This window comes from Clostridium paraputrificum AGR2156, assembly GCF_000424025.1.
In the GTDB taxonomy this organism is placed as follows: domain Bacteria; phylum Bacillota; class Clostridia; order Clostridiales; family Clostridiaceae; genus Clostridium; species Clostridium paraputrificum.
The window spans coordinates 1-57,671 of the sequence record NZ_AUJC01000004.1 but is presented as its reverse complement, the minus strand read 5'-3'; the positions used below and the strand labels follow the sequence as shown (position 1 = coordinate 57,671).

Annotated in this window: 45 protein-coding genes, 2 rRNA genes and 1 pseudogene (1 of these 48 running past the window's edge); 5 read left to right on the top strand and 43 right to left on the bottom strand. The window is 31.1% G+C overall.

Features of this window, described 5'->3' with window-relative positions; all coding sequences use genetic code 11:
- Both G594_RS0103640 and G594_RS0103635 read right to left on the bottom strand, forming a co-directional pair.
- Positions 1-1,141, bottom strand: partial view of a DUF3604 domain-containing protein gene (locus G594_RS0103640; protein ID WP_027097321.1) — the 5' portion only. 398 nt of this gene lie to the left of the window's left edge; only the first 1,141 of its 1,539 coding nucleotides appear in the window; the start codon lies at positions 1,139-1,141; its stop codon lies off the left edge, out of view.
- A gap of 83 nt (positions 1,142-1,224) precedes the next feature.
- Positions 1,225-1,968, bottom strand: coding sequence for an N-acetylmannosamine-6-phosphate 2-epimerase (locus tag G594_RS0103635; protein WP_027097320.1), 744 nt, complete (start codon positions 1,966-1,968; stop codon positions 1,225-1,227).
- Between the two features lie 149 nt (positions 1,969-2,117).
- Between G594_RS0103635 and G594_RS0103630 the strand changes: the two genes are divergently transcribed.
- On the top strand, positions 2,118-2,840 hold the full coding sequence (locus tag G594_RS0103630) for a GntR family transcriptional regulator (RefSeq protein WP_027097319.1): 723 nt from the start codon (positions 2,118-2,120) through the stop codon (positions 2,838-2,840).
- A 401-nt stretch (positions 2,841-3,241) separates the two neighbouring features.
- Here the strand turns inward: G594_RS0103630 and purD are convergent, their stop codons facing one another.
- The 8 genes from purD to G594_RS0103590 form a co-directional block, all read right to left on the bottom strand.
- On the bottom strand, positions 3,242-4,492 hold the full coding sequence (gene purD, locus G594_RS0103625; RefSeq protein WP_027097318.1) for a phosphoribosylamine--glycine ligase: 1,251 nt from the start codon (positions 4,490-4,492) through the stop codon (positions 3,242-3,244).
- A 35-nt stretch (positions 4,493-4,527) separates the two neighbouring features.
- On the bottom strand, positions 4,528-6,033 hold the full coding sequence (gene purH, locus G594_RS0103620; RefSeq protein ID WP_027097317.1) for a bifunctional phosphoribosylaminoimidazolecarboxamide formyltransferase/IMP cyclohydrolase: 1,506 nt from the start codon (positions 6,031-6,033) through the stop codon (positions 4,528-4,530).
- A gap of 16 nt (positions 6,034-6,049) precedes the next feature.
- Positions 6,050-6,658, bottom strand: a complete 609-nt coding sequence (gene purN / locus G594_RS0103615; RefSeq protein WP_027097316.1) for a phosphoribosylglycinamide formyltransferase — start codon at positions 6,656-6,658, stop codon at positions 6,050-6,052.
- Positions 6,646-7,647, bottom strand: coding sequence for a phosphoribosylformylglycinamidine cyclo-ligase (purM, locus tag G594_RS0103610; RefSeq protein ID WP_027097315.1), 1,002 nt, complete (start codon positions 7,645-7,647; stop codon positions 6,646-6,648). Before purM ends, purN begins: the two co-directional genes overlap by 13 nt.
- A gap of 10 nt (positions 7,648-7,657) precedes the next feature.
- Positions 7,658-9,088 carry an amidophosphoribosyltransferase gene (gene purF, locus G594_RS0103605; protein WP_027097314.1) on the bottom strand — a complete coding sequence of 477 codons (1,431 nt, stop codon included), beginning with the start codon at positions 9,086-9,088 and terminating at the stop codon, positions 7,658-7,660.
- Positions 9,089-9,093: 5 nt separating this feature from the next.
- Complete coding sequence (gene purC, locus G594_RS0103600; protein WP_027097313.1) at positions 9,094-9,804, bottom strand: phosphoribosylaminoimidazolesuccinocarboxamide synthase; 711 nt, start codon at positions 9,802-9,804, stop codon at positions 9,094-9,096.
- Positions 9,804-10,283 (bottom strand): 5-(carboxyamino)imidazole ribonucleotide mutase, encoded by a 480-nt coding sequence (gene purE, locus G594_RS0103595; protein ID WP_027097312.1) that lies wholly within the window; start codon positions 10,281-10,283, stop codon positions 9,804-9,806. The genes purC and purE overlap by 1 nt, the downstream gene beginning before the upstream one ends.
- A gap of 131 nt (positions 10,284-10,414) precedes the next feature.
- On the bottom strand, positions 10,415-14,170 hold the full coding sequence (locus G594_RS0103590; RefSeq protein ID WP_027097311.1) for a phosphoribosylformylglycinamidine synthase: 3,756 nt from the start codon (positions 14,168-14,170) through the stop codon (positions 10,415-10,417).
- 492 nt (positions 14,171-14,662) lie between these two features.
- On the opposite strand from G594_RS0103590, the gene speD reads away from it, so the two are divergent.
- Positions 14,663-15,076: an adenosylmethionine decarboxylase gene (gene speD / locus G594_RS0103585; RefSeq protein ID WP_027097310.1), complete on the top strand. Its 414-nt coding sequence runs from the start codon at positions 14,663-14,665 to the stop codon at positions 15,074-15,076.
- A 13-nt stretch (positions 15,077-15,089) separates the two neighbouring features.
- Positions 15,090-15,932 carry a polyamine aminopropyltransferase gene (speE, locus tag G594_RS0103580; RefSeq protein ID WP_027097309.1) on the top strand — a complete coding sequence of 281 codons (843 nt, stop codon included), beginning with the start codon at positions 15,090-15,092 and terminating at the stop codon, positions 15,930-15,932.
- 228 nt (positions 15,933-16,160) lie between these two features.
- On the opposite strand, the gene G594_RS0103575 is transcribed toward speE, so the two are convergent.
- The 14 genes from G594_RS0103575 to G594_RS0103510 all read right to left on the bottom strand — a co-directional run bounded on the left by G594_RS0103575 (position 16,161) and on the right by G594_RS0103510 (position 27,418).
- The gene (locus tag G594_RS0103575; RefSeq protein WP_027097308.1) at positions 16,161-17,054 is read right to left on the bottom strand and encodes an HD domain-containing protein; all 894 of its coding nucleotides are present in this window, start codon (positions 17,052-17,054) and stop codon (positions 16,161-16,163) included.
- 89 nt (positions 17,055-17,143) lie between these two features.
- On the bottom strand, positions 17,144-17,854 hold the full coding sequence (locus tag G594_RS0103570) for an ABC transporter permease (RefSeq protein WP_027097307.1): 711 nt from the start codon (positions 17,852-17,854) through the stop codon (positions 17,144-17,146).
- Complete coding sequence (locus G594_RS0103565) at positions 17,847-18,770, bottom strand: ABC transporter ATP-binding protein (RefSeq protein ID WP_027097306.1); 924 nt, start codon at positions 18,768-18,770, stop codon at positions 17,847-17,849. The genes G594_RS0103570 and G594_RS0103565 overlap by 8 nt, the downstream gene beginning before the upstream one ends.
- 15 nt (positions 18,771-18,785) lie before the next feature.
- Positions 18,786-20,360, bottom strand: a complete 1,575-nt coding sequence (locus tag G594_RS0103560; protein ID WP_027097305.1) for a ClC family H(+)/Cl(-) exchange transporter — start codon at positions 20,358-20,360, stop codon at positions 18,786-18,788.
- A gap of 185 nt (positions 20,361-20,545) precedes the next feature.
- On the bottom strand, positions 20,546-20,965 hold the full coding sequence (locus G594_RS0103555; RefSeq protein ID WP_034865866.1) for a gamma-glutamylcyclotransferase family protein: 420 nt from the start codon (positions 20,963-20,965) through the stop codon (positions 20,546-20,548).
- The gene (gene pcp, locus G594_RS0103550) at positions 20,965-21,606 is read right to left on the bottom strand and encodes a pyroglutamyl-peptidase I (RefSeq protein ID WP_027097303.1); all 642 of its coding nucleotides are present in this window, start codon (positions 21,604-21,606) and stop codon (positions 20,965-20,967) included. The genes G594_RS0103555 and pcp overlap by 1 nt, the downstream gene beginning before the upstream one ends.
- A gap of 19 nt (positions 21,607-21,625) precedes the next feature.
- The gene (locus G594_RS0103545) at positions 21,626-22,555 is read right to left on the bottom strand and encodes a DUF979 domain-containing protein (RefSeq protein ID WP_027097302.1); all 930 of its coding nucleotides are present in this window, start codon (positions 22,553-22,555) and stop codon (positions 21,626-21,628) included.
- A 19-nt stretch (positions 22,556-22,574) separates the two neighbouring features.
- A complete protein-coding gene (locus G594_RS0103540; protein ID WP_027097301.1) occupies positions 22,575-23,258 on the bottom strand; it encodes a DUF969 domain-containing protein in 684 nt (227 codons plus the stop codon).
- A 241-nt stretch (positions 23,259-23,499) separates the two neighbouring features.
- Positions 23,500-24,189 carry an amino acid ABC transporter ATP-binding protein gene (locus G594_RS0103535; protein ID WP_027097300.1) on the bottom strand — a complete coding sequence of 230 codons (690 nt, stop codon included), beginning with the start codon at positions 24,187-24,189 and terminating at the stop codon, positions 23,500-23,502.
- 11 nt (positions 24,190-24,200) lie between these two features.
- Complete coding sequence (locus G594_RS0103530; protein ID WP_027097299.1) at positions 24,201-24,845, bottom strand: amino acid ABC transporter permease; 645 nt, start codon at positions 24,843-24,845, stop codon at positions 24,201-24,203.
- A 22-nt stretch (positions 24,846-24,867) separates the two neighbouring features.
- Complete coding sequence (locus G594_RS0103525; RefSeq protein WP_027097298.1) at positions 24,868-25,668, bottom strand: amino acid ABC transporter substrate-binding protein; 801 nt, start codon at positions 25,666-25,668, stop codon at positions 24,868-24,870.
- 118 nt (positions 25,669-25,786) lie between these two features.
- Complete coding sequence (locus tag G594_RS0103520; RefSeq protein ID WP_027097297.1) at positions 25,787-25,969, bottom strand: DUF4177 domain-containing protein; 183 nt, start codon at positions 25,967-25,969, stop codon at positions 25,787-25,789.
- 70 nt (positions 25,970-26,039) lie between these two features.
- On the bottom strand, positions 26,040-26,981 hold the full coding sequence (locus tag G594_RS0103515; RefSeq protein ID WP_027097296.1) for an SPFH domain-containing protein: 942 nt from the start codon (positions 26,979-26,981) through the stop codon (positions 26,040-26,042).
- A gap of 2 nt (positions 26,982-26,983) precedes the next feature.
- Positions 26,984-27,418 (bottom strand): NfeD family protein, encoded by a 435-nt coding sequence (locus G594_RS0103510; protein ID WP_207734691.1) that lies wholly within the window; start codon positions 27,416-27,418, stop codon positions 26,984-26,986.
- A 291-nt stretch (positions 27,419-27,709) separates the two neighbouring features.
- Here G594_RS0103510 and G594_RS0103505 point away from each other — a divergent pair, with 291 nt between their 5' ends.
- Positions 27,710-29,608, top strand: a complete 1,899-nt coding sequence (locus G594_RS0103505) for an NAD(+) synthase (RefSeq protein ID WP_027097294.1) — start codon at positions 27,710-27,712, stop codon at positions 29,606-29,608.
- 139 nt (positions 29,609-29,747) lie between these two features.
- On the opposite strand, the pseudogene G594_RS19850 reads toward G594_RS0103505, so the two are convergent.
- From G594_RS19850 to G594_RS0103495, 3 genes and pseudogenes are all read right to left on the bottom strand, one after another.
- Positions 29,748-29,970, bottom strand: a pseudogene (locus G594_RS19850) (transposase); the annotation flags it as partial.
- A gap of 216 nt (positions 29,971-30,186) precedes the next feature.
- A complete protein-coding gene (locus tag G594_RS0103500) occupies positions 30,187-33,816 on the bottom strand; it encodes an efflux RND transporter permease subunit (protein WP_027097293.1) in 3,630 nt (1,209 codons plus the stop codon).
- Between the two features lie 164 nt (positions 33,817-33,980).
- Positions 33,981-34,628 carry a deoxynucleoside kinase gene (locus tag G594_RS0103495; protein WP_027097292.1) on the bottom strand — a complete coding sequence of 216 codons (648 nt, stop codon included), beginning with the start codon at positions 34,626-34,628 and terminating at the stop codon, positions 33,981-33,983.
- Between the two features lie 181 nt (positions 34,629-34,809).
- Between G594_RS0103495 and G594_RS0103490 the strand changes: the two genes are divergently transcribed.
- A complete protein-coding gene (locus G594_RS0103490; RefSeq protein ID WP_027097291.1) occupies positions 34,810-36,387 on the top strand; it encodes a DEAD/DEAH box helicase in 1,578 nt (525 codons plus the stop codon).
- A gap of 42 nt (positions 36,388-36,429) precedes the next feature.
- Here G594_RS0103490 and G594_RS0103485 read toward each other — a convergent pair whose 3' ends face one another.
- The 16 genes from G594_RS0103485 to G594_RS0103405 all read right to left on the bottom strand — a co-directional run.
- Positions 36,430-36,642 carry a hypothetical protein gene (locus tag G594_RS0103485; RefSeq protein ID WP_027097290.1) on the bottom strand — a complete coding sequence of 71 codons (213 nt, stop codon included), beginning with the start codon at positions 36,640-36,642 and terminating at the stop codon, positions 36,430-36,432.
- A 457-nt stretch (positions 36,643-37,099) separates the two neighbouring features.
- Complete coding sequence (locus tag G594_RS0103475; RefSeq protein ID WP_027097289.1) at positions 37,100-38,887, bottom strand: ABC transporter ATP-binding protein; 1,788 nt, start codon at positions 38,885-38,887, stop codon at positions 37,100-37,102.
- On the bottom strand, positions 38,887-40,623 hold the full coding sequence (locus tag G594_RS0103470; protein WP_027097288.1) for an ABC transporter ATP-binding protein: 1,737 nt from the start codon (positions 40,621-40,623) through the stop codon (positions 38,887-38,889). Before G594_RS0103470 ends, G594_RS0103475 begins: the two co-directional genes overlap by 1 nt.
- Positions 40,624-40,945: 322 nt before the next feature.
- A complete protein-coding gene (locus G594_RS0103465) occupies positions 40,946-41,506 on the bottom strand; it encodes a DUF5105 domain-containing protein (protein ID WP_027097287.1) in 561 nt (186 codons plus the stop codon).
- Between the two features lie 135 nt (positions 41,507-41,641).
- Entirely contained in the window at positions 41,642-45,160 is a 3,519-nt protein-coding gene (gene nifJ / locus G594_RS0103460; RefSeq protein ID WP_027097286.1) for a pyruvate:ferredoxin (flavodoxin) oxidoreductase, read from the bottom strand.
- 237 nt (positions 45,161-45,397) lie between these two features.
- A complete protein-coding gene (locus tag G594_RS0103455) occupies positions 45,398-46,909 on the bottom strand; it encodes a carboxypeptidase M32 (RefSeq protein WP_027097285.1) in 1,512 nt (503 codons plus the stop codon).
- A gap of 67 nt (positions 46,910-46,976) precedes the next feature.
- The gene (locus G594_RS0103450) at positions 46,977-47,195 is read right to left on the bottom strand and encodes a hypothetical protein (RefSeq protein WP_027097284.1); all 219 of its coding nucleotides are present in this window, start codon (positions 47,193-47,195) and stop codon (positions 46,977-46,979) included.
- Between the two features lie 31 nt (positions 47,196-47,226).
- Entirely contained in the window at positions 47,227-48,204 is a 978-nt protein-coding gene (locus tag G594_RS0103445; protein WP_027097283.1) for an ABC transporter ATP-binding protein, read from the bottom strand.
- Positions 48,205-48,207: 3 nt separating this feature from the next.
- Positions 48,208-49,200 carry an ABC transporter ATP-binding protein gene (locus tag G594_RS0103440; RefSeq protein ID WP_027097282.1) on the bottom strand — a complete coding sequence of 331 codons (993 nt, stop codon included), beginning with the start codon at positions 49,198-49,200 and terminating at the stop codon, positions 48,208-48,210.
- 11 nt (positions 49,201-49,211) lie between these two features.
- Complete coding sequence (opp4C, locus tag G594_RS0103435) at positions 49,212-50,171, bottom strand: oligopeptide ABC transporter permease (RefSeq protein ID WP_034865865.1); 960 nt, start codon at positions 50,169-50,171, stop codon at positions 49,212-49,214.
- An 11-nt stretch (positions 50,172-50,182) separates the two neighbouring features.
- Complete coding sequence (locus tag G594_RS0103430; protein WP_027097280.1) at positions 50,183-51,145, bottom strand: ABC transporter permease; 963 nt, start codon at positions 51,143-51,145, stop codon at positions 50,183-50,185.
- Positions 51,146-51,272: 127 nt separating this feature from the next.
- A complete protein-coding gene (locus G594_RS0103425) occupies positions 51,273-52,985 on the bottom strand; it encodes an ABC transporter substrate-binding protein (protein ID WP_027097279.1) in 1,713 nt (570 codons plus the stop codon).
- A gap of 455 nt (positions 52,986-53,440) precedes the next feature.
- Positions 53,441-55,213: an ABC transporter ATP-binding protein gene (locus tag G594_RS0103420; protein ID WP_027097278.1), complete on the bottom strand. Its 1,773-nt coding sequence runs from the start codon at positions 55,211-55,213 to the stop codon at positions 53,441-53,443.
- Positions 55,206-56,939 (bottom strand): ABC transporter ATP-binding protein, encoded by a 1,734-nt coding sequence (locus G594_RS0103415; RefSeq protein WP_027097277.1) that lies wholly within the window; start codon positions 56,937-56,939, stop codon positions 55,206-55,208. The genes G594_RS0103420 and G594_RS0103415 overlap by 8 nt, the downstream gene beginning before the upstream one ends.
- Before the next feature lie 176 nt (positions 56,940-57,115).
- Positions 57,116-57,232 (bottom strand): 5S ribosomal RNA (gene rrf / locus G594_RS0103410).
- A gap of 118 nt (positions 57,233-57,350) precedes the next feature.
- A 23S ribosomal RNA gene (locus G594_RS0103405) occupies positions 57,351-57,671 on the bottom strand; the annotation flags it as partial.

Genomic DNA, 57,671 nt, shown 5'->3' with positions numbered 1-57,671 from the left:
TAGTTTTTCTTGTTGTAAGACCAAATTTACATGAATTATCACCTACTTCATTAATCCATTGTCCTCTTGATGTCCAACATTTTTCTATTGAACATATTTTTCCTGATGTATTTAGCTTTCCAATCCATTCTTTCTTCTGTATATCTGGATAAATCTTTAAGTCAGGTCCCCATCCAAATTCAACCTTGAATTTAAATTTCACCATACCATCTAATTCTTCATTCATCCATTTTTCACCATGATTATATGTAAAATGAGGCTTTCCATTTTTGTAAATTACAATTCTATCAATAGCTTCTTGTGTTTCTACTTTTATATGATGCTTTAATTTGTCCTCAACAGTTTGGAATTCACTCCCCATAACGTTTTCATTGATTTCATAAAGAAGCTCAACTCTTCCACTTGTCATTCCATAAACTCTTCTTTTTAATATAGCATCCCATATACTTTCAGGAGTATTATTTTCTGCTAAAACCCCAGCAAATCCGTGTCCATACTGTGCTGCAACAACATGGTTATCTCCTGAAGCAATTATCCCTACCTTGTTTCCTTTCTTTAGTCCATCAAATACAGAAGTTCCTCCTGTTCTTGGTCCCATATGTATATGACGACTCATATGAATATCTGTATCTCCACTTTCCGAAGAGCCATGAGATGAATATATCTCAGCAAATGGTGAAAACTCTTCTATATGAGTTTCCCAATTCTTCCCCCTATGAGATAAGCTATATGCTAAATGATGTGGAATTGCAATTGCATCTTTTTCTTTTAGTTCTTCATATAATTGACTATATCTCATAGGATTTACTAATGGTCCTTCATTCTTAAAAAACACATTGTGATCCCCGTCTAATCCTGCACCTTGCCATTCATAACCATTAAATATTGGAAAATCTTTATTCTCCTTATTCTTCATCTTTACAAATTCATTAATCTTTTTCCAATCTTCTTGAACCTTATCCATGGTATGAATATCTTCTAGGAAAATCCCTGTTTCATCTTTTCTCAAATAATATGGATAATATGCTATAGGCCAAAAATCTAACATTTCCTTTGCTTGTTCATACCATTCTTCTAGTTGATTCATTTGTTCATGATGAATATTTGTATGAAAATCTGTAATCAAATATTTGTACTTCATAAAATCCCTCCTTCTATCTTGTTATCTCAATTGTAAACAATTGCTTTTCAAATGTCAATACATTTAGATATAATATGTTTACATTATCTATTTTCCCAATAGAATAAACTTCTTTTTTCTTTATACCCATTTATGGCATCACAGAATTTTTGGGTAGTTATATGTGGTCTAGTTATAGCATTTCCAACAACTACACTATAAGCCCCATGATATAAAGATATTATTGCTTCTTCTGGTGTACTTATCTTGCTTTCCATAATAACTTTCCCTATTTTCTTTTCATTGCAAAGCTGGACTAACCTACAAAGCAATTCAAAATCTGGTTTTGATGTACTCTTATAATTCTTATCAAATCTACATAGTGTTGGCGCTATCATATCTGCGCCTTCCTCTAAGGCTATGTTCGCATCATCAACATTTCGTATATCCGCTAAAATTGGGACTTCAGGAAATTCACTTTTTATTTCTTTAATTATTTCATAAGCGTATTTCTCTTCACTAACTAATCTATTAGTAGCATCTACAGCTATAATATCTGCTCCTGCTTTTATACACTCTCTTACATACTTCATACCAGGAGTTATAAATACATCATACTTTTCATTAAACACCTTCCATAAACCTATTATAGGAATTGTACTTATTTTTTTTATTTTTCTAATATCATTTGGGGTATCTAATCTTAATGCTATTGCTCCGCCCCAAATAGCTGCTTTTGCCATATGAATGGTGTAATCATCCCAATAATGAGGATCTGTTTCCTTTGCCTGACAAGATACAATCAAACCTCCTTTTATTCTTTCTATTAGCTTTCTTTTACTCTCCATATAAATTCTCCTTTACTTTCATTTTAAATGTAAACACAAATACAATTATATGATAACACATTCGTTTTTAATTGTATTTGATTTTTTTTAAATTTAATGTATACTAATATATGAATACTTTTATATGAATACTTTTAGAGAGGTTTTAAATGAAAGGTAAAAAGAAAAGAATTGCTCAATATAAGCAGATTGAAAAAGATATATTAGATAAGATTCAAACTGGATACTTTAAACAGAACGACATGATTCCAACTGAACTTGAACTTTCAAAAACATATAATGTATCAAGAGTTACAGTTAGAAGAGCTACTGATAACTTAGTTGCTCAAGGGTTATTATATAGAACTGCTGGTGTAGGAACATTTGTCAATCATAATCCGGCTACTCAAAAAATAGCTACCTTAAAGAGTTTTACTGAAGAAATGGAAGAATTGGGACTTAAGGCTTACACAAAAATAAATAGCTTTTCTATAATTGAAGCAGACTCAAAAATAGCTCGTATGATTGGAGTTAAGCCAAACGATATGATTTACTATATTGAAAGAATTAGATATGGTAATGATGATATCTTTGTTTTTGAAAAGACTTATATGTCCGTCGAAGACAATCCTGATATATCTATTAGGGTTTTAGAGGAGTCAAAATATTATTATTTTGAACATGTAAGAAATAAAAAAATAGATTATAGTTATCATCAAACATATCCTATAATGCCACCAAAGAGCATTGCAGAATTATTTAATCTTGATGATAATACGCCAATAATAAAGATTGGAAATACAACTTACCTAGAAGATGGTAGTATTTTAGATTATACAGAACTATATCTAAACTCACCTAAATATCAATTAAACTATATACGTACTAGATAAGATATAGAGAGAATATAAAATAGTCTGTGTAAACTTTAGAAGTAATGTAATAAAAAATCTAACTTGAAATATTTTGATTTTGATGTTCCAATAAATAAAAAAACTCATTAAAGAGCAGCAAAATCTTCCATCAAAATCTTTTTATCCTAATAGTATTTATAAATCATATTAATTATATGTTTTTCTAAATTAAATAATAAATATATATACTTGATGCTTTTTTCTTATAAAAAAATCCACGATATTTCAGTCATGGATTCATTGGCGGATTCAAAGCATTACCATAACTCTACAAAAACTTTATTATCCTATTATCAAACCCTATCACTCTTTTTATCTTCTTATTTTAATCCAAAAAAAGAAATCCAGCAATCACTGGATTTCCTCTTAATCTCCACTACCTATTCAAATATCCCAATATCTTTTCTACAGTAAGCTCCCATAAAATCAACAAGCTCAACATTTCTATAAGCTTCTTCCCTAGCTTCCTCTAAAGTCTTACCTGTACCAATTACAGAAAGAACTCTTCCTCCACTAGTCTTTAAAACTCCCTTTTCAAGCTTTGCTCCTGCTAAAAAGACATTATCCTTTATACTTTCATCTATTGTAATTGGGAATCCTTTTGGAAAGTCTCCTGGATATCCACTAGATGCAAGAACTACGTTTATACAAACTTCATCCTTCCACTCTACTTGAATTTCATTTAATCTTTCATCCATGGCAGCCTCAATAACTTCATATAAGTCACTTTCCATTAAATGAAGCACTGATTGAGTTTCTGGATCACCCATTCTAACATTGTACTCTAGTAGGTATACTCCCTTTTTAGTTATCATAAGACCAAAGAAAATAATCCCCTTAAAGTCAAAGCCTTCTTCTTGTATTCCCCTTAAAGTATTAGCCATAATGTTATCTTCAAAGTCTCTCATCACTTCACTAGTAACATATGGATTTGGTGCAAGAACTCCCATACCACCAGTATTAGGCCCCTTACCACCATCATATATTTGCTTATGATCTTTAGCGGATATAAATGGGATTATTCTTTTTCCATCACATATAGAAAGGATTGAAGCTTCAACACCTTCTAAGAATTCTTCCACTACTATCTTTTGCCCTGCTCCATTAAAAGCATCATCAATCATAAGGTTTTGCACAGCCTTCATAGCATCTTTTTTGCTTTCGCAAATAACTACACCCTTTCCAGCCGCAAGTCCATCTGCCTTTATAACTATTGGATATTGACAATCATAAAGATATGATAGAGCCTCTTCTGGGTTTGTAAATACTTCATATTCAGCAGTTTTAACTCCATACTTTTTCATAAAGAACTTTGAAAAACTCTTACTTCCTTCAAGTTTTGCACCTTCAAAATCTGGTCCAAAACATCTTAATCCTTCTGCCTTAAACTTATCAGTTATTCCTTTAGTAAGAGGGTCCTCAGGTCCAACCACTGTTAGATGTATATCATTATTTTTTGCAAACTCTACTAATTTATCTATATCTGTTATATTGATATTTTCACATTTATTTTCTAAAGCTGTTCCACCATTCCCTGGTGCTACATATATTTTATCTACCTTTGGACTTTGTGCAAGCTTCCAAGCAATAGCATGTTCTCTTCCACCTGACCCAACTAATAATAACTTCATATTTATCCTCCCAAAAACTATTAATTCTTCACTAATTAGTGTTTGAAGTGCCTTAGCCCTGTAAATACCATAGCTATTCCATGTTCATTACATGCATCTATTGATTCTTTGTCTCTTAATGACCCACCTGGTTGAATTATAGCCTTAATTCCAGCTTTAGCTGCTTGATCTACTACATCTCTAAATGGGAAGAATGCATCTGAAGCTAAAATTGTAGCTCCTTTACCTCTCTTTAATGCATCTTCTGTTGGCCAAATTCTATTAACTTGTCCTCCACCAATTCCTAGTGCAATTCCATCATGTGCTACCACTATAGCATTAGACTTAACATACTTAACTACCTTCATACCAAAGATTAAATCCTTCATTTCTTCTTCAGTAGGAGCCTTTTCTGTAACAACCTTTATTTCCTCAATTAACTTTTTATCTTCTTCTTGAACTAAGATACCACCATCAACTGTAACCATGTATCTTTCATCCTTTGGAGTGTTATGCATTCTAAGAACTCTTAAATTCTTCTTAGTTTTTAATACTTCTAAAGCATCTTCGTCATATTCTGGAGCTGCTATTACTTCTAAGAATATTTTAACCATTTCTTCAGCAGTTTTCTTATCTACTTTTCTATTAAAAGCAACTATTCCACCAAAGATTGATGTTGGGTCAACTTCGTAAGCCTTCATATATGCTTCATAAGCATCCTTACCAGTTGCAACACCACATGGAGTATTATGCTTTAATGCACAACAAGTCGGTTCATCAAATTCATTTGCACATTTCCAAGCAATATCCATATCCTTAAAATTGTTGTATGATAACTCTTTACCATTTAATACATCAAATGTGTTCATAGCACCTTCTACTGTTGTGGATTCATAGAAAGCTGCACTTTGATGAGAGTTTTCTCCATATCTTAATCCTTGCTTTTTCTTAAATGAAACTGATAGATATTCTGGATATTCTTCAACTCCTTCTAACATAAAGTTAGCAATAGCAGCATCATATGCTCCCATTAAGTTAAATACTTTACCAGCTAATCTCTTCTTTGTATTGTAAGAAACTTCACCTTCTGCCTCTATTTCTTCCATTACCTTACCATAGTCATTCTTATCTGAAATTACAACTACGTCTTGGAAATTCTTAGCTGCTGCTCTTAACATTGTTGGGCCACCAATATCAATAAACTCAACCTTTTCTTCAAATGTCAAGTCTTCTTTAACCTTTTCAAAGAATGGATACAAATTAACTACAACGTAATCTATTGTGTTTATGTTTCTTTCCTTTAAAGTGTTCATATGTTCTTCATTATCTCTTATCGCCAAGATTCCTGCATGAACTAATGGATGTAATGTTTTTACTCTTCCATCTAACATTTCTGGGAAGTTAGTAACTTCATTTACTTCAATAACATTAACTCCATTTTCCTTTAAATGTTTGTAAGTTCCACCAGTTGAAAGAATTTCAACTCCTCTTTTTTCTAAAAACTTAGCAAATTCTAATACGCCATCTTTGTAAAATACGCTAATTAACGCTCTCTTTTTCATTAACTTGGCCTCCAATTTAATAAATTTTACTTCTTCCATCTATAACATTAACTTTACCTTCTGAAATCAACTTTATTGCTTTTGGTAATAACAGGTGTTCTTTTACTAATATTCTTTTTTGAAGATCTTCCGCACTATCTTCAAAATATACTGGTACAGCTTCTTGTAAAATAATTGCTCCCCCATCTACTTCATTATTTACAAAATGAACTGTACAGCCAGAAACTTTAACTCCCTTCTTAATTGCAGCCTCATGTACATGAAGTCCATACATTTTAGGGCCACAAAATGAAGGTATTAAGGAAGGATGTATATTAATGATCCTATTTTTAAACTTATCTAAAATTTCCCCATCCAGTATTGATAAATAGCCTGCAAGGACTATTAAATCTACCTTTCCTTCTGTTAATTCTAAAATTCTATTTGATTGATTTTCCCCATATTCCTTCTTGCTAACTACGTATGTATCTATTCCTGCTTTCTTTGCTCTCTCTAAGGCATAGACACCATCTTTACTACTTATGACCATTTCTACTTTGCAGTCTAATTCCCCAACTTTAACTGCATCTATTATGGACTGAAGGTTTGTTCCTCCCCCTGATACAAGAACTGCTATCTTAAACAAATACCTTCACCTCCAGAGGTTACATGACCAATTACATAAGCCTTTTCTCCCATTTCTATAAGAGCTTTTGTTACTGATTCAGCATCCTCTTTTTTAACACATAAAACAAATCCGATGCCCATATTAAATGTGTTATACATATGGTCTTTATCAACTCCAAGTTCAACCATTCTATCAAAAATAGCTGGTATTGGGTAACTACCCTTGTTAATAACAGCTGTTAACTCTCTGCCATTAAACATCCTTGGAACATTTTCTATAAATCCTCCACCAGTTACATGAGCCATTCCTTTAATTTCAAAGCTTTCCATAAGCTTTAAAACTGGTTTAACATAAATCTTAGTTGGAGTAATTAATGTTTTCCAAACTTCTTCTCCATTAAATTCTTCATCTAAGTTTGTAAATAGCTTTCTAACTAAAGAAAAACCATTTGAATGAATTCCTGAAGCTGCTATCCCCACTAAAGCATCTCCATCTTCAATTTTTGAACCATCTATTATTTCGTCCTTATCTGCTATCCCCACAGCAAATCCTGCTATATCATAGTCCCCCTCTTTATAGAAACCTGGCATTTCTGCTGTTTCTCCACCTACTAAAGCGCAATCTGATTGAATGCATCCTTCTGATACACCTTTAACTAAATCTGCAGCTACTTCTGCTTCAAGCTTTCCACAAGCTATATAATCTAAGAAAAATAGTGGCTTTGCTCCATGACAAAGAATATCATTAACACACATTGCAACACAGTCAATTCCAACTGTATCATATTTTTTCTTTTTGCAAGCTATATCAAGCTTTGTTCCAACTCCATCAGTTCCAGAAACTAAAACTGGTTTCTTGTACCCTTCTGGAAGTTCAACCATTCCTGCAAAGCTTCCAAGACCATTTAAAACATAATTACTCATTGTTCTTGCTGCATAGTCTTTTATAAGCTTAACTGATTTATAACCTTCTTCTATATTAACCCCTGATTCTTTGTAAGTTATCATTTTCTCTCCACTACCTTTCAAGATGATCTTTTGAAGTTTCTATTGGTGTTGATACTGGATATACTCCATTAAAGCACCCAACACAGAATCCTTCTTTACCTTTAAATGTGTTATACATTCCATCCATGCTTAAGTATCCTAATGAATCTGCCCCTATCATATCTGCCATTTCTTCTATAGAATGATTTGCACCTATAAGTTCACTTCTATATGGAGTATCAATTCCAAAATAACAAGGGAACTTAACCACTGGTGATGCTACAAGGAAATGTACTTCTTTAGCTCCAGCTTTTCTTAAAGAATCAACTAAATGCTTTGAAGTAGTTCCTCTAACTATTGAGTCATCTATTAAGATAACTCTTTTACCTTTTACATTTACCTTTAAAGGATTTAACTTAACTGCTACAGCCTTTTCTCGTATTTCTTGAGAAGGTGTAATAAATGTTCTTCCTACATATCTATTCTTTACAAAGGCTGTGTCATATGGAATTCCTGATGCTCTTGCATACCCTATAGCTGCTGGTATACCTGAATCTGGTACTGCTGATACTATATCTGCTTCTATAGGATGTTCTCTATATAACTCTTCTCCAGCCTTAACTCTTGTTACTTGAACATCTAGACCATCAATTATTGAATCAGGTCTTGCAAAGTAGATGTATTCAAAGGCACAAGTTTGACATAATGTGTTTTCAGAGTATTTTATAGATCTTATTCCATTTTCATCAATAACTACAACTTCCCCTGGTTCAACATCTCTAACAAATTCAGCTCCTACTGCATCTAAAGCACAACTTTCTGATGACATTACATATGCATCATCAACCTTACCTATACAAAGAGGTCTTATACCATGTGGATCTCTAGCTCCAATAAGCTTATCCTTTGTTGCTATAACCATAGCAAAGCTTCCTCTAACAGCCTGTATAGCATCCACAACAGCTCTTTCAATACCTCTCTTAGCACCTCTTGCTATTAATGTTGCTATAACCTCTGAATCAATTGTTGTATGGAATACATGACCACCATCTTCTAATAAATCTCTTATAACATCTGCATTAACAAGGTTACCATTATGAGCCATTGCTATAGGACCAAGCTTTGATGATGCTAAAAGTGGTTGTGCATTTTCTACCTTAGTTGAGCCTGTTGTTGAATATCTAACATGTCCAATTGCTATATACCCCTTTAATTTGTTTAAGTCATCCTTTGTAAAAGCTTCAGTTATTAAACCTAAACCCTTATGAATGTCTACTTCTTCACCATTTCCTACTGCAATACCTGCAGATTCTTGTCCTCTATGTTGAAGAGCATATAATCCATAGTAGGTCATACCTGCTACATCCATAGGTGAGTTTGAGTATACCCCAAACACACCACACTCATCTTTAAATTTATCCAGACTTGGATCTAGTATTAATTGAAAGTCAGCTTTTTTCATCCCAACTATTCCCCTTTAATTCTGTTTAAAATTTCAATGTAAGCTTCTTCTACGTTACCCATATCTCTTCTAAATCTATCTTTATCTAACTTTTCTCCTGTAGTTGCATCCCAGAATCTACATGTGTCTGGTGAAATTTCATCTGCTAAAACAATTTCTCCATTTGGAAGTTTACCAAATTCAATTTTAAAGTCTATTAAGTTAATATTTAACTTAGAGAAGAATTCCTTAAGTAAGTCATTTATCTTAGCTGTCATATCTAAAATTGTTTTGATTTCTTCAAAAGTTGCAGCCCCAATTGCTACTGCATGATAAGAGTTTATTAATGGATCTCCTAGTTCATCATCTTTATAAGAGAATTCAAACACTGTAGTCTTTAGCTTGTACCCTTCTTCAAGTCCTAATCTCTTAGCCATGCTTCCTGCTGCTACATTTCTTACTATAACTTCTAGTGGTACTATTTCAACTTTCTTACAAAGTTGTTCTCTGTCATTTAGCTTCTTAACAAAGTGAGTCTTTATACCATTTTCATTTAACATTTCAAATATCATTGAAGTTATTGCATTGTTTAAGATACCCTTGTTATTTATTTGATCTTTCTTTTCTCCATTAAATGCCGTTGCATCATCTTTGTAATATACAATAACCTCTTCTGCTTTTCCTGTAGCATAAATCTTCTTTGCTTTTCCTTCATACATCATTTCTAACTTTTCCATTATAGTTCCACTCCTTCTCCATTTTCTTCTATAAACTTTCTTTTCATATTCATTCTAAAATCAACTAATTTTTCTTTAATCTCTGGATATTTTAATGATAGTATTTGCACTGCAAGCATCCCTGCATTGTAGCTATTATTAATTCCAACAGTTGCTACTGGAATTGACTTTGGCATCTGTACAATTGATAATAATGCATCCATACCTTCAACTGCTGCCTTAACAGGAACTCCTATTACAGGTAAAGTAGTTTGTGATGCTATAACTCCTGGTAAATGTGCTGCAAGACCTGCTCCTGCTATTATTACTTCGCAACCATCCTTTTCAATCTTTTCAATTGTTTCTGCTAACTTTTCTGGAACTCTATGAGCTGATAATATATAAGCCTTGTAATCTACTCCAAATTCTTTTAAGGCATTAGCTGCACCCTTCATTACATCAGTATCTGACTTACTACCAAAAAATATTGCTACCTTCATTTAAAATTCCCTCCTTAAGCTAATTAATAATCTATTACCTTCAACCATAATTTTTCTTACATATTTATATAAATATATATTGGTATATTTATATATTGTTTTATTTTTATATTTATATATTTTTAACCACTTTATTTTCTAAAGTAATTAACTCCTGATTTAAATATCTTTTGATCAAATTCTCCTGGAACATTTCTATATAAATTTTCTCCAATTCTTTCAGAGTGACCCATCTTACCTAAGATTCTTCCATCTCTGCTTGTAATACCTTCAACTCCTAACATTGATCCATTTGGATTGTATGGCATATCTAATGATACTTCTCCATTAAAGTCAACATATTGAGTTGCTATCTGTCCATTCTCTTCAAGTTCCTTTAATAAACTTTCTGGTGCTACAAATCTTCCTTCACCATGTGAAATTGCTACATTGTGAATATCTCCTGCATTTACTTCACTGAACCAAGGTGATTTAACTGAAGAAATTCTTGTTCTTATTATTGAAGACATATGTCTATTAATATTGTTATAAGTTAATGTAGCCATATCTTCTTCGATATCTCTGATTTCACCATAAGGTACTAAACCTAACTTAATTAATGCTTGGAAGCCATTACAGATACCTAACATTAATCCATCTCTATTATTTAAAAGATCCATTACAGCATCTTTTATCTTTTCATTTCTAAATACTGTAGCTATGAATTTAGCTGATCCATCTGGCTCATCCCCTGCTGAGAATCCACCTGGAAGCATAATTATTTGAGCTGTTCTAATTTCTTTTTCTAATCTATCAACTGATTCTATTAATGCTTCTTTATTTAAATTTCTAATTAGAACTTGTACAACTTCTGCTCCTTCTTTTCTAAAGGCTCTTGTACAATCATCTTCACAGTTTGTTCCTGGGAATACTGGAATAACAACCTTTGGATGTTCTATTCTTTCCCTTGGTTTAGAAGTATTTCTTTCAGTATAAAGCTTTGATTCAACCTTTTCTTCCTTCTTCTCAGTACTTATCTTAAATACTCCATTTAATTTTTCTTCTATGGACTTTTCTAGTTCCTCAATTGTGAAGTCTATATCATAATCTCCTGAAACTATTCTTTCTTCACTAATTGTTTCACCTACAACCTTAAAGCTTGTACCAGCAAATTCAGTTGGTACATCAACATTTCCCTCTACTTCTAGTAAAAGTGTTCCATAGTTTAATCCAAACAACTCTTCTACAGTTAAATTAGAGAACTTAGCACCTATTCTATTTCCTAAAGACATCTTTGTAAGTGCTTCTGCTGCTCCACCAAACTTTAATGAAGAAGCTGATATAACCTTTTTATCTCCTATTAGTGAATATAATACTTCTAAGTTCTTTTTGAACTTATCCATATCTATTGTTCCATCACTTAATTTTTCACTCATAAGAAGAACTAATTTTGACCCAATCTTCTTAAATTCTGGTGAAATAATTCTCTCTGCCTTTTCATAACCCACAGCGAAAGATACTAATGTTGGTGGTACATCTATATCATCAAATGTTCCTGACATTGAGTCCTTACCACCTATTGCTGGTATTCCTAAATCTACTTGTGCTTTATATGCCCCTAACAATGCTGCAAATGGTTTTCCCCATCTTTCAGCCTTCTTACCTAATCTCTCAAAATATTCTTGGAATGTAAGTCTAACTTTTCTGTAATCTCCACCCATAGCTGCTATCTTAGTAATTGATTCAATTACTGAATAGAATGCCATGTGGAAAGGACTCCAAGTACCTAAGTTAGGATTATATCCAAATGTCATAAGTGAAGCATCCTTTGACTCTCCATTCATAACTGGAATCTTAGCTGCCATACCTTCTGAAGGAGTTTTTGAATACTTACCTCCAAATGGCATAAGTACTGATCTTGCCCCTATTGTTGAGTCAAATCTTTCAACTAATCCTTGTTGTGATGCAATATTTAAATCCTTTAAATTTTCAAGCCACTTATCTTTAACGTTAACTGTTCCAACATTGTATGGGTAATTTTCTGGTGCTACTACCTTTACATCTGTAACTTGAGTTGCTCCATTTGTGTCTAAGAAGCTTCTATGAATATCTACTATTTTATTGCCTCTCCAGTACATTCTTAACCTTTCATTATCAGTAACCTCTGCAACGACTGTAGATTCTAAGTTTTCCTCTTCAGCAAACTTCATAAATCTTTCTACATCCTTAGCTTCTACTACAACAGCCATTCTTTCTTGAGATTCTGATACTGCAAGTTCTGTTCCATCTAACCCTTCATATTTCTTTGGAACCTTATCTAAATCTATATCTAACCCTCTGCATAATTCTCCAATTGCAACTGATACTCCACCTGCACCAAAGTCATTACATCTCTTAATCATCTTTGCTGCTTCTGGAATTCTAAATAACCTTTGAAGCTTTCTTTCTGTAGGTGCATTACCTTTTTGAACCTCTGCCCCACAAGTATTTATTGATTCTGTAGTATGTTCCTTTGATGAACCTGTTGCTCCACCAACACCATCTCTACCAGTTCTACCACCTAATAGGATAACAACATCTCCTAAGGTAGGTTCTTCTCTAACTACATTTTCCTTAGGTGCTGCTGCAATTACTGCACCAACTTCCATTCTCTTTGCTACATAGTCTGGATGATAAACCTCTGCAACTTCTCCTGTTGCAAGACCTATTTGGTTACCATATGAGCTATATCCATGTGCTGCTCCTAGTGTAATAGTTCTTTGTGGTAATTTTCCCTTTAAAGTTTTTTCTACAGGAACTGTTGGATCTGCTGAACCTGTAACCCTCATTGCTTGGTATACATAAGTTCTTCCTGATAATGGATCTCTTATTGCTCCACCTAAACAAGTAGCAGCTCCACCAAAAGGTTCTATTTCAGTTGGATGGTTATGTGTTTCGTTTTTAAACATTAAAAGATATTTTTCAATTCCTTTATCTGTTTCAACATCTATATTTATTGAGCATGCATTTATTTCTTCAGATACATCTAAATCCTCTAACATGCCCTTCTTTCTCATTTCCTTAACTAGGATACATGCTATATCCATAAGGGTTTCATTTCTATCTGTATTTTCTCCATATACAAAATTTCTTGACTTAATGTAAGCATCATAAGCTTTTACTATAGGAGTTGTATATTTATTTTCTTCAATTTCTACTTTTTCTATTTTTGTTGAGAATGTTGTATGTCTGCAATGGTCTGACCAATAAGTATCAATAACCTTTACTTCAGTAATGCTAGGGTCTCTCTTTTCTTCATTTTTAAAGTATTCTTGAATCATCTTTAAATCATCAATGCTCATTGCAAGGCCTTGTTCACTATGGAACTCTTTTAAAGCTTCAAGATTTCTTTCATTAAACCCTTCTAAGATTTGAACATCATTAGGAATGCTAAGTTGTGTATCTATAGTTCTATCATCTATAGCAACTTCTTTAGAATCAACAGAATTTATATAATAGTTTTTAACTCTTTCTATATCATTTTCTGATAAATCTCCCTTTAAAATTATAACCTTTGAAGATTTTACTTCTACTCTATCTCCACTAGTTAATAATTGAAAACATTGAGATGCTGAATCTGCTCTTTGATCGTATTGACCTGGTAGATACTCTACTCCAAAAGCAATATCTCCTTTTTCAAGTGGTAATGTTTCTTCATATACCCTATCTACAGTTAATTCAGAAAATATAGTATTTAATGCTTTTTTATAATACTCTTCTGAAACTGCCCCTAAAATATATTTGTTAATAACTCTTACTTCTTGTAGGTTGTCCATTCTTAAATTGCTCTTAAAGTCACTTAATAAACTTTGTGCTTCTACGTCAAAACCTTTTTTCTTTTCAACGAATACACATCTGATATTCATCATTTAAATACCTCCACCCATTAATTGTCATACCGAATGTTACATCTAAATTTTATTTTATCCTTCGTATTTATATTTTAAGATTAACACTCCTTGTATCTATTGTCAATATTAACTATAGTTATAAATAACAACATTCGTATATATCCGTATATTTATATATATATTACTTTTTAATATACGTATATACGAATGTTTACTTCTATATTTTTATAAAGACATAACCTTTATGTACAAAAAAATACCGATAGCTACAACTACCGGCAAAGAAACCTACGCAACCTAAAAGGTCATTTATATTATTATCTAAGAATCTAATACATATTCACATTATGAATAAATATTTATTGACAAAACAAACCATCTATGTATACTATATCTTGTGAAGTTTAATATTATTTAACTTTAAGTTTAGTTTAACTAAACTTTTGCGAAATTTTTTCATAATTTTTCTTACCTATCCTAAGGGAAATATAAAATTAAGGGGGTTTTAAATTGAAACTTGAACAGTTAGGAAGACATATCTTAGTAGAGTTTTATAATTGTGATTCTAATATTTTAGGGAATCACGAAAAAATTGAAAAAATTATGTGTGAAGCAGCAATTAAGTCAAACGCAACCATAGTAACTAGTTGTTTTCACAAATTTAATCCTTGGGGAGTAAGTGGAGCTGTAATTATACAAGAGTCACACTTAACAATCCATACATGGCCTGAATATGGATATGCATCAGTAGATCTATACACTTGTGGAGATTCAGTTAATCCATGGATAGGCTTTGATTATCTCGAAAAAGAATTATGCTCTGAGAGAAGTGAGTCAACAGAAGTTGCAAGAGGCATGGTAGAAAAAATCAAAAATTTTTCCCACACAACTTTTGAACAAGTAACTCATAAACCAACAGCTTAGAAAGGAGAACAATATGGAACTTTGGTACACAGAGAATCAAACAGATAATGTTAAATTTTCAATGAGAGTAAAGAAAACTCTTTATTCTAAAAAGAGTCAATTTCAACAAATTGATGTAATAGACACCTATGATTTTGGAAGAGTCCTTGTAATTGATGGATGGACTATGATTACTGAAAAAGATGAATTTATATATCACGAAATGATAACTCATGTTCCTATAATGGTAAATAAAGATATAAAAAATGTTTTAGTAATAGGAGCCGGAGATGGTGGTACAGTTCGTGAACTTACTAGATTTAATTCAATCGAAAGAATAGATATGGTTGAACTTGATGAAGAAGTGGTTAAAGCCGCAAGGGAATATTTACCTTTTACTTCTTGTAAATTAGATGATCCTAGAGTTAACCTATATTTTCAAGATGGAATAAAGTTTGTAGAAAACAAAAAAAATCTTTATGACTTAATAATAGTTGATTCTACAGACCCTATAGGACCTGGTGAAGGTTTGTTTACAAGAGAATTCTATAAAAATTGCTATGAGTCATTAACAGATAAAGGTATTCTTGTTAATCAAGGAGAAAGTCCATATTATGATATGAATAAGAAGGAAATGAAAAGATCCAACGAGAAGTTGAAAGATATATTTCCAATCTGTGAAGTATATCAATATATGATTCCAACTTATCCTTCTGGCTATTGGTTCTTTGGATTTGCTTCAAAAAAGCTTCATCCAGTTAATGATTTTGATGAAGAATTTTATAACAGCTTAAACTTAAAAGATAGATATTATAACAAAGACGTACATAAAGCATCCTTCGCTTTACCAAACTACGTTAAAGAGTTATTAAAATAATATTGGAGCTATCGCATTAGCAATTAAAAAAATTAGCTAGCGATAGCTCCTTTTATGTATTTCATTAAAAGTTATTGTGTATTTCAAATTATACTTTATCTAAAGCAAAACTCATTGAACACCGCATTTTTACTATAACTTCTTAAGTTCTTAAGTTCTTAAGTTCTTAAAAACTTAAGAACTTATATTTTCGCCTATATTTTTAATATTAATCCATCCTCTCTTGCTTTAATAGAGTACTCTTCCCTCAATCCTCTTGTCAAACCTACTCCATTCACCTTTTCCAATTCCTTCTCCAATTATATCTAACTTATTCATAGTTGCATCAACATAATCAGCATAATGTACTACATAAGATTCTACAGTTCTTGGTTGAACAGGGGAACCAAACTCCAATTTACCATGATGTTGTACAATAATTCCTTTTATTCTATTCTTAAAATCCTCACTAAAATCTAATTCACTTTCTACAAAAGCTTTTTCAATCATGGTTACTCCCATTACAATATGTCCTTGAAGACTTCCTGTTGTTGTATATGAAAATGGTCCATCATAATTCATCTCATAGACTTTCCCTATATCATGTAGCTTTGCCCCTAATATTGCAATCTCTTTGTATTTTATATCATATCTATAAGCTAAAGTTTTAGCTAAATACATAACGTTTAATGTATGTTCAGCTAAACCTCCTAAATAGTTATGATGATTATATACTCCTCCTATTGCTTTTTTAAATTTACTTACAAAATTCTCATTCTTAAAGAAATAATCATTTAACGCCTTACCTTCTTCTGATGTTACTTCTTCTTTTGTCATATTTTCTAATTCATTCATTATGTCATTAATAGGTCTTTTTACTGTAGGTAAATAATCTTCAATGTTATATTCTTTAACACATTCAACTTTATCAGGTTTAAAGGGCTCTCCGTAATGCCCCTTTAATAGAACAACATCCCCTTCATTTAATAAAACATCTGAAGAAAACAAACATTTTATCTCTTTATATTTATCACCTGCATAGGCCCAAAGCATATTCTCATTTCTATCTAAAATTTTGTTTATCATAAGGGAAACTTCTATTTTTTCTCCCCATTTACATTCTTTTAAACTTTTCTTTCCCATTATATACACCATCCTTACCAACTTAGTATGGATATTTAAATAAAAATAATACAAAAAAGGCCAGCCATTTCTGACTGCCCTAAATATTTTTATATTTTTATTCCTCTTCTTACTGATAATATTATGGATACAATACCAATTATACCTATTATTAAAGGAATAGCAGGTATTCCTATAGAAAACATCTTTAAATAATCTTGTTCATACCCTGTTGTTGTAACTAAAAATATTACTATTGAAAATCCAGTTAAAGCCTTTGTAGATTTTTTAACCATTCCTACATATAGTGGAATAAAGGCTATAAATGAAAAACATAAATCATTATAGATAGTCATAACAATACATTCTTTTAATTCTGAAAACATTAAAGAAGCACTTGCAAAATTAAAACTTACAGCTATAAATGAAGAAACAATTATTGATATTACTTGTCCCAAGATAGTTGCCGCTAAAATAGAAAGCCAAACTAATATAATCTTACTCACCAAAAATTTCACCTTATTAACTCCGCAAGTAAATGGTATATTAATAGTTCCCTTTTCGTATTCATCTATAATAGCCCTATTTAATAATTGTCCCCCAATTATTATCATTACACCTCTGTACAAAACCTCGATTATTCCTGGAACTCCATCATAAGAAAAAGGATTAACACTAATTCCTAAAGTTTTGTTAGATACATTTATGCTATAGTAAAAGTAAATTCCTAATATTGTTATTACTGACACAATAGCTAACATTATACATGTACAATTTTTCTTTTTTATTTTGTCCAGTTCTATTCTTATATATTTAATCATGAATATTGCCCCCCGATATAATATCCATAAAAAATTCTTGTAATTTTCTCTTATTCCTATTGAAGCTCTCAACAAAAACGCCGGATTTTATTAATTCAAAAATTACTTTATTATAATCTTCCTTTAAATCATACAGCCTAATAACATTATTATTTATGACCTTATATCCTTTTATCCCCAGCTTTCCTTCAATTACAAATGCAGCTTTAGATACATCATCACAAACAAGCTTTACATAATCTCTCTTCTCATCAATTAAATCATATCCACCTAACTCATAGCCAATAGAACCATTATATAAGAATCCCACCCTATCAGCTAACACCTCTAGTTTATCAAGCATATGTGTAGATATTAAAAATGAGGTTTTCCTTTCTCTTTTTAAATTAGTTATTAAATCTATAATCTCTTTAATTTTAATAATGTCCAACCCATTAGTAGGCTCATCTAAAATAACTAAATCCGGCCTATTTAATAAACCTCTTCCTATTGCTACCCTTTCTCTCATGCCTAAAGAAAGCTCCTTTGGTTTCTTCTTTAATACTCCATGTAATCCAACAAGCTTTTTAACTTCCTCTATTCTTTCTTTATGATTTAAGTCCATATATCTACATACTATTTCAAGATTTTTTTCTATGGTAAGCTCCTCATAAAATATTGGTGTTTCAATAATTGCACTTATCCTTTTGTAAACATCTTTATCATATTCAGTAACCTTATTACCAAATAAATAAACATTTCCTTTAGTTGCTTTTAAAGTATTCATGATAATTTTCATCAGTGTACTCTTTCCAGAGCCATTAACTCCTACTAATCCATATACTTCTCCAGCCTTAATACTTAAATTAACATTATTTAATACTTCCTTATTATTAAATTCTCTACTAATACCTTCTAAACTAAGCACATTCCCCATCTCTCTCTCCACTCTTTAGCCAACAACCTTAGTAGCTATTCTTTCTATTTCCTCTAAAACTTGACTTACTCTATCTTCAGCAACTAAAACCACAAGAAAATCTCCACCTTCTATCTTTGTATTACCTTTAGGTATTATTTCTTTATCACCTCGTTTAATAGCCACTAATAAACAATCTTCAGGCCAATCTACCTCTTTTAAGTATTTACCTTCAATAATACTTCCCATGAATACAGCCACTTCTATTAAGGTTTTATTTCCTTTTTGAAGAACTGCTTCTCTTTTATTATTTTTTAATACTCTTTCTAAAAGACTTTCGTATATTGGCTCTGATTTAAGTATATCAGCTGTTAAGTAAGAAATAATAACTACAAAAGCTAGCGCTAACATATGCTCAAATGACCCTGTCATTTCTGTAATTAAAATTATCCCTGTTATTGGTGCTTTAACTATTGCAGCAAAATGCCCAGCCATAGCCAATATAATAAAATTTACAATATATTCACTTGGTAATCCAAAGGCATTACAAACAATAACTCCAAATATATTTCCTACCAAAGCCCCTAATACTAATAATGGAAAGAAAATTCCTCCAGGTGCTCCTGATCCAAAACTAACAAAGGTGAAAATAAACTTTATCAAAAGAAATATGATTAAGATTTTAAGTGTAAAACCTTCATTAACTAAAGATATTATTAAATCATGTCCTCCACCTAATAATATAGGGGACATTATTCCAACCACTGCTGCACAAAGAAAAGGAATAGCAACCTTAATTTCTACAGGTACTTTTTTTAGTTTTCCGTATATATCTTGAGATTTAAGCAATCCCTTATTAAATATCATTCCTGAAATACCCACAAAAACTCCCATAATCAATAAAAGCCAATAATATTTCAATGGAAAAACATCTACATTTTTAAAACTCATAGCTGGTTCTAAGCCTAAGAACTGTTTACAAACAAAATCTGCTGCTAGAGATGATGCCATAGCTGACAATAAAACTAACGGAGAAAAATTTTTATGCACCTCTTCTAATGCAAATATTACTCCTGATAGTGGAGCATTAAATGCTGCTGATAGTCCAGCGCTTGCACCACTTGTTATTAAAAACTTTTCTTCAATATTTATTCTCTTAAAAACCTTAGAAAACCCTTCTCCTACAGCTCCCCCCATTTGTACAGATGGACCTTCTCTTCCAACTGAAAGTCCAGCAGACAAACTAAGAATTCCTCCGAAGAATTTATAAAATAATACCTTCAACCAATTTATCTTTATTTTTTTTCCTAAAATACCTTCTAATTGTGGTATTCCACTTCCAGATATCATAGGCTCCTTCTTCACCATAATTCCTACTATTATTCCAACTAAAATTACAACACAAAAAACTTTTAATAAGTTCAAGAAACTACTACTAGCATCACTATATAAAGTTTTAAATAAAGGAGATAATTTAGTAATTAATATTCTATTTAATACAATTACTATTCCAACTAAAGCTCCTATAATGGTGGCTTCTCCAACCAACTTAAACCTTAAACTATGTCTGTGATTAATTATTTCTGATATTCCATTTTTTTTATTACTCATTTTGCTCCCCCCAAGCTGTTACAATAGTCCACTATACATTTTATACTATTTTGTATTTTTTTTCATTTTATTGTTGTAAATTATATATGAATTTAGCATTTAGCTAAATTACTTCAAAAAAAGAATATTCGTAAGATTTTTTTCTTACGAATATTCTTAGTAAAGAAAGAGTTTTTAAGTTCTTCCTATTTTGTCATATGCTTTTTCCAATCCCCATGTTCAACTAGAACTGCTTCATCATGGAATCTTGTATCAATACTTTTATTATAAAAATATGAATAACACTTTTCTTTTGTACCATCTTCAAATTCTACTTCAACCAAGACTTTATTATATTCATTGTTAGGATTGCCTTCTCCAAGAACTCCCTCCATCTTGTCAACTGCCTCCATTACTTCATCATAATTAGAAAATTCCATAACTTCCCCAACTACTTCACCTAAACCACTTAAAACAGCTGGATATCCTTTATAGGGCATATGATATAATACTACATCCTTAATCTTAGCCCTTCTATTAGATATGACATTCCCTTTTAAGTATTTATCATAATTGAAAAAGCCTTCTCTTAAACTTCCATAAGCAAACATTTTTATTTGACTCATTAGCAGATAGTCCCTCCAACAGCTTTTAAATCCGTGTCATTTTCAACAGCTGCCTTAATGCATAATTCTACTCCCTTAGCTATGTCATCTAGGGACATTGCTGGAGTATTTGGCTTTGTAACTACTTGTGATGGAATATATGGTACATGTATAAATCCACCCTTCTTACCTGTATACTTCTTATGAATCATATATAATACACCGTACATTACATGATTACATACAAATGTTCCCGCTGAGTTTGAAACAGATGATGGAATTCCACCTTCTTGCATTTCCTTAACCATAGCCTTAATAGGTAAGTTAGAAAAATATGCATTTTCTCCATCTTCAAATATAGCTATATCAATTGGTTGATTCCCTTCGTTATCCTCTATTCTAGCATCATCCATATTAATTGCTACTCTTTCAGGAGTAACTCCAAATCTTCCACCTGCTTGACCTATAGATATTATTATATCTGGATTATGTTCTTGTATTGCCTCTTCTATCTTTTCTAATGCCTTTCTAAAAACTGTAGGTATTTCTAACTTAATAACTTCAGCTCCTGAAATTTCATTAGGTAACTTTTTAACTGCTTCTAATGCAGGGTTTATTTTTTCTCCACCAAATGGATCAAATCCTGTTATTAAAACTTTCATATCTATCTCTCCTTTATCTTTAGAATGCTAAGAAATACATTAATGGAATATGTATTGCAAGTAAAACTATGGCATATACAGATTGTACTTTTATAACTGCATTTTTATCTTCTATTTCTAATAGTGCCACTGGTAAAACATTAAAGTTTGCTGCCATAGGAGTCATTAATGTACCACAGAACCCTGCTGTCATTGCAAGAGCTGAGGCTACTATTGGATCTCCACCTTGCATAAATACAAAAGGAACACCTATACCAACTGTTATTACAGTAAATGCTGCAAAAGCATTTCCCATTATTGCTGTAAATAATGCCATACCTACACAGTATGCTGTTATCCCAAGCCAAATATTACCTTCTGGAATAACATTTGAAATCATATTAGATATAATATCTCCAACACCTGCTGCTGTAAATAATGCACCTAATGCTGCTAGTAACTGAGGTAAAATTGCTGTAGAGCTTACTGATTGAAGCATTCTATCACTATCTTCCACTACTTCAGAAACTGAACATCTTGTAATTATAAGCGTTAATATAAGAGCTGCTACTGCTGAAATACCTATAGCTGCCACACCAGATATAGGTGTAAATTGAGCAATTGCAAGTGCAACGAAAGCTATAACTAGTGATGGTAAGAATATTTTTAACCCTATCTTTTCAGCCTTAACCCTAGAAAAAGTATTATCTAACTGCTTAATTGTACCCATATTAACTTGATTAAATCCTGATAATATAGCTATAACTATTATCAACCCTCCAACCACTTCAGCTGGAATAAACTGTCCAAATATAAATATAACTGCTAATATTCCCCAAAATGCCGCTGTACCATATCTAGTTTTATGTTTTTTATCTTTTAATGTATATATCATAGTTAATATCATCATTAATCCAACCATGACATAGAATATGTTCAATAATATATCTGAAAGTGCTTTTATATCCATCTAGATTTTCCTCCTTAGTTTATTTCTTTATTCCGTACTTTCTCTTTAAGCTTCTATCTAATAAATAATTTTGTAATACACCTAATATAAAGGCTATTATTGCAACCGGAATAGATGCCTTAGCTATTGCTAGTGTATCAACAGTTTCTCCAAGCCCTGGTAAATTTAAAGTACCAAGTGTACTTGCAATTAATAAAACTCCTGAGTTAGCCATAAATACGTTTTGTCCAAAAAAGTTTGCTATATTATCTGATGCTGCAGAATAAGCTTTTATCTTATCTTCGTCCTTTTTATCAATTTCTCCATACTCTGCTATAGCTGCTCCTTGAGCCATTGGATTTATAAGAGGTCTTACAAACTGAGGATGTCCACCTAATTTAACTGATAGTGTAATAGCAATTTCTCTTACAAATAAATACCCACTAATTATCTTACCAGTAGATAATCCTTTTGCCTTTTTTATTAACATAATTGCCTTTTCTTTTAATCCATATCTTTCACACAAACCTATTACTGGTAATGTTAAAAGAAATAAACACATTTCTCTTTTTGCTACAAAAGTTTCGCCTAAGGTTCTAAGTATTTCTACAATGCTCATATCAGCTACTACCCCCGTTACAACCCCTGCCGATATAACTACTGCAATTGTGTTAAGTTTTAATGCGAACCCTACAATAATAATTAATATTCCAATTAAAGCCACTTTTAATCAATCCCTTCTCTTTTGTACAAGCTTAATTTAATTTATTATAACTAATTTTTCGACCTTTTTCCACGATTACAATTCTCATTTTATAAATAAATTATATAATTACATATCATTTTGTCGATTTTTCATATATTTTTCTCACTTTTTTATACCAACTTGCTTCAACTAATAAGTTGTTACCCAAAATTTATTTTATAAAAAAAGAGAAGATTATATTACAAATCTCCCCTTACCCCTAATTAATTTGTTCAAAAATTAAACCTTCAATTAACTTTCCTTTATCCATAGATACAATCCTGTGTGCTACCTTTTTAGCAAAATCCATATCATGTGTTATTATAAGGGTAGCCATTCCAGTTAAACTCAAATTTTTTATAAGCTTTGCCACCTCATCTGTTAACCCTGGATCTAAAGCTGAAGTTGGTTCATCAAAGCATATAAGCTTAGGTTCTAATGCTAATGCTCTTCCTATTGCAACCCTCTGCTTTTGCCCACCTGACAACTGAAATGGATAGCTATTAATTTTATCCTCAAGTCCTAAAAATCCTAAAATTTCCTTAGCCTTATTTATAGCAACCTCTTTTTTTATCCCCAATACCTTTTGAGGTGCCTCTATTAAATTTTCTAAAACACTCATATGAGGAAATAAATTAAATCCCTGAAAAACTAACCCTATATATCTTCTTATATCTTTAAGCCCCTTTTTATCTATATACTTACCACTATGGCATAATTCTTTGCCATTAATTTCTATATTCCCAGAATCTGCTTCCTCTAGTGCATTAATACACCTTAAAAGAGTAGTCTTACCTCCACCAGAAGGCCCCACAACAACTAATATTTCTCCTGATTTAATTTCTAAGTCTACCCCTTTTAAAACCTCTACTTTTCCAAAGCTCTTAGTTAACCCACTAACTTTTAGCATAAATATCACCTCTATTCATAATAACTAAATTTCTTTTCTACATTTGATAATATCTTAGTTAATAATCCAATAAATAATAGATAAATTGCCCCCACTATTACTAGTGGAAATAATGATGCTGTTCTATTTAAAGCTATAGTCCCTACCTTTAGTAGCTCGTCCAACCCTACAACATAAATTAAAGCAGTATCCTTAACTAAAGTTATTATCTCATTCGACACTGGCGGTAATATTCTCTTAAAAGCTTGAGGAAGTATTATCCTAAAGAATATATGTTTATTTGATAATCCTAATACATATGCTCCTTCATACTGTCCTTTATCTATAGATTGAATTCCAGATCTAAATATTTCTGCAAAGTATGCCCCATAATTTAATACTAATGCTAATATAGCTGCTGGAAACCTTGATATTCCTATATCTAATAAAGGTAATCCAAAAAATATAAATATAATTTGAAGCATTAGAGGAGTACCTCTCATTATAAGAACGTAAATTCCAGTTATCCATCTTATAAAACCTAACTTTGATATTCTTCCTAATGCAATTATTAACCCTAACGGAATAGACATAATTAAGGTTAATATAAATATTTTTAATGTCGTTCCAAAGCCTTGAACTAACTGTGGCATAAGTTCTACTATCATAGTCTCCATAGAGTACTCCTCCTTAAATTAATTATTTTACCACTATATCATCACCAAACCATTTCTTTGAAATTTCTGATGCCTTTCCAGACTCTACAACTTGGTCATAAGCCTTATTAAATGCTTCCACAAGCTTTGTGTCGCCTTTTTTCATACCTACCGCATAATCTTCTTCACCAAAGTTGTCTTCTAGAAAATTAAATTTATCTGAACCTTTTTTATTTGTATAATATTTCAATAAAATTTCATCTGCTACAATAGCATCAGCTCTTCCCGCCTCTAGGTCTCTTAAAGCTTGCTCATTAGTATCAAATGTAACTAACTCCTTAAAATTGTTCTTATAATCTCCAATAGCATTAATAGCACTAGATTCACTTTGAGCTACAACAACCTTACCCTTTAAATCCTCCTTAGTTTTTATAGATGATCCAACTAAAGTTACAATAACTTGTCTATTTCTTAAATAAGGTTTTGAAAATTCAACTTGTTCCTTTCTTTCATCAGTAATAGAAAAACCATTCCATATAAAATCTATATTACCATTGTTAAGTTCTGATTCTTTCATATTCCAATTTATAGGTTGGAACTTTATTTTTTTACCCATAACATTTGATATTTCCTTTGCCATTTCAATATCAAAACCTGTATATTCCCCATTATTATCCTTAAATCCCATTGGAACAAAAGTATCATCAAATCCCAATACTAATTCTTCCTTATCTAAGGAACTTGTTTCACTTTCCTTATTATCGCCACAAGCCACTAGCCCTAAAGCCATAGCCCCTATCATTGTAAGTAACAAACCTTTTTTAACTATTTTTTTTAAACTCATATTTATACCCCCAATTTATTTTCTTTATCTATTTATTACTTTATCATACTAAAGCAATAAAATCAACATTTTTAACAAAAAAAATTGTAACCACAAAATTTGTGATTACAATTAATTTTTATTTTATTTCTTTCTCAAAAACCAAATCAAATTCTCTTACTTTTCCTTCACCATTTTGGTATGTAGGTATTGCACTAACAAACCTCCACCCTTCCTTTGCACATCTATCTATTATTTCTCTATGATTTGCATTTAAAAATAATGTACCTCCAGTTGACTTTTCATATTTATAAATAAACATATGAACTTCCTCTCTACTTCCCTAATTTTAATAAAAGTACTGTAGAAACTACAGTACTTTTAAATAATTCTTATTTTTCTCCCTTAAGCATTTCGCCTATTGCTGCTATGCTACCAAGAGATGATAATGTTTCATTTGGTAAAATAAGCTTATTAGCTGGATTATTAGCCATTTCTTTAAGAGCTTCAACTTGCTTTAATGCAATTACTCTTTCATCAGTTCCAGATTCAATAATCGCTTGGTTCACCTTTCTTATAGCTTCTGATTCTGCAATAGCTATTTGTTCTATAGCCTTAGCTTTACCTTCAGCCTCTAATAATTGAGATTCTTTTAAACCTTCAGCTCTTCTAATATTAGCTTCTTTCTCAGCTTCTGCTTGAAGAATCTTAGCTTGCTTTTCACCATTTGCTTTCTCTATTTGAGATTGTCTTTGACCTTCTGCTTGAAGAATCATAGCTCTCTTATCTCTTTCAGCCTTCATTTGCTTTTCCATAGCATTTTGAATTTCAGCTGGTGGAATTATATTCTTAATTTCAACTGAAAGTATCTTTATACCATAAGCATCTGTAACTTCATCAATAATACTTAATAGATCTTGGTTAATCTTATCTCTACCTGATAGAATTTCATCAAGACTCATATTACCTAGTATATTTCTCATATTTGTTGTAGCAGAATAAACTATACCTGATTTATAATCTTCAATATTATATACTGCATCTTTTGCATTAAGTAATTTATAGAATATTACATTATCAACAGATATCTTAACATTATCCTTAGTAATAACTGATTGAGGTGGTACATCTAAAATTTGTTGCTTTGTAGATACTCTTTTTCTAACGAAGTCTACAAAAGGTATAGTAAAATGCCAACCTGGTTCTAATATCCTATGGAATTGACCAAAACGTTCAACTACATATAAGTATCCAGTATTAACAATTTTAATTGATGATAGAATTATTATAAGAACTATTAATAATCCTACCCCTAATAATATTAATCCAACCATTATTATTCCTCCCTTATTCCTTCAATAACTAATTTATTTCCTTCAATTCCAACTACTTGGAACTTTTGGCCTTTTAATATTTTTTCTCCTTTATTTTCGCCTGTCCAATAGATTCCACTGACCTTGAATCTATATCTATAATCTATATCCTCTGAGGCGATAAAAGTTTTTCCTATATACTCTTCTTCCATAAGCTTAGTACGATTAACAGTATTCTTAAACTTTTTCCTTGACCAAGGATAACCTATTGAAATTGCAATTATACTTGAAATTCCAAACAATATTAGCTGCCATGCAAAACTTAAACCAACTAAAGCAGCAATAATTGCAACTACAGATCCTATTGCAAACCATACAAATAAGAATAAACTTGTACCAATATCAAGTAGTATTACCCCTACGCCAATAACCAACCATAATATAATAGCAGGTATCATTATTTTTCCCTCCTCCTCTGGGATTTACTCCCATACATGATATTATTATACCACTTTTACTATTTTATTTATATATTATTTACTTTATGCTTTTATTATACAAGAACAAATAACCTTATACAAAGTTTATTTTTACCCTTTATAAGTTATTTAATACTGTATTATAGAATATCTCTCTCCCTTTCTTTTGTTTTCATTGATTTTCTAATATTTTCATCTTATTATGTTTATATAATTAGATTTTTTCAAATAATACACTAGTAAGAATATATTAATTGGAGTTGAATTATTATGGATTTCATAAAAGTTGCATCAGCTTGCCCTGTTACTAGAGTAAGTGATGTTGAATTTAATATTAAAAACATACTGACTTGCATTAATGACGCCGTATCGAATAATGCAAAAATGATAGTTTTTCCCGAACTATCTATTACTTCTTATAGCTGTGGAGACCTTTTTCTTCAAGACACTTTGCTAAATAACTCTCTAAAAGGTATAGAGAACTTACTTTCTTCTACAAAAGACTTAGATATCTTAATAGCTGTTGGTGCACCATTCTTGCACAAAGCTACACTGTACAATTGTGCTTTTGTCTTATTTAAAGGTAAGGTATTAGGAATAGTGCCTAAATCATTTATTCCTAATTATAGTGAATTTTACGAAAAACGATGGTTCTCAGAAGGAGTAGGTGTTAGAGATAAGGTTGTATCTCTTCCTTTCCAAGAAGATATTCCATTTGGAACTAATTTAATATTCTCATGTAAAGATTTTAATTATGCTTTTGAAATATGTGAAGATTTGTGGGTTACCATACCACCAAGCTCATATTTAGCTTTAATGGGTGCTAATATAATAGGTAATCTCTCAGCATCAAATGAATTAGTTAGTAAGATGGAATATAGAAAATCTCTTATTTCTAATCAAAGTGCTAGAGCTTTATGTTCCTATGTATACTCCTCTGCAGGTGTTCATGAATCATCTACTGACCTTTTATTTAGTGGACATTTACTAATTAGTGAAAATGGTACCTTATTAAAAGAGAATAAAAGATTCCAAAGAGATAATGACGTAATTTATGGAACAATCGATTTATTCAGATTAAAAGCCGAAAGAATGAAGAACTTAAGCTTTAGAGACTCTTCAAAACAAGTTAATATTGAACCTAAAATCATAAAATTTAATTATGATGATACAAAGCTAAAATCTTTTGATAGATTTGTAGATAAGCATCCTTTTGTTCCTTCTAATGAGCACGAAAGAGAAACAAGATGCAAGGAAATATTTGACATTCAGTCTGCTGCATTAGCAAAAAGATTTGAACATGTTGGTTTAAAGAAAGCTGTTATTGGAATTTCAGGTGGTCTGGATTCAACCTTAGCTTTACTTGTAGTTGTTAAAACATTTAAATTATTGAATCTACCTATGGAAAATATAGTTTCTATTACAATGCCTGGTTTTGGAACTACAGATAGAACTTATAATAATGCCCTTACTCTATGCAAGGAACTTGGTTGTGATTTAAAAGAAATAAATATAGTAAAAGCTGCTCTTCAACATTTTGAAGATATTGGCCATGATAAGGATATCCATGATGTAACTTATGAAAATGTTCAAGCAAGAGAAAGAACTCAAATACTTATGGATATTGCCAATAAAGAAGGTGGGTTACTAATTGGTACTGGTGATTTATCAGAGCTTGCATTAGGATGGTGTACTTATAATGGTGATCATATGTCAATGTACTCAGTAAATCCTTCTATCCCAAAAACATTAGTAAGATATCTTGTTAGATATGTTGCTGAAAAGGAAGTTTCCAAAGAAGTTTCTGAAACTTTACTTGATATTTTAGATACCCCTGTAAGCCCAGAACTTTTACCAAAGGATGCCAAGGGTGAAATCGCCCAGAAGACAGAAGATATAGTTGGACCATATGAACTACATGATTTCTTCCTATATCATTTTATTAAACATGGATCTTCAAAGGAAAGAATATACTTCCTAGCAAAAGAAGCATTTAAAAATGATTATAGTGATGAAGAAATTCAAAAATGGTTAGACAAATTTATGTGGAGATTCTTCACTCAACAATTTAAGAGAAGCGCTCTTCCTGATGGACCAAAGGTTGGTAGTATATCACTTTCTCCTAGAGGTGATTGGAGAATGCCATCAGATGCAGCACCATGGAAATAAGTTTAAGATAATATAGATAAAAAAGTTAATAAAGATAATCAGGACCACCCGTAAAACGGGTGGTTTGTTCTGCACCTATAAGGCTGTGCTACTCGCACACTGAAACAGTTTGCCAACCGCATACTTTTACATGCTGCACCTAAAAGGTGCTTTTTTTGCTTCCTTTTACCACCTCACCCGTAAACTGGTCAATATATTGTTTTAAACTCAATTGCTCATATGCAATATCTATATTTCAAGTTTGCATGTCTATCAAATATCATCAATGAACTCTTACCTTTTAGATATCACATAAATTGAGCTACGCTCAATTTCGGTGGTATACTAACAAGCATATTTATATGATCTTTGCATGCATTTGCTATGCGTTAAACTACTATTGTCCATTATGGACACACCTCCTTGTATTATAGTTTTGGTCGCTAAACCTACCATAACTTTACAACTGAGGTTTTCTATTTTCTACTTACCACTAAAAGCTCTTTAGAACCACCAGCATAGCAAATGGTTTTAAAAATACAATAAGGAAGTTACTCCAGATTGGAGTGACTTCCTTATTTATATTATCTTTCTTATCCTTAATCTACTTCTATAGGTTTCAACTCTTTTCTATGAAGAATATCATACATTATTGGAACCACAAACAATGTTAATATAGTAGCATATGTTAATCCACCTATAGTTACTATTGCCATAGGTTGAATCATATCTGATCCCATTCCAATTCCCATAGCTAAAGTTGATAATCCAAGTATTGTTGTTAATGCTGTCATAAGAATAGGTCTAATTCTTGTTCTACCAGCAATTATTAGAGCCTCCTTCTTATCTACTCCCTCTAATCTTAATTGATTTACATAATCTACGAACACTATACCATTATTAACTACAACACCTGCAAGAACTAAGAATCCAAGCATTGCTATCATACTTAAATTGAAACCTGTTAATAATAATGCAAGTAATCCACCTGTAAATGCTAATGGTATTGTAAATAGAACTATAAATGGTGATAGGAATGATTGGAACTGAGCAACCATGATAGCATAAATAAATACTATTGCAAGTAATAACATACTTACTAAGTCTGAATATGTGCTATCCATTGATTCTTTTTCTCCACCCATTTCTACTGTATATCCTTCTGGAACATTATAAGTACTTAATTTTTTCTCTACATCATCACTAACTAATCCAACGTTATGATCACTATCAACCCCAGCTTTTACAGATATATTTCTAACTTGATTTTCTCTATTTATGCTTGATAAACTTTCCTCTTCACTTATAACTGCAATATCAGTTAGTTTTATCTTCTTCTCTTCGCCATTAACAGTTGAAATTATTTCATAATTATTTAGCTTTTCTTTAGTTAATGATTTTGCATCATCATTAACCAATACCACAGGATATTCTTTAGAATTTAAATTTAAAGTTGTGGAATTTGATTCACTCTTTATTGCAGAAGCTATATCTTGATATACTTGTGCTACTGTAAGTCCATGTTCCATAGCTTTATTCTTGTCTACAGTAATCTTAGTTTCCATAGAACCTTCATCTAATCCATTTTGAATTTCCTTAGTTCCTTCTACACTTTCTAGAATTCCAGCTATATCTTTAGCCATGGATTTTAATGTATCCAAGTTGTCTCCCTTTATTTTCACCTCAACACCAGAGCCCCCTAAAGCAGACATATCCATAGTAGAGGAATTTATTTTTAAGTCACAATTTAAATCTTTAGTTTTTTCTGCAATTTCTTTTGAAACTTCCTTACTTGTTGCTTTTTTATCTTCATTTAAAAGAACATAATAAGAAATAGATTTACTTTGTCCTCCCATCAAGCTTCCTGCTCCAGATTCCATAGCCCCAACAGTTTCTACGTCATCTATTTCTGTAATTCTTTCAATTACCTTGTTACTCATTTCTCTCAAATCACTTTGAGAAGTATCTTTCTCCATACTCATAGTAACTGAAATTTGAAGACTATCCATTTCTGGCATTAATATCATTCCCTTTGTCATAACACCAATAAAACTTATAACCAGCAATATAGCTACTGCACCTAATACCCCCCACTTATATCTAAGAGCTTTTCTAAGTAACCCTTCATAAAAATTCACAAATCTATCAAATAACCCATGCTCTTTCTCATCAAGATTAGTTAATACCTTTGAAGATATTGTAGGTACTAAAGTTAAAGCTACTATTAAGCTTGCTATTAATGAATATGCAATTGTAAGCCCCATATCAGTAAATAACTGTCTTGATAATCCATCAGTAAAAACTATAGGTAAGAATACGCAGATTGTTGTAAGGGTTGATGCTACTATTGCACCTGCTACTTGTGATGCTCCTTGTACTGCCGCCTTTTTTATACCCATGCCTTCATTTCTTAATCTATAAATATTCTCTATAACTACAATACTATTATCTACTAACATACCAACGCCTAGAGCTAGTCCAGCTAATGATATAACATTCATTGTAACTCCACTAAAGTACATCATTGCAACTGCAAATAATAAACTTATTGGAATACTTAAAGCTATTATTATTGTTGGTTTTATATTTTTTAAGAATACAAATAGTATTACTACTGCTAATAATCCACCTAAAACAAGATTATTTAATACAGAACTAATTACTATATTAATATATACCCCCTGGTCTTGAAGAGGAGTAATATGTAAATTGCTATCCTTTTCTTGAAGTTGTTCTATTTTTTCATTTACTTTGTCTGATACCTCTGCTGTGGATGAAGTGCTTTGCTTTTGAAATGCAAGAATAACTCCATCATTCCCATTTATCTTTGCATACATATCACTAGAGTTATCTACCATTTCAACCTTTGCAATATCCTTTAACTTAATGTTTCCAACATTATCTACTGGAACATTAAATAATACCAAATTCTCTAATTCATCTAAACTTGTAAATGTATCTCCTACTTTTACAAGAATTTGTTCGTCCCCTTCTACTAAATAACCTGCAGGCATACTAAAGTTTTCTGCCATTAATATCTTACTTATAGTATCCTTTGTTATTGCACTACCTATGCCAGCCTTTTTATATGCTTCATCTCTTGATTTTTCAAATTCTTCATAGGCTTTATTTAATTCAACTTCAGCGTTATCTAAAGTAATTGAAGCTTTTGTTAATTCTCTTGTTAAAGTTAATTTCCCCACTTCAATTTGCTTTTGAGTTTCTGCTAAATTCTCTAATTGTTTTTCTAAATCTGGAGTTTTTTCATTAATTGAAGCTATTGCTTTATCAATAGTATCTACTCCAGCTGATATTTGATTTAAGAAAGCTTTTATTTCATCGCTAACAGGAATATTTAACCCATTAAAAAATTCTATTAGTTTATCTAAAACTTCCTTTTGTTTTATTAATTGTTCTTTTTGACTTATTAACTCTTCCTTAGTTTTGGGTAAATTCTCTAGTGCATCTTCTAACTTTAACTTTCCATCCTGAATAGCTAAGCTACCTTCCACTAACTCTTCTGTCTTTAATTGTGTTTCTTTTTCTAATAATTTTTTACTTTCTGCAATTTGCTTTTTACCTTGGTCTAACTTGGCTTGAGCTTCTGCTAATGAACTATCAACTGTAGCTAAAACCTTATTATTTATCTGGTTTATTTTATCTTCATTCAATTGAACTTTTATGCTTTCTTCAACTAATCCTGTTCCACTTACTGATGCTACTCCCTCAATTCTCTCAAATTCTGGAATAACATCATTGCTTACATACTCAGATAAATCTTTTACATCTTTACCATTATAGTCTACACTAGCAACCATAATTGGCATCATATCTGGATTCATCTTCATGAACATAGGAGTTCCAATTTCATCTCCTAATTGTCCCTTTACCATATCAAGTTTACTATTCATCTCAATTATGATGCTGTCCATATTTATACCTTGCTCAAATTCTAACATGATCATACTAGAATTTTCTCTAGATATACTGTTTATCCCCTTGATTCCACTTGTAGTTGCTAAGGCTTGTTCTAGTGGTTTTGTAACTGATAACTCTACCTTTTCAGGACTTGCACCCGTATAAGTAGTCATAACAATAACATATGGCAAATCCATGCTTGGAAGTAAATCAGTAGTCATTTTCGAAAATGAAATAAATCCTAATATACTTACTAATATTGCTGATACTATAATTGTTAGTGGCTTTTTTACACTGAATTTTGATAACATTCCCACACCATCCCTCTATACTTTGAAAACTCGATGATATCATTTTAACATTTTTATTATGACTTAGGATATAAAAGTAAATAAAAAAAAGTATTGAATCCAATACTTTTTTTTACATAATATTAAATAAATAATAACAAATTTAACTTTTTTCTCTTTTGCTACTATTGCCTATTCTTTAATTTTTCTTCTACTAATCTAATAAGTTCTTTCTTATCTTCTTCACTATTTACTATATCTAACTTATCCATATCTATAATTACAACATCTGAAGCACTATAACAATTATTAACCCAGTAATCATACCCTTCCCAAAGGAACTTGTAATATTCCATTAGGGAATCATCTACTTCAAATTCTCTACCTCTAAGCTTTATTCTATTTATTACAGTATCAAATGACCCCTTTAAATAAACCATTAAGTCTGGAGCTTTCTTTGGTATTTCCTTTAACTCCTCCATCATATTTTCTAAAAGATCTTCATATATCTTCATTTCTAATTCTGATATTCTACCAAGTTCCATATTCTTTTTAGCAAAATACCAATCTTCATAAATAGATCTATCTAAAACATTATTATCAGCGTATAATGCTTCCTTAATACTCTTAAATCTAGTATTTAAGAAATAAAGTTGTAGCAAAAAAGGATATCTCTTTTTTTGAATTTCCTCTTCTGATTCACTATAAAAAAGGGGTAGTAATGGATTATCATCTACACTTTCATAGAATACTTCCGAATTAAAATGTTCCCCTAAAACCTTTGATACTGAGCTTTTTCCTAAGCCTATCATCCCTCCAACAACTATCACCATGATTCACCTATCCTTACTTTATCTTTAATTCATTTATAAGAATACAAAGTTACTCTTCCTTAGTCAAGAGAAAGATTTACTAATTAAAATACTTTGCATTATTGTTCAAAGTAAGCTATACTTAGAAAGTTAGTGTCGATACAATAAATTTATTTAAATATATACATGAAGGGAAAATTACATGAAAGAAATTACATTCAGAGATTTAAAATTAAAAGAAACATTATTAAGCGCAATTGATGACTTAGGATATATTAATCCTTCTCAAATTCAAGCTGAGGCTATTCCTTTAGCAATAGAAGGATATGACATAATAGGGCAAGCTCAAACAGGTACAGGAAAGACAGCAGCTTTTGGATGCTCAATAATTAATAATATTAAAAGAGGAAAAGATATATCTTCTATAATATTAACTCCTACAAGAGAATTAGCTATCCAAATATATGAAGAATTAAACAAACTTTCTAAATACGATAAGTTAAAAGTTCTTCCTATATATGGTGGAGATTCAATCACAAGACAAATTAAAGACTTAAAAAGAGGAGTAGATATAGTTGTTGGTACTCCAGGAAGAGTATTAGACTTGATTGGCAGAAAGGCTCTTCCACTATCACATGTACAATTCTTAGTTCTTGATGAAGCTGATGAAATGTTAAATATGGGATTCATTGATGATATTGAAGAAATAATAAAGGAATTACCATCTCAAGAGGAAAGACAAACTTTATTATTCTCAGCTACAATGCCACAACAAATTAAAAAGTTAGCTCAAAACTATTTAAAGAAGGACTATAAAGTAGTAAATATAAAGAAAGTTTCAATGACTGTTTCAAAGATTACTCAAGGTTTCTTTGAAGTTAATCCAAAAACTAAGTTTGAAGCCTTCTGCAGAGTGTTAGATTTAGAAACTCCAGCATCATCAATCATATTCTGTAAAACTAAAAGAGGTGTTGATGAATTAGTTGAAGCACTTCAATCTAAGAGCTACGTTGCTGAAGGTATGCATGGAGATATGTCTCAAATGCACAGAATGAGAACTTTAAAGAGATTTAAAGAAGGTTCATTAAACTTCTTAGTTGCAACTGATGTTGCTGCAAGAGGAATTGACGTAGATGGTGTTACTCACGTATTTAACTATGATTTACCACAAGATGTTGAATCATATGTTCATAGAATAGGAAGAACTGGTAGAGCTAATAGAGAAGGTACAGCTTATTCTTTTGTTACTCCAAGAGAACATTCAATGATTAAGCAAATAAAGAATGTAACTAAAGGATCTATTCCTAAGTTACCAATTCCTACAGTTCAACAAATTATTGACTCAAAGTTCAATAGTAAGTCTAAAGAAATATTAAAAGAACTTAACGATGGTAACTTTGGTAAGTATCTAATACTTGCAAATGAACTATGTGAAAATAATAATCCTGTTGAAGTAGTTGCAACCCTTATGAAGATGCAATTTGATAAAGAAATGAGCTTTGATTATAGTAAGAATGCTTTAGAGGCTCCATCAAGCAATGACGTAAGATTATTCTTCTCTATCGGTAAGAGAGATAAACTTACTCCTAAGGCATTAGTTACTTATATAACTGAAAGAGCTAATATTAGCGGAAAGAAAGTTAATAAAGTAGATATATTAGAAAGCTTCTCCTTTGTAACTGTTGATAAAGATGTATCACAAAAAGTTCTAGAAGCTTGTTCTGGTAATAAAATTAACAAAAGAAAAGTTAATGTAGAAGTTGCTACTAAGAGAAGATAATAAAAAAGGCGAGATATCTCGCCTTTTTTTATTTTATATTTATTATATTCTCACTCCAGCTTCTTCATCTGATATAGGTATTAACGTGTCTCTTAAAAACCCTTTTACTCTACGTGCATAAAAATAAAAATCATCCCCTACTTTGCATCGTATATTAGTATTCTTTTCTATATTGTACTTTTTACCGTTATAATCTTCACCAATAAAAAAGTTTCCTTTTTCTTTTTTGATAATGCATCTGAATGTATCTGACAACTTAATTCCTCCCACTAACGTTTGCACTACCATTTTAATACACTTTTATTATTTTTTCAACATAATATTCCAATTAATTTATTTTATATAAAATTCTTTAACTGTATTCAACAATAAATAATAGATATTTATTATATTAAAAAATCACAAAATGTAGAAAACTATTTAAAGAATATAAATCTAACCTATAACCTACAAATGTATCTTTATTTAACTAGTATCTCTTCAAGATTTTTAGACAAACTATAAATGTAAGGAGTTGATGAACCATGGGAAATAAAAAACAACATAGAACAGACGGAGTAATTAATTCATCAGAAATTAGATTTCCATCGTCTATGAAGTCATTTAATACGCCAACCTCAGAATACTCTTACACTAGAGGGGAACATGCAAGTAAAACTGCATTCCAGGTCCCTACAAAATTTTAAAAAGAAAGGCATTACGCCTTTCTTTTTTATGCTCCTTCATTTAAGAACTCATATTGTGACATATATAAATTATAATAATTTCCTTTAATAGCCATTAAACTTTCATGATTGCCATGCTCTATAATCCTACCATCTTCAACAACCATAATTCTATCGCAGTCTCTAATAGTAGATAATCTATGGGCTATTACAAAGGAAGTTCTTCCTTGTAATAGTTTTTCAATACCTTGTTGCACTAACCTTTCAGTCTTTGTATCTATATTAGATGTAGCCTCATCTAATATTAGAATTCTTGGATCTGCAAGAAGCGCTCTAGCAAATGATATAAGTTGCCTTTGTCCAAGAGATAATCTTGAGCCTCTTTCATTAACTTCAGTATTATATCCATCTTCAAGATTCATAATAAAATCATGTGCATTAACTGCCTTTGCTGCATTCATTACTTCCTCATCAGTAGCATCTAACCTACCATATCTTATATTTTCCATAATTGTATCTGAAAACAAGAAAGTATCTTGTAGCATTATTCCCATGTTAGATCTAAAAGACTCTATATCCAAATCTTTTAGATTTTTACCATCAACTAATATTTCTCCAGAAGTAACATCATAAAATCTACTTAATAAAGATACTATTGTAGACTTACCAGCTCCTGTACTTCCTACTAGTGCTATTCTTTCTCCTGATTCAACTTTAAAACTAACATTCTTTAAAACATTTATTCCATCTTCATATGCAAAGTATACTTTTTTAAATTCCACATCGCCTTTTATATCCTCTACAACTTTTGCATTATCCTTATTTTTTATATTTCCTTTAATATCTAAAATATCAAAAATCCTATCTGCTGCTGATAAGTTAGTTACAAAAGTATTATAAAAGCTTGATATATTCATTATAGGTCTCCAGAACATTCCTACATACATAGAAAAAGCTAATAGGGTACCAATTTCTATTTCTCCATTAATGATTAAATTATATCCAACTGCAAATACCACTACTGTTCCAATTCCCCAAGCAAGTTCAGATAAAGGCCAGAAAAAATCATTAATTCTTACAGCCTTTATAAAGGCTTCTACCACTTGATGAACTAGCTCTTTAAACTTATTACTAGTATGGTCTTCTCTAGCAAATCCTTCAACTACTTTAATGCCTGAAAAATCTTCATGAGTAAAAGCATTTAAATTTGAACGTTTATTTCTATAAACTTCCCAGCGCTTTCTAGAAACTATATCAATAACCACCATTGCAGCACCTAGCAAGGGTAATAAAGCCATACATGCTAATGTTAACTTTACATTTAAAAATAACATTACTACTGAAACACAAATAAAACTTAATAATTCAGGGATTAATGATTGAATACTTTGATTAAATAAATTTTTTAATGCATTAACATCTCCAACCACTCTTGCTAGTATTTTTCCAACTGGCCTACTATCAAAAAACTCAAAAGATAAAGTTTGTATATGAGAATATAGTTCATGTCTTATATTAATTAAAATATTATTAGTTATTTCTGAAATCATATTCCATCTTATTCTTGAAAATACCCATGCAATTAGATTTAAAACAACTAAAACCACTCCTATTAATACTAATCCACTAACATCCTTATTAACAACTTTATCATCAATAGCTACCTTTAAAAGATAAGGATTGATAACTGAACATAGCATTACAAAAAACATTAATAAAATTACTATAACAGATTGTTTTTTATATGGTTTTAAATATTTTGATAATCTAATTATTATATCTTTTTTACTTCTTCTAGTTACCTTTTCATCTTGTTTTGTACTGTTCTTAGCCATTATATCGCCTCGCTTTCTAAGGCTTTAAAATCTTTAAATTGTTCACGGTAAATATCATAGTATATTCCCTTTTTCTTTACTAATTCATTATGCTTTCCTATTTCTCTTATTTCACCATTTTCTAAATACACTATTATATCTGCATTTTTTACTGCTGAAATTCTATGCGCTATTATAAATGTTGTAGAATTGCTATCTCTTTTTCTTAAATTTGCTAACAGCTCATGTTCTGTTTCCATATCTAAGGCTGATGTAGAATCGTCTAAAATTAGTATAGGAGCTTTCCTTACTAAAGCTCTAGCTATTGATATTCTTTGCTTTTGACCACCTGATAATCCTACACCTCTTTCACCAATTTCAGTTTCAAAAGATTGTGGTAAGTCTTTTATAAATTCGTAGCAACAAGCATTTCTACATGCTTTATCTATTTCATCCTTTGTGGAATTAAGATTACCAAATCTAATATTATTTATAACAGTATCTGAAAATAGGAAGACATCTTGTGGAACTATAGACATATTACTTCTTAATTTATTTAAGTTATATTCCCTTATATCAACGCCATCAATTAAAACCTCTCCATTGCAAACATCGTAATATCTACCAATTAAATTCATCAAACTAGACTTACCAGAGCCTGTTGTCCCCATGATTGCCACTGTACTTCCTGCTGGTATTTTAAGATTAATGTTCTTTAGTACCAAATCTTCATTGTACTTAAATGACACATTTCTAAGCTCTATATCTCCCCTTATATTTTCCGGGAAATATCCATCTTCTTTTCCTTGAATATTAGATATTCTATCCATAATCTTAAATACTTTTTTTGCTGATGCAATAGTTCTTGATAATAAGTCAGTAAGTTGCCCAAGCATTTTCATAGGCCATATCAAGTTCCAAATATAACCACTAAAAGCTACTAATACACCTAAAGTTATTTCTTCAGTTAAAACAAAGTATCCCCCTAAAATAATCATAATAACTAGAGATATATTTGTTAAAAAATCGATTGGAGGAAAATGATTCCCCATTATCCTTGCCTGCTCCATATTTAAATCATAGTATGATTTATTTAATTTATAGAATTTTTTAATTTCATACTTTTCCCTAGCAAATGCTTTTACCAATCTTACTCCTGCAATATTTTCTTGAGCCGTTGTATTAATTTCTGCTGTTTTATCACTTATCTTTTCATAACATTCCCCAAACTTTTTCTCAACCTTTATAGCTATTATTCCAATCGGAATCATAACCATAAAGCAAGCTAAAGCAAGTTTCCAATTAAGATAAAAAAGTATAATTGTAGATAAAACAAAATAAAATATATTTTCTACAAACAGTCTTAATCCATATCCAATAGTTTCCCATATAGTATCTGTATCTTCACCTATTCTTGACATTAGTTCTCCAGTATTCATACCATCAAAATATTGAAACTCTAGCTCTTGTATATGGTTAAATAAATCGTTTTTTAGTTCTTCACTAACCTTACTACTAGATGCATCATATAAATATTCTTTTAAATATCCTAAAATTGCTTTAACTATGGATATTCCTACTAACAATACTATAATTGGTACAAATAATTCCTTTTTCCCACCTATTATCCCTTCATCTAAAAAAACTTTTTGAAGATAAGGAACACATAAATCTACTGCAATTACCCCTAACATTGAGAGGCTTCCAATAATTAAACTCATTTTATACTTAAGTAAATAATTTAATATTCTTTTCATGATGTCACATCCCCTTTTTCTTGTCCATCTACTTTTGATTTATTCTTCTAAAGAATAAAAAAAGGTCATGGTAATACCACGACCTAAAAGTACATTGCTGCAGTTATACAAAAAGGTCATGGAACTATAGTCCATGACCTCTAATACTTCAAAATAAATCAATAAAGGTAAATCTTATTTAATCTTCTCTAATAAGATAGGACTATAGAAATATTCTTTTATTCTTATATTTACACTAATTAAATTAAACATAATCCTACCTCCTTTTAAATATTTTTACCATTTATTTCATTGTATATGTGTATCTAAATTTTGTCAATTATTATTTTAATAAACTATTCATATCTGCTTCTGTAATACCTAAAATCACCTCTAAAAGTGAATCATCCTCTACAACCTTCCAGTCATCACCTGACTTTGTTAGATTCACTACACCAGTTCTTTCTTCCACTGGTGCATCATTTATTGATTTTACTAATACATCAGTAACTAATTTTTCAGTTTCTTCATCAGTCATATTAGCAGCACCACTTTTCATAGCCTCTGCCATTAAATTTCCCATAAAATTACCTATTACAGTTTTAAAACTTACCCCTTTAATAGTTACATTAACTGTAGCTTTTTCACCATCAACTTTTTCATCTGTTGGTGAAACCTCTAATTTGCCTAACATGCTTATTATTGCATCTGCAGCCTCTTTAGGCATGTCCTCATCTGATAACTGTGCAGATATCATTTGTTGTGCTATCTTACTTTCAGTTCCACTTTTTACATCATTAAAATAGTCAGTTACATACTCTTTTGGACCTTTACTACCTCCACACCCTACTAATAAGAATATTGAAAGTATTAAAGACATTAATATTGATATTTTCTTTTTCATTATACCCCTCCTCTATTATAATTTACTACCTTTTATATTATTTGTAAACTTTTAACATGTTGTCTTAAATTTTTTTAAGATAATTTGTTTTAAAAGAAAAAAGGTTACATTATAACAATGCAACCTTCTAATCTATTATTCCTCACTTGCTAATTTCTTATATTTAGTATATCTTTCTAAGGCATCCTCTTCTGTTTTCTTAAATAACATTTCAGCTGTTTCTGGGAATGTTTGTGCTAATGATGCATACCTTACTTCTCCCATTAAGAAATCTCTAAAGTTTGCCTTTGGTTCCTTAGAATCTAAACTGAAAGGATTCTTCTTTCCTTGAAGTTCTGGATTATATCTATATAATGTCCAGTATCCACAATCAACTGCTCTTCTTTCCTCTTCTTGTGAGTTTGACATTCCTATCTTAATTCCATGAGCTATACATGGTGCATAAGCAATTACTAGGGATGGTCCATCATAGCTTTCTGCTTCTGTAATAGCTTTTATAGTTTGATTCTTATCAGCACCCATAGCAACTTGAGCAACATAAATATATCCATATGTCATTGCTATAGCTCCTAGATCTTTTTTCTTTGTTCTCTTACCTGATGCAGCAAACTTAGCTACCGCTGCTGTTGGAGTTGACTTTGATGATTGCCCTCCTGTATTAGAATATACTTCTGTATCAAAAACTAATACATTAACATCTTCTCCTGAAGCTAGCACATGATCAAGTCCTCCATAACCAATATCATATGCCCAACCGTCTCCACCAAATATCCATTGTGATCTCTTAACAAAGAATTCTTTATCATTAAGTATCTTTTTAGCTATTTCGCTATCTTCATTTAAAAGAACTTTTTCTAGTTTATTAGCTCTATCTCTTGTTCCTTCTCCTACATTCATATTATCTAACCAATCCTGTAATACAGCTTTGGTTTCCTCAGACATATCAGTTTCTAATGCTTTTCTAACATTATTAGCTATCCTAGTCCTAATTGTCTTTACTGCTATAAGCATACCTAATCCATACTCAGCATTATCCTCAAATAAAGAATTAGCCCAAGCTGGACCATTTCCTTCTTTATTTGCTGTATATGCCATTGCACTTCCACCAGCAGCCCATATAGATGAGCATCCTGTAGCATTGGATATCATCATCCTATCTCCAAATAATTGAGTTACTAGCTTAGCATACGGAGTTTCTCCACACCCTGCACAAGCACCATTATATTCAAGTAATGGTTGCTCAAATTGACTACCTTTAACTGTAGTTTTTTTCATAGGATTTGGTTTTATAGAAAGTTCTTCTACAGCATAGTTCCAGCATTCAATTTGTTCATGTTGGCTATCTTGAGGTTTCATTATTAACGCTTTACCTGGTGCTGGACATGTTTCTACGCAATTACCGCAACCAGTACAATCTAAAGGAGTTACTCCAATCATGTAATACATTGCCTCTCCTTTAAATCCATTAGCAGGTATTATCTTCATACCTTCAGGTGCATTTTCTTTTTCCTTTTCATTTATAAGGAATGGTCTAATCGTTGCATGAGGACATACATAAGAACATTGATTACATTGAATACAATTTTCAGGTATCCATTCAGGAACATTAACTGCTATACCTCTCTTTTCATATGCAGTTGTTCCAGACATAAATGTTCCATCAGTCATATCAGCATTTACAAAAGCTGATACAGGTAGTTTGTTTCCTTCTAGCTTATTCATTGGTTCACAAATATTTTTTATAAAGTCTGGAACATCCATATTTTCTTCAATTTTTCCATCTTCTTTTGCATCTTTCCATGAATCTGGAACATCTATTTTAACTATAGCATCTACCCCCGCATCAATAGCTGCATGATTCATATTAACAATCTTTTCACCCTTTTTACTATATGTATTAATCACTGCTTCTTTCAAGTACTTAATAGCATCCTCTACTGGAATTATATTAGCAACTTTGAAAAACGCTGATTGCATTATCATATTTATTCTTCCACCAAGCCCTACTTCTTGAGCAATCTTAACAGCATTAATTATATAGAACTCAATGTTGTTATTAGCTATATATCTCTTTAAATTTGCAGGTAATTTTTCTTCCACTTCTTCTGGCGACCAAATAGTATTTAAAACAAATTTACCACCCTTTTTAAGTCCATCTAATATTGGAAATGTATATACATAGGCTTGATTGTGACAGGCTACAAAGTCTGCTCTATCAACTTCGTAATGAGCCTTAATTGGAGTTTTTCCAAATCTTAAGTGTGATACAGTAACTCCTCCAGATTTTCTTGAATCATATGAAAAATATGCTTGAGCATACATTTCTGTATGATCCCCTATAATTTTTATAGCACTCTTGTTAGCACCAACTGTACCATCTGAACCTAAGCCCCAGAACTTACAAGCTGTTGTGCCTTCTTGAGCTACATCTATATCTTTAACTGGTTCTAGTGAAAGATTAGTAACATCATCCACAATACCAATAGTAAATCTATCCTTTGGCTTACTTTCTGAAAGATTCTTAAATACAGCTGCAATATCTGATGGTGTAGGATCTTTTGAACCAAGCCCAAATCTTCCTCCAATAATCATAGGTGCATTCTCTTTTCCATTAAATGCTTTTACAATATCTAAGTATAAAGGTTCTCCAATTGCCCCTGGCTCCTTTGTTCTATCTAATACAGCAATTTTCTTAACAGAAGTAGGTATAGCCTTAAGAAGTTTTTCTACTGAGAAAGGTCTATATAACCTGACCTTAACTAATCCTACTTTTTCCCCATTTTTATTTAAATAGTCAACTACTTCCTCAACGACTTCGGAAACTGCACCCATTGAGATAATAATTCTGTCTGCATCTTTTGCTCCATAATAGTCAAAGCAATGATACTCTCTTCCTGTAAGCTTTGTAATTTCGCTCATATAGTTTTCAACTACATCTGGTATATCTTCATAATATTTATTAATTGACTCAGCCATTTGAAAGTAAACATCTGGATTTTGTGCTGTTCCTCTAATAACAGGATGATTAGGATTTAAAGCTGAATTTCTAAAATCCTCTAATGCTTCATAGTCTATAAGTTTTGCAAGTTCTTCTTGCTCAATGACTTCAACCTTTTGAAGTTCATGAGATACTCTAAATCCATCAAAGAAATTTAAAAATGGCATTCTCTTCTTTATAGCAGTTAAATGGGCCACCCCTGATAAGTCCATAACTTCTTGAACAGAACCTTCACAAAGCATAGCAAAGCCTGTTTGTCTTGTTGCCATTACATCTTGGTGATCACCAAATATACTTAAAGAAGATGTAGCTATGGCTCTTGCTGAAACGTGTATAACAGCTGGTAACCTTTCTCCAACTATCTTATACATATTAGGTATCATTAGAAGTAACCCTTGAGAAGCTGTATATGTTGAACTTAAAGCACCACCTTGAAGTGATCCATGTAAGGCACCTGCTGCCCCTGCTTCAGATTGCATTTCTACAACTTTTACTGGCTCTCCAAAAATATTTTTCTTTCCTTTTGCTGCCCACTCATCAACAGTTTCTCCCATAGGTGTTGATGGAGTAATTGGATAGATTGCTGCAACCTCAGTGAACCCATAAGAAATGTGAGCTGCTGCTGTATTTCCATCCATTGTTTTCATTTTCCTCATACTGTTCCCTCTTTCTATTTTAAAATTTTATATACTATTTCAACAAATATATCTTTTACAAATATTAATAAATATATTTATAATATTTAGTATTTCTAACAATAATCTTTTTTATTTGTTAAGAATATTCTCAATAAAAACTGTTAATAATACCAATAGACCTATGATATATAAAATTTATTAAGAAACAAAAAATAGAGCTCTACCTTTTTTTATAGTAGTGCTCTATTTTTATACCTATTTTAAATCATATAACTTTGTATACTTTTCTTCTAAATACTCTAAGAAATACCTTGTTTTAAGTTCTTCTCCAGTTACTTTCCTAACTAATTCATCAGGAGTATATATTCCTCCATGAATATGAATATTATCTTTTAACCAGCTATTTATATAAGTTAAATCTCCATTAGCTAATTCTGACATTACAGAAGGATTATCCTTTAACATTTTATTTAAGAATTGTCCACCATAAAGATTTCCCAAAGCATAACTTGGGAAATATCCTATATTTCCAGCAGACCAATGCATGTCTTGAAGTACTCCTTCTTCATCATCTTGTGGAGTAACTCCTAGATACTCCTCATACTTCTTATTCCATACCTTAGGTAAATCTCCTACTTCTATTTCACCATTTATAAGTGCTTTTTCAATTTCATATCTAATTATTATATGAAGACTATAAGTTAATTCATCCCCCTCTATTCTTATTAGAGATGGTTTAACACAATTTACCCCCTCATAAAACTCATCTAAAGTTATATCTGATAAACTTGGGAACTTTTCTTTTATATGAGGTAAAATAAAGTTTAAAAACTCTTTACTTCTTCCTACTATATTCTCATAAAATCTTGATTGTGATTCATGAATTCCCATTGAAGCACCACCATCAAGTCCTGTGTTTACAAGGGTATCTGGAATATGCTGTTCATACAGTGCGTGTCCACCTTCATGTACAATACTAAAAATATTAGATAATAAATTATCCTCATAATAATGAGTAGTAATTCTTACATCCTTATTTCCCATATTTAAAGTAAATGGATGTGTAGTTTCATCTAATCTACCCGCTTCTTTATCAAACTTTATTACATCTAGTAAATATTCACTTAGCTCTTTTTGTGCTTCTATAGGATATTTTCCCTCTAATAATTTACTATTAACTACCTTAGTACTATTTTTAATTCTACCTAATAGATTTAAAATTCCTTCTTTTAACTCATTAAATAACTTATCTACCTTTTTAACTGTAAGCCCTTCTTCAAATTGGTTTAGTAATGCATCATATTTATTTTCCTTATATCCATAATACTCAGTAAATTCTCTTAATAAAGAAACTATCTTTTCTAACTTTGGTTTAAATATTTCAAAATCTTTTTTAGCTTTAGCTTCTTCCCATGCAGCTTCTCCTAAGGATGTGGCGACTGTATATTCTTCAAATTTATCTTGTGGAATATTTTTTATTTCATCATAGTTCTTTTTTAATGCTTTTATCATAGATCTGTCAACTAACTCTAATTCATTCATAATAGGATCAAAGAACTCTATAAATTCCTTTACTTTATCATCTGTTACCATCTTAAATATTTCTCCAGATAAAAATCCTAAAGTGTTTGCCCTTTGCTCAGTTGCTTTAGACGGCATACTCATTTTCATATCCCAATATGCTAAGGAGCTTAGTTTACCAAGTTCACTTATTCTTTGGTTGTACTTTTTAACTTCTTCTAACTTTTCTTGAATACTTACATTCATATTTTACCCCCTCAATAATAATTAAAATAGCCCCGAAGAAAATCAATTCTTCGAGACCTAATTAAATCTATAACCAAACCTGCGTTAGAAATAACATTATTAAAAAATAAATAAATATGATTCCTAATGCAAATGGCAGTACTAATTGAAACATTGCAACTATAAGGGCTATAATATCTCTTCCAGGAAGATTTTCTGCTTTAAGCTTTTTTATGCCTTCCTCTAGTTCACGCTTCTTTCTGTTTTTTTCTTCTATTTTTTCTATGTTTCTTTCAAATATTGCCACTAAAGCGCCCCCTTATAATCTATTTAAATCTTTATATTTCTCCAACTCTATGACAAGCAACAAAGTGTCCTTCTTTAATTTCTCTATATTCAGGTGCTTCTTTCTTACATTTATCAGTAGCATATGGACATCTTGTATGGAACTTGCACCCCTTTGGAGGATTAGCAGGTGAAGGTATATCCCCTGTTAATATAATTCTGTCTCTCTTAATTGTTGGATCTGGTATTGGAATAGCTGAAAGTAATGCCTTTGTATAAGGATGTAGAGGATTATCAAATAATTCATCCTTATCTGCAAGTTCAACCATTGATCCTAAGTACATAACTCCAACTCTTTGGCATAAATGTTCAACAACAGATAAATCATGTGATATGAACATATATGAGAATCCTTTTTCTTTTTGTAGTTTAACTAATAAATTAATAATTTGTGCTTGAATAGATACATCAAGTGCAGATACAGGTTCATCTGCAACAATGAACTCTGGATCAAGTGCTAGTGCTCTAGCAATACCTATTCTTTGTCTTTGTCCACCTGAAAATTCATGTGGAAATCTATCTATTTGATATTCAGCAAGCCCACATAGATCCATTACTTCTAAAACTTTCTCTCTTAGATTCTCTTTAGTAGCCATTTTATGATCTATTAAAGCTTCCCCAATTATTTGTCCAACTGTCATTCTCGGATTTAGTGAAGAATATGGATCTTGGAATATTAATTGCATCTTAGGTCTAAGTGCTCTCATTTCCTTCTTACTTAATTTACTTAAGTCTTGGTCTTTAAAGTATACTTTTCCCCCTGTAGGCTTAAGTAATTGAAGTATGGCTCTACCAGTTGTAGATTTACCACAACCTGATTCTCCAACTATTCCTAGAGTTTCTCCTTTTCTTACCTCTAAAGATACACCATCAACAGCTTTTACATTACCTATAGTTTTAGAAAAAAATCCACCCTTTATTGGAAAATATTTTTTTAGATTTTCTACTCTTAGTATAACTTCTTGTTCCATCTACTAATTTTCCTCCTTTGATGTATTTTCTTCATATAACCAACAAGCTACCTTATGGTTATCTTCTATTAATCTTAAATGTGGAATTGTATTCTTACATTCTGGTTTACAACATTCACATCTTTCACTGAAATAACAAGAATCAGGTATTCCAACAGGATTAGGAACTTGTCCAGGTATAGAATATAATTCTTCTTTTCTTTCAGTAATTATAGGTTTTGACTTTAAAAGTCCCTTTGTATATGGATGAGATGGATTTTTAAATATCTCCATAACTCCACCTTCTTCAACAACCTTACCTGCATACATAACAACAACATAATCTGCCATTTCTGCAACAACCCCAAGATCATGAGTTATTAATAAGATTGATGTATTAAGATCACTTTTTATCTTTCTCATTAAATCTAAAATTTGTGCTTGTATTGTAACGTCTAATGCTGTTGTTGGTTCATCTGCAATTAGAAGTTTTGGCTTACAAGCAAGCCCCATAGCTATCATAACTCTTTGTCTCATACCACCTGATAATTCATGTGGATAACAATCAACAATTTCATTAGCTCTAGGTATTCCTACCTCTTCTAATAATCCTATTGCTCTCTTTCTAGCAGTTTTCTTATCTAAACCTTCATGTAAAATTAAAGGCTCCATAACTTGAAATCCTATTGTAAATGTTGGATTAAGAGAACTCATTGGTTCTTGGAATATCATTGCGATATCCTTACCTCTAATACTTCTCATTTCTGCATCAGTTGCTTTTAATAAATCTTTGTTCTCAAATAAAATTTGTCCACCATCATTAAAGCCAGTATCCTTAGATACTAATCCCATAATACTCATAGCTGTTATTGATTTACCACATCCTGATTCACCAACAACACATACAGTTTCACCTTTTTTGACCTTAAAAGAAACATCATTTACTGCTTTAACTATTCCTGCTTCTGTTTTGAAAAAGGTTTTTAAGTTTTTTACTTCTATTAAATTTTCACTCATACCTCTTCCTCCTATCTTCTCTTCTTAGGGTCAAGTGCATCTCTTAGGGCATCCCCAAAAAGATTAACTGCCATTACTGTAATTACCATACAAGCACCTGGTGGCATCCAAAGCCATGGTCTTTTTTGTAAATCAATTGCTTTATTTGATGCTGAAATCATATTTCCCCATGATGGTGTAGGTTCAACTACTCCCATACCTAAATAACTTAATGCTGATTCAGTAAGTATTGCAGATGCAACTCCTAAAGTAGCGTTAACAATTATTGTAGGGATAACATTTGGAATTAAATGTTTTAAAATCTTTCTAGTATCTTTAAGTCCTAATGATTCTGTAGCTTGCATAAATTCTTGCTCTCTTAAAGATAATATTTCTCCTCTAACCAACCTTGCAATAGATGGCCAAGAAAGTAAACCAAGCATAAACATCAATGCTACTATTCTCATATTAGGATTTACTTTTAAATCAGACAACATACTTCCCATTAAAATTACTATTGGTAAGAATGGTATTGATAAGAATATATCTGTAAATGCCATTAAGAAATAATCTATTTTTCCACCATAATATCCTGCTATAGAACCTATTAAAGTACCCACAACAACTGATATAACAACTGATACTACACCAACTGCTATTGAAATTCTTCCTCCAACCATAACTCTTGTAAGTACATCTCTTCCAAGATAATCAGTACCAAACCAATGTTTTAAAGATGGCGCTGCTTTAATTAATGCGCTTCTATCATTATAACCATATGGAGATAATAACGGTCCTATAAAGGAAAATATAAACATAAATATTAATAAAGCCAATCCTATCATTGCGAATTTATTTTGCTTTAGTCTTCTTATAATTAATTTTCCAGGGGATTCAATTTCATAACTTGTTGCATCTTTTTTATCAACATTAGATTCATCTATTTCTTTTGCCTCTATTTGTTGCTTGTTTTTCTTTAATTTATCTAGCATCGTTTCCCCTCCTACTTTAATTTTATACGTGGATCAACCACTGCATAAAGAATATCTGATAGTAAATTACCCATTAAAGTAAGTACAGCCATGAACATATTAAATCCCATAAGTAAAGTATAGTCTCTATTTAATATTGCTTCATATCCTATTCTACCTATACCTGGCCATACAAATATTGTTTCAGTAATAAGAGCACCTGCAAATAAACCAGGTAAACTCATACCAATATAAGTTATTACTGGAATCAATCCATTCCTTAAAGCATGTTTATAAATAACAACCTTCTCTTTTAGCCCTTTAGCTCTAGCTGTTCTTATATAATCTTGGTTAATTACTTCTAGCATAGCTGTTCTAACGTATCTTATCAAAGATCCTGCTTGTAAGATAGTTAAACTAACAACTGGCAATACCATATGAATTAATACATCCTTGTAATAAGCAGCTCCTGTTAAATTAGAACCTGCTGTAGTCATTCCCCCTATAGGAAATAATTTAATCTTTAATGAAAATGCATTTATAAGCATAAGTCCAAGTAAAAAAGATGGTAATGATATAGAAACAAATGTCAGTATTGTAGTTGCCTTATCTGCAAGAGAATACTGTTTTGTTGCACACACTATACCTAATGGAATAGCAATTAATATAGATAATAAAAATGCTGTTCCAGCTAAAACAAATGAATTCCAAGCATAATCTTTTATAATTTCACTTACTGGTTGTCTTAACTTAAGAGACTCATCAAAATCTCCTTTTACTGCTTTCTTAAGCCAGTTTACATATCTTTCACCAAAAGGCTTATCAAATCCGTATACCGCTTCTAACTGCTCTAACTTTTCTACTGTCATATTAGGATTAACCTTAGTATCCAGAAAATTTCCTGGTGCTAAGTCAATAACCTTAAATAACAATATAGAGATTATTAGCAATGTAGGTATCATCTTCAATATTCTTTTTACTGTATATTGTAACATTTTCTCTCCCCATTTCTAAGTTCGTTAATTACATTTAATTGAATAATTAGAAAAATAAACTAATTTATTCTTCTAATTATTAGAGGCATTTCATTATGAAATGCCTCACAAATTAATTAGTGAACTATTATTCTGCTAAAGTTGCCTTATAAAGGTTCCAAGTATAGTGAACAAATGGTGAGTTGTCTAATCCTTTAACTCTTCCATTGTAAGCCCACATATCACTTCTTTGATATACAAATATATATGGTAAATCATTATTTAATTCAGTATATAATTGTTTATATAACTCTTTAGCTTTTTCTTTATCTAATTCTTTATTAATTTGATCATATAATTTGTCAACCTTCTCATTGCTGTAATTTGTCTTATTTTGAGAACCATTTGTTCCATAAACATCCATATCGTTAGGGTCATTAGTTAATCCCCAAGCCATGAACATCATATCCCAATCGTTACCTTGTTGCTTTTCTCTCATAGCAGTGAAGTCCATCTTTTCACTAGTGTACTTAACTCCTAGTTCTTTCCAGTCATCATTAGATACTGAAAGTATTGAATCTACAACATCATTATCAGAAGTACCAGTAAAGTTAATTGTTAATTTAACTCCATCTTTTTCTCTGATTCCATCTGCTCCTACTTTCCAACCAGCTTCATCTAAGATTTTCTTAGCTTCTTCTAAGTTGTATTCGTATTTATTATCACCTTCATAGTAAGCCCATGAAGCTTTTGTTTGAGGAACATTTATAACTTCAGCATACTTATTAAAGATTGAAGAAGTTATAGTTTGTCTATCTAAAGCAACTGTTAATGCCTTTCTAACTGCTGGATCTTTAAATTGTGGTTTATTATGGTTAAAGCAAATATATCCGTAACCATTTGTTGGATATAACTTGTATCCAAGATATCCTAAATCTTCACTATGACTTACATTATCTTCACTTACTGATAGATCAACTAAGTCAATATCTCCAGCTTCTAACATTTGAAGTTTTGTAGCTTCAGTAGTAACTTTATAAACTATATTCTTAATTCCAGGCTTTCCAAGAACAAAATTATCATTAGCTTCTAGAACTAATTCTTGTCCCTTTTTGTAGCTCTTGAAATTATAAGCTCCTGATGTTGGACCTGGATTTGTAAATGTTTCTTTTAATTTATCTGTATGTCCTTGAGAATAGTACTTAGCCATGTACGCTGCATTAACTGGTTGAGTACCTCCTAATACTATTTCAGCTGAAGAACTCTTTTCTACTAATGTAAACTTAACAGTTTTATCATCAACTATTTCAACACCTGATACTGAATCAGCTTTTCCTTCAAAATATTCTTGAGCTCCCTTAACTTTTACTCTTCCTGTTCTATAGTCTGCAATTCCTGTATAGCTGCTATCACAAGCTATCTTTATTGCCATTTCTACATCTTTCGCAGTAACATCTGTTCCATCAGACCACTTTGCGTCTTTTTTAATCTTATAAGTATAAGTTAGACCATCTTCTGAAATTTCTGGTAATCCTGCTAAGTATTCTCCCATAGAACCATCAGCTTGAGGTGCTGTTAATGCACCAAACATTAATTCAGTTGGATACATGTCATATGCACTTTCTGCATACAATGGATTAAATACTCCATCTGGTGCAATAGTACCAATTACTAAAGTATCCTTTCTATTTTTTGCAACTTCAGGATTATTAGTCATATCCTTAGCTTCATATGTTGTAACAACATCTGATGATAAATCTGTAGTACCACCATTACTTCCGTTATCACTTCCTCCGCATCCTGCTAATACAGATACAGAAAGAGCAGCTGATAACGCAATAGCTATTTTTTTACGTTTCATGTTTTTATCCCCCTTTATTTTTTATGTATGATTATTGCTTTATATAATTCAATATATTCATATTAACTAACATTTTATGTTAATCTTTTTATAAATATACTGACTATATTCATTACTAAGGTATTTATAATAAAAGGGTATCAGACAAGTTAATTACGTCTAACTACCCCATTGTTATCTAGATGTTCCTTATAATACCTAGTTACCAAAATTGTACCATATAATTAATATAATAGTAGGTGGCTTGTCCTTTGTCAATATTCTTCAATAAATTTATTATATTTTTAATAGTTTAATATAAAAATACTAGTTAACCTTAGCACTTTAATATTTTGTTATAAATTTTACAATTCTTTATATTAATTTGTCAATTTATTTTTTTAAAATTATATTATTATAATTTAATAAAAAAAGACTCAATGAATAACCTTAAGTTATTCATTGAGTCTTTTTTATTATTTATTTGCAAACTGACTATTGTATAATTTTTCATAGAATCCTCTATAATTCATTAGCTCTTCATGTGTACCTTTTTCAACAATATCTCCATCATTAATAACTAATATTAAATCTGCATTTCTTATTGTAGATAATCTATGAGCAATTACAAAACTTGTTCTACCGCTCATTACGTTTTTCATTGCATTTTGAATCATAAGTTCTAATCTTGTATCTACTGAACTAGTAGCTTCATCAAGTATTAAAATGGCAGGGTCAGCTAATATTGCTCTAGCAATAGTAAGTAATTGTTTCTCACCCTGAGATATGTTTGAAGCTTCTTCATTCAGAATCATATCATATCCATCTGGTAGGGTTTTAATAAAATGATGTACATTTGCAACTTTTGCTGCATTTATAACTTCTTCATCACTTGCATCAAATCTTCCATATCTAATATTATCTTTTATTGTGCCTTTATAAAGCCATGTATCTTGGAGTACCATTCCAAACATCTTTCTTAGCTCTTCACGCTTTATATCTCTAATATCTACGCCATCAATTTTAATAGCTCCTCCTTGAATCTCATAAAATCTCATTAGTAGATTGATAATTGTTGTTTTTCCTGCACCAGTTGGTCCAACTATTGCAACCATCTGACCACTTTTTATATCTACATTCAAATCTTTAATAAGAGTTTTATCTTCAAAGTAGCCAAATTTAACATGATCAAAGGTTACATTTCCCTTTGGATCCTTTAGTGTTATTGAATCTACTTTATCTTTTATTTGTTCTTCCTCATCTAAGATTTCTATTACTCTTTCCATAGCTGCTACAGCTGATTGCATAGCAGAAGATAATTGAGTTACTTGCGATAAAGGTTGGTTTATTTGCCATATATATCTTATGAAAGCTTGTAAGTTTCCTGTAGTAATTATTCCTCTAATTGCATCTATAGCTCCTATTGCTCCTATTATAGCAATTCCAATATAACTAACTAATGAAACAAGTGGAGACATTGTGCTTGATATAAACTGTGCTTTAAATCCAGTTCTACAAAGTTCATCATTGGTTTCCATAAACTCTTTTATAGAATCTTCTTGCTTTCCATAAAGCTTTATTTCATTAAAACCAGTATACATTTCTTGTACTTTACCATTTAATTTTCCCAGTGCCTTCTGCTGTCTATAAAATAGATTTTGTGATTTACTTACAATAAATCTTGATACTAATATACTTAACGGAATTATAAAAACAGCTATAAATGCCATTTTTATATTTATAGTAAACATCATTATAAGTGCAAGGGTAATTGATAAAAATGAATTAACAACTTGCACAAAACTTTGTTGAAGGGCATTAGATATTGTGTCTATGTCATTAGTTATTCTGCTTAATACATCTCCATAACTATTCCCATCAAAATAGCTTATTGGCAACCTTCTTATCTTATCTTGCACAGCATTTCTAAGTCCTTTTACTGTATTTTGAATTGCATTAGTTAAAAGAAAACTTGCAATATAAGTTGAAGCAGTACTTGAAACATAAACGCCCCCTAAAACTATCATTACCTTTATTACGTATCCAAAGTCAACTCCAGCTCCCTCAATTCCTTTCATTATATTGAAAGAATCCTCAGTTAATTGAGTGATTATTAATCCTTCAGTTACTGGAGCTAATGCATTAAATATTGCAGCTGAAATTATAAAAATTATGGCTCCAAAAAATGCCCATCTATAAGGTTTTATAAAAGGAGAAATTTTTTTAACTATAACTTTAAACTTATTCATATTCTAATTCCTCCTTTGTTAATTGAGATGATGCAATTTCATTATAAATTTTACAATTTTTTAACAACTCTTTATGCTTTCCTATTCCAACTATTTCTCCTTCATTTAGAACTACAATTCTATCTGCCTCCATTATAGACCCAACTCTTTGAGCAACTACTAACACAACAGACTCTTTTGTTTCTTCCTTAAGTCTTTCCCTAAGTATTGAATCCGTCTTAAAATCTAAGGCTGAAAAACTATCATCAAATATATATATTTCCGGCTTTCTTACTAATGCTCTAGCAATAGATAACCTTTGCTTTTGTCCTCCAGAAACATTCTTACCACCTTCACTTATTATTTCTTCAAATTGTTTAGGCTTCTTTGATATGAAATCATATGCTTGAGCTACTTTTGCAGAATGAACTACTTCACCTGTTTTTGCATTTTTCTTACCAAACTTTATATTGCTAGATATACTTCCTGTAAATAATAAAGTCTTTTGTGGTATAAAACCTATTTTCTTTCTTAAAGCCTTAAGGTCATAATCCCTTACATCAACACCATCAACTTTTATACTACCCTCGGTAACATCATAAAATCTAGGTATAAGATTTATTAATGTACTTTTACCACTTCCTGTACTTCCTATAAACGCAATCATTTCTCCCTTCTTGCATTTAAAAGATATGTTTTTAAGTACTGGCTCTTCTCCATTAGGATAAACAAATGTTACATTATCAAACTCAACTTCACCCTTTACTTCCGTTTGCTTTACTCCGTTTTCAGGGTTTTTAATTAAAGATTCTTCATTTAATAATTCCTCAATTCTATTAGCAGATACCTGTGCTTTAGGATACATTACAAATACCATTGAAAATAGCATTAATGAAAACATTGCATGAAATAAATATTCTATAAATGCAACTAATTCTCCTATTTGAAGAGTACCAGCATCTATCATATTACTAGAAACCCAGAATATTGCTAAAATTGCTACGTTAAGTAACAAAAAGAATGATGGCTGTGACACTGCCATCAGCTTAAATAACTTTTTAGATACACTTGCATATGCTTCATTTGTCTCTTCAAAACGTTCTTTTTCATGATTATCATTACCAAATGCCCTTATAACTCTTATACCTGTTAGATTTTCTCTAGATATTCTATTTAATTTATCTAGTCTTTTTTGCTGAGTTTCAGATAATGGCTCAGATATTTTAGCAATAACAATAACACCTATAACTATAAATGGTACAGTAATAGCAAGTACTGTTGATAGCTTTACACTAGTTCTAAGTATTAGTACTAGACTAATTCCAAACATAACAGGAGTTAATACTGCCGTTCTTAAAAGAGTATTAACAAATTGCAATAAAACAAATGCATCATTTGTAGTTCTTGTAATCATTGATGATATACCAAACTTATCATATTCACTATGAGAAAATTCTTGAGCTTTCTTAAAAATATCATTTCTTATATCTCTAGTTATACCAGTAGATATTTTAGCTGAACAATACCCTAAAAGAATTGTTCCTGCAACACCTAAAATTGAAATAAGTACTATAACTCCACCCATCCTTTTTATATATTGAATATCTTTATTAGCTATCCCACTATCAATTACTTTTGCCATTATAGTTGGTATTCCTAACTCTACCAGAGCAAATCCAAATACTGATATAACATTAACAACTACTAATAACTTATAATTCTTTAAATACTTCAATATCAGCCTCATATAATTCTTATCCTCCTTTATTAGTTATGTATTTCTTACTCAATTATATATCATATAATATATTATCTATTATTGTACATATTTTTATTTGTAAAAAAGTGGCGTAGATATTTATTTTTTGTTCCATAACAAAACTTATATAAAAAAAGAGAATAGCTATTGCTATTCTCTTTATAACTTGGCAACGTCCTACTCTCCCACACAGTCTCCCATGCAGTACCATCGGCGCTATAGAGCTTAACTTTCCTGTTCGGTATGGGAAGGAGTGTTTCCTCTATGCCATCATTACCAAATGCCTGACAGTCCAAATTTTATATTTGGTTACTGGAAGGTATGCAATCCCTTAGGATTGTATTCCTTAATCAGAGTTGTTCTCTGAAAATTGCACATAATTATTGAAATATCTTTAACTTGGTCAAGCCCTCGACCTATTAGTATCAGTCAGCTACATACATTACTGCACTTACACCTCTGACCTATCAACCTCGTGTTCTTCAAGGGGTCTTACTAGCTTATGCTATGGGAAATCTCATCTTGAGGTGGGCTTCACGCTTAGATGCTTTCAGCGTTTATCCCTTCCCGACTTAGCTACCCAGCTGTGCTCCTGGCGGAACAACTGGTGCACCAGAGGTCAGTCCATCCCGGTCCTCTCGTACTAAGGACAGCTCCTCTCAAATTTCCTACGCCCGCGACGGATAGGGACCGAACTGTCTCACGACGTTCTGAACCCAG

Bases quoted from the DNA above. Each gene is read 5' to 3' on its own strand.
- G594_RS0103635 (WP_027097320.1), bottom strand. From the start codon at position 1,968: ATGGAGAGTAAAAGAAAGCTAATAGAAAGAATAAAAGGAGGTTTGATT.
- G594_RS0103630 (WP_027097319.1), top strand. From the start codon at position 2,118: ATGAAAGGTAAAAAGAAAAGAATTGCTCAATATAAGCAGATTGAAAAA.
- purD (WP_027097318.1), bottom strand. From the start codon at position 4,492: ATGAAGTTATTATTAGTTGGGTCAGGTGGAAGAGAACATGCTATTGCT.
- purH (WP_027097317.1), bottom strand. From the start codon at position 6,033: ATGAAAAAGAGAGCGTTAATTAGCGTATTTTACAAAGATGGCGTATTA.
- purM (WP_027097315.1), bottom strand. From the start codon at position 7,647: ATGATAACTTACAAAGAATCAGGGGTTAATATAGAAGAAGGTTATAAA.
- purF (WP_027097314.1), bottom strand. From the start codon at position 9,088: ATGAAAAAAGCTGACTTTCAATTAATACTAGATCCAAGTCTGGATAAA.
- purC (WP_027097313.1), bottom strand. From the start codon at position 9,804: ATGGAAAAGTTAGAAATGATGTATGAAGGAAAAGCAAAGAAGATTTAT.
- purE (WP_027097312.1), bottom strand. From the start codon at position 10,283: ATGAAGGTAGCAATATTTTTTGGTAGTAAGTCAGATACTGATGTAATG.
- G594_RS0103590 (WP_027097311.1), bottom strand. From the start codon at position 14,170: ATGATGAATATCAGATGTGTATTCGTTGAAAAGAAAAAAGGTTTTGAC.
- speE (WP_027097309.1), top strand. From the start codon at position 15,090: ATGGAACTTTGGTACACAGAGAATCAAACAGATAATGTTAAATTTTCA.
- G594_RS0103575 (WP_027097308.1), bottom strand. From the start codon at position 17,054: ATGGGAAAGAAAAGTTTAAAAGAATGTAAATGGGGAGAAAAAATAGAA.
- G594_RS0103570 (WP_027097307.1), bottom strand. From the start codon at position 17,854: ATGATTAAATATATAAGAATAGAACTGGACAAAATAAAAAAGAAAAAT.
- G594_RS0103565 (WP_027097306.1), bottom strand. From the start codon at position 18,770: ATGGGGAATGTGCTTAGTTTAGAAGGTATTAGTAGAGAATTTAATAAT.
- G594_RS0103560 (WP_027097305.1), bottom strand. From the start codon at position 20,360: ATGAGTAATAAAAAAAATGGAATATCAGAAATAATTAATCACAGACAT.
- G594_RS0103555 (WP_034865866.1), bottom strand. From the start codon at position 20,965: ATGAGTCAAATAAAAATGTTTGCTTATGGAAGTTTAAGAGAAGGCTTT.
- pcp (WP_027097303.1), bottom strand. From the start codon at position 21,606: ATGAAAGTTTTAATAACAGGATTTGATCCATTTGGTGGAGAAAAAATA.
- G594_RS0103545 (WP_027097302.1), bottom strand. From the start codon at position 22,555: ATGGATATAAAAGCACTTTCAGATATATTATTGAACATATTCTATGTC.
- G594_RS0103535 (WP_027097300.1), bottom strand. From the start codon at position 24,189: ATGCTAAAAGTTAGTGGGTTAACTAAGAGCTTTGGAAAAGTAGAGGTT.
- G594_RS0103530 (WP_027097299.1), bottom strand. From the start codon at position 24,845: ATGGAGACTATGATAGTAGAACTTATGCCACAGTTAGTTCAAGGCTTT.
- G594_RS0103525 (WP_027097298.1), bottom strand. From the start codon at position 25,668: ATGAGTTTAAAAAAAATAGTTAAAAAAGGTTTGTTACTTACAATGATA.
- G594_RS0103520 (WP_027097297.1), bottom strand. From the start codon at position 25,969: ATGTTTATTTATAAATATGAAAAGTCAACTGGAGGTACATTATTTTTA.
- G594_RS0103515 (WP_027097296.1), bottom strand. From the start codon at position 26,981: ATGGTTGGATTAATATTATTAGGGGTAGGATTATTAATAGTTCTTATA.
- G594_RS0103510 (WP_207734691.1), bottom strand. From the start codon at position 27,418: ATGATACCTGCTATTATATTATGGTTGGTTATTGGCGTAGGGGTAATA.
- G594_RS0103505 (WP_027097294.1), top strand. From the start codon at position 27,710: ATGGATTTCATAAAAGTTGCATCAGCTTGCCCTGTTACTAGAGTAAGT.
- G594_RS0103500 (WP_027097293.1), bottom strand. From the start codon at position 33,816: ATGTTATCAAAATTCAGTGTAAAAAAGCCACTAACAATTATAGTATCA.
- G594_RS0103495 (WP_027097292.1), bottom strand. From the start codon at position 34,628: ATGGTGATAGTTGTTGGAGGGATGATAGGCTTAGGAAAAAGCTCAGTA.
- G594_RS0103490 (WP_027097291.1), top strand. From the start codon at position 34,810: ATGAAAGAAATTACATTCAGAGATTTAAAATTAAAAGAAACATTATTA.
- G594_RS0103475 (WP_027097289.1), bottom strand. From the start codon at position 38,887: ATGGCTAAGAACAGTACAAAACAAGATGAAAAGGTAACTAGAAGAAGT.
- G594_RS0103470 (WP_027097288.1), bottom strand. From the start codon at position 40,623: ATGAAAAGAATATTAAATTATTTACTTAAGTATAAAATGAGTTTAATT.
- G594_RS0103465 (WP_027097287.1), bottom strand. From the start codon at position 41,506: ATGAAAAAGAAAATATCAATATTAATGTCTTTAATACTTTCAATATTC.
- nifJ (WP_027097286.1), bottom strand. From the start codon at position 45,160: ATGAGGAAAATGAAAACAATGGATGGAAATACAGCAGCAGCTCACATT.
- G594_RS0103455 (WP_027097285.1), bottom strand. From the start codon at position 46,909: ATGAATGTAAGTATTCAAGAAAAGTTAGAAGAAGTTAAAAAGTACAAC.
- G594_RS0103445 (WP_027097283.1), bottom strand. From the start codon at position 48,204: ATGGAACAAGAAGTTATACTAAGAGTAGAAAATCTAAAAAAATATTTT.
- G594_RS0103440 (WP_027097282.1), bottom strand. From the start codon at position 49,200: ATGAGTGAAAATTTAATAGAAGTAAAAAACTTAAAAACCTTTTTCAAA.
- opp4C (WP_034865865.1), bottom strand. From the start codon at position 50,171: ATGCTAGATAAATTAAAGAAAAACAAGCAACAAATAGAGGCAAAAGAA.
- G594_RS0103430 (WP_027097280.1), bottom strand. From the start codon at position 51,145: ATGTTACAATATACAGTAAAAAGAATATTGAAGATGATACCTACATTG.
- G594_RS0103425 (WP_027097279.1), bottom strand. From the start codon at position 52,985: ATGAAACGTAAAAAAATAGCTATTGCGTTATCAGCTGCTCTTTCTGTA.
- G594_RS0103420 (WP_027097278.1), bottom strand. From the start codon at position 55,213: ATGAATAAGTTTAAAGTTATAGTTAAAAAAATTTCTCCTTTTATAAAA.
- G594_RS0103415 (WP_027097277.1), bottom strand. From the start codon at position 56,939: ATGAGGCTGATATTGAAGTATTTAAAGAATTATAAGTTATTAGTAGTT.